This window comes from Rudaea sp. (assembly GCF_047601565.1).
Classification (GTDB): Bacteria; Pseudomonadota; Gammaproteobacteria; order Xanthomonadales; family Rhodanobacteraceae; genus Rudaea.
Genome location: NZ_JASGIY010000001.1, coordinates 689,049 through 746,719, shown reverse-complemented (window position 1 = coordinate 746,719; position 57,671 = coordinate 689,049). Strand labels below are relative to the sequence as shown.

At 66.2% G+C, this 57,671-nt stretch carries 46 protein-coding genes, 1 pseudogene and 1 riboswitch (2 of these 48 cut by a window edge); of the genes and pseudogenes, 17 read left to right on the top strand and 30 right to left on the bottom strand.

Annotated features, from left to right (window positions below):
* The 13 genes from lpxD to rpsB all read right to left on the bottom strand — a co-directional run.
* Window positions 1-503: the 5' end (the start) of a UDP-3-O-(3-hydroxymyristoyl)glucosamine N-acyltransferase gene (lpxD, locus tag QM741_RS03200; RefSeq protein WP_415206292.1), read on the bottom strand. Its footprint begins 532 nt before the window's first position; 503 of the gene's 1,035 nt are visible here — the first part of the coding sequence; its start codon is at window positions 501-503; its stop codon lies off the left edge, out of view.
* Complete coding sequence (locus QM741_RS03195) at window positions 500-1,075, bottom strand: OmpH family outer membrane protein (protein ID WP_415206291.1); 576 nt, start codon at window positions 1,073-1,075, stop codon at window positions 500-502. The genes lpxD and QM741_RS03195 overlap by 4 nt, the downstream gene beginning before the upstream one ends.
* A 125-nt stretch (window positions 1,076-1,200) precedes the next feature.
* Window positions 1,201-3,648 (bottom strand): outer membrane protein assembly factor BamA, encoded by a 2,448-nt coding sequence (gene bamA, locus QM741_RS03190; protein ID WP_415206290.1) that lies wholly within the window; start codon window positions 3,646-3,648, stop codon window positions 1,201-1,203.
* A gap of 133 nt (window positions 3,649-3,781) precedes the next feature.
* Window positions 3,782-5,143 carry an RIP metalloprotease RseP gene (gene rseP, locus QM741_RS03185; protein WP_415206289.1) on the bottom strand — a complete coding sequence of 454 codons (1,362 nt, stop codon included), beginning with the start codon at window positions 5,141-5,143 and terminating at the stop codon, window positions 3,782-3,784.
* Between the two features lie 68 nt (window positions 5,144-5,211).
* Window positions 5,212-6,426: a 1-deoxy-D-xylulose-5-phosphate reductoisomerase gene (locus QM741_RS03180; protein ID WP_415206288.1), complete on the bottom strand. Its 1,215-nt coding sequence runs from the start codon at window positions 6,424-6,426 to the stop codon at window positions 5,212-5,214.
* Window positions 6,423-7,238: a phosphatidate cytidylyltransferase gene (locus QM741_RS03175; protein WP_415206287.1), complete on the bottom strand. Its 816-nt coding sequence runs from the start codon at window positions 7,236-7,238 to the stop codon at window positions 6,423-6,425. The genes QM741_RS03180 and QM741_RS03175 overlap by 4 nt, the downstream gene beginning before the upstream one ends.
* Window positions 7,235-7,984, bottom strand: a complete 750-nt coding sequence (gene uppS / locus QM741_RS03170) for a polyprenyl diphosphate synthase (RefSeq protein WP_415206286.1) — start codon at window positions 7,982-7,984, stop codon at window positions 7,235-7,237. Before uppS ends, QM741_RS03175 begins: the two co-directional genes overlap by 4 nt.
* Window positions 7,985-8,564: 580 nt before the next feature.
* Entirely contained in the window at window positions 8,565-9,122 is a 558-nt protein-coding gene (gene frr, locus QM741_RS03165; RefSeq protein WP_415206285.1) for a ribosome recycling factor, read from the bottom strand.
* Between the two features lie 71 nt (window positions 9,123-9,193).
* The gene (gene pyrH, locus QM741_RS03160; protein ID WP_415206284.1) at window positions 9,194-9,919 is read right to left on the bottom strand and encodes a UMP kinase; all 726 of its coding nucleotides are present in this window, start codon (window positions 9,917-9,919) and stop codon (window positions 9,194-9,196) included.
* A gap of 99 nt (window positions 9,920-10,018) precedes the next feature.
* A complete protein-coding gene (locus QM741_RS03155; RefSeq protein WP_415206283.1) occupies window positions 10,019-11,185 on the bottom strand; it encodes an acyltransferase family protein in 1,167 nt (388 codons plus the stop codon).
* A 64-nt stretch (window positions 11,186-11,249) separates the two neighbouring features.
* Window positions 11,250-12,872 (bottom strand): RNA polymerase sigma factor, encoded by a 1,623-nt coding sequence (locus tag QM741_RS03150; RefSeq protein ID WP_415206282.1) that lies wholly within the window; start codon window positions 12,870-12,872, stop codon window positions 11,250-11,252.
* Window positions 12,873-13,021: 149 nt separating this feature from the next.
* On the bottom strand, window positions 13,022-13,897 hold the full coding sequence (tsf, locus tag QM741_RS03145; RefSeq protein WP_415206281.1) for a translation elongation factor Ts: 876 nt from the start codon (window positions 13,895-13,897) through the stop codon (window positions 13,022-13,024).
* A 225-nt stretch (window positions 13,898-14,122) separates the two neighbouring features.
* Window positions 14,123-15,073, bottom strand: coding sequence for a 30S ribosomal protein S2 (gene rpsB, locus QM741_RS03140; RefSeq protein ID WP_415206280.1), 951 nt, complete (start codon window positions 15,071-15,073; stop codon window positions 14,123-14,125).
* Window positions 15,074-15,650: 577 nt separating this feature from the next.
* On the opposite strand from rpsB, the gene map reads away from it, so the two are divergent.
* From map to dapE, 7 genes are all read left to right on the top strand, one after another.
* Complete coding sequence (map, locus tag QM741_RS03135; RefSeq protein ID WP_415206279.1) at window positions 15,651-16,418, top strand: type I methionyl aminopeptidase; 768 nt, start codon at window positions 15,651-15,653, stop codon at window positions 16,416-16,418.
* Window positions 16,419-16,587: 169 nt separating this feature from the next.
* Window positions 16,588-19,155, top strand: a complete 2,568-nt coding sequence (gene glnD / locus QM741_RS03130; protein ID WP_415206278.1) for a [protein-PII] uridylyltransferase — start codon at window positions 16,588-16,590, stop codon at window positions 19,153-19,155.
* On the top strand, window positions 19,142-19,969 hold the full coding sequence (dapD, locus tag QM741_RS03125; protein ID WP_415206277.1) for a 2,3,4,5-tetrahydropyridine-2,6-dicarboxylate N-succinyltransferase: 828 nt from the start codon (window positions 19,142-19,144) through the stop codon (window positions 19,967-19,969). The genes glnD and dapD overlap by 14 nt, the downstream gene beginning before the upstream one ends.
* Before the next feature lie 2 nt (window positions 19,970-19,971).
* Window positions 19,972-20,361: a VOC family protein gene (locus tag QM741_RS03120; protein WP_415206276.1), complete on the top strand. Its 390-nt coding sequence runs from the start codon at window positions 19,972-19,974 to the stop codon at window positions 20,359-20,361.
* A 168-nt stretch (window positions 20,362-20,529) separates the two neighbouring features.
* Window positions 20,530-21,768, top strand: coding sequence for a sulfotransferase family protein (locus QM741_RS03115; RefSeq protein ID WP_415206275.1), 1,239 nt, complete (start codon window positions 20,530-20,532; stop codon window positions 21,766-21,768).
* Window positions 21,769-21,810: 42 nt separating this feature from the next.
* The gene (locus QM741_RS03110) at window positions 21,811-22,167 is read left to right on the top strand and encodes a Spx/MgsR family RNA polymerase-binding regulatory protein (protein ID WP_415206274.1); all 357 of its coding nucleotides are present in this window, start codon (window positions 21,811-21,813) and stop codon (window positions 22,165-22,167) included.
* Between the two features lie 140 nt (window positions 22,168-22,307).
* Entirely contained in the window at window positions 22,308-23,441 is a 1,134-nt protein-coding gene (gene dapE, locus QM741_RS03105; protein ID WP_415206273.1) for a succinyl-diaminopimelate desuccinylase, read from the top strand.
* Window positions 23,442-23,474: 33 nt separating this feature from the next.
* Here dapE and QM741_RS03100 read toward each other — a convergent pair whose 3' ends face one another.
* Together QM741_RS03100 and parC are read right to left on the bottom strand one after the other, a co-directional pair.
* Window positions 23,475-25,865 (bottom strand): penicillin acylase family protein, encoded by a 2,391-nt coding sequence (locus QM741_RS03100; protein ID WP_415206272.1) that lies wholly within the window; start codon window positions 25,863-25,865, stop codon window positions 23,475-23,477.
* 111 nt (window positions 25,866-25,976) lie between these two features.
* Window positions 25,977-28,218, bottom strand: a pseudogene (gene parC / locus QM741_RS03095) (DNA topoisomerase IV subunit A).
* A gap of 160 nt (window positions 28,219-28,378) precedes the next feature.
* Between parC and QM741_RS03090 the strand changes: the two are divergent.
* The 3 genes from QM741_RS03090 (at window position 28,379) to QM741_RS03080 (ending at window position 32,160) form a co-directional block, all read left to right on the top strand.
* Entirely contained in the window at window positions 28,379-30,352 is a 1,974-nt protein-coding gene (locus tag QM741_RS03090) for a serine hydrolase domain-containing protein (RefSeq protein WP_415206271.1), read from the top strand.
* 168 nt (window positions 30,353-30,520) lie between these two features.
* The gene (locus QM741_RS03085) at window positions 30,521-31,912 is read left to right on the top strand and encodes a YeiH family protein (protein ID WP_415206270.1); all 1,392 of its coding nucleotides are present in this window, start codon (window positions 30,521-30,523) and stop codon (window positions 31,910-31,912) included.
* Window positions 31,909-32,160: a hypothetical protein gene (locus tag QM741_RS03080; protein WP_415206269.1), complete on the top strand. Its 252-nt coding sequence runs from the start codon at window positions 31,909-31,911 to the stop codon at window positions 32,158-32,160. Before QM741_RS03085 ends, QM741_RS03080 begins: the two co-directional genes overlap by 4 nt.
* Here the strand turns inward: QM741_RS03080 and cfa are convergent.
* The 5 genes from cfa to QM741_RS03055 form a co-directional block, all read right to left on the bottom strand.
* Window positions 32,142-33,260, bottom strand: coding sequence for a cyclopropane fatty acyl phospholipid synthase (cfa, locus tag QM741_RS03075; protein ID WP_415206268.1), 1,119 nt, complete (start codon window positions 33,258-33,260; stop codon window positions 32,142-32,144). The genes QM741_RS03080 and cfa overlap by 19 nt on opposite strands.
* On the bottom strand, window positions 33,257-33,589 hold the full coding sequence (locus QM741_RS03070) for a DUF190 domain-containing protein (RefSeq protein WP_415206267.1): 333 nt from the start codon (window positions 33,587-33,589) through the stop codon (window positions 33,257-33,259). Before QM741_RS03070 ends, cfa begins: the two co-directional genes overlap by 4 nt.
* A gap of 64 nt (window positions 33,590-33,653) precedes the next feature.
* Window positions 33,654-34,046, bottom strand: coding sequence for a fluoride efflux transporter CrcB (gene crcB / locus QM741_RS03065; protein WP_415206266.1), 393 nt, complete (start codon window positions 34,044-34,046; stop codon window positions 33,654-33,656).
* 77 nt (window positions 34,047-34,123) lie between these two features.
* Window positions 34,124-34,205, bottom strand: a riboswitch (Fluoride riboswitch).
* 59 nt (window positions 34,206-34,264) lie between these two features.
* On the bottom strand, window positions 34,265-36,745 hold the full coding sequence (locus tag QM741_RS03060) for a protein kinase domain-containing protein (protein WP_415206265.1): 2,481 nt from the start codon (window positions 36,743-36,745) through the stop codon (window positions 34,265-34,267).
* A gap of 79 nt (window positions 36,746-36,824) precedes the next feature.
* On the bottom strand, window positions 36,825-37,388 hold the full coding sequence (locus tag QM741_RS03055; RefSeq protein WP_415206264.1) for an ECF-type sigma factor: 564 nt from the start codon (window positions 37,386-37,388) through the stop codon (window positions 36,825-36,827).
* A 337-nt stretch (window positions 37,389-37,725) separates the two neighbouring features.
* Here QM741_RS03055 and QM741_RS03050 point away from each other — a divergent pair, with 337 nt between their 5' ends.
* Entirely contained in the window at window positions 37,726-38,796 is a 1,071-nt protein-coding gene (locus tag QM741_RS03050; RefSeq protein ID WP_415206263.1) for a hypothetical protein, read from the top strand.
* Between the two features lie 123 nt (window positions 38,797-38,919).
* On the opposite strand, the gene ppk1 is transcribed toward QM741_RS03050, so the two are convergent.
* The 4 genes from ppk1 to QM741_RS03030 form a co-directional block, all read right to left on the bottom strand.
* Window positions 38,920-41,085 carry a polyphosphate kinase 1 gene (gene ppk1, locus QM741_RS03045; RefSeq protein WP_415206262.1) on the bottom strand — a complete coding sequence of 722 codons (2,166 nt, stop codon included), beginning with the start codon at window positions 41,083-41,085 and terminating at the stop codon, window positions 38,920-38,922.
* Window positions 41,082-42,413, bottom strand: coding sequence for a phosphate regulon sensor histidine kinase PhoR (gene phoR, locus QM741_RS03040; RefSeq protein ID WP_415206261.1), 1,332 nt, complete (start codon window positions 42,411-42,413; stop codon window positions 41,082-41,084). The genes ppk1 and phoR overlap by 4 nt, the downstream gene beginning before the upstream one ends.
* A gap of 185 nt (window positions 42,414-42,598) precedes the next feature.
* Window positions 42,599-43,294 (bottom strand): phosphate regulon transcriptional regulator PhoB, encoded by a 696-nt coding sequence (gene phoB / locus QM741_RS03035; protein WP_415206260.1) that lies wholly within the window; start codon window positions 43,292-43,294, stop codon window positions 42,599-42,601.
* A 59-nt stretch (window positions 43,295-43,353) separates the two neighbouring features.
* Complete coding sequence (locus QM741_RS03030; protein ID WP_415206259.1) at window positions 43,354-45,324, bottom strand: M48 family metalloprotease; 1,971 nt, start codon at window positions 45,322-45,324, stop codon at window positions 43,354-43,356.
* A 249-nt stretch (window positions 45,325-45,573) separates the two neighbouring features.
* Between QM741_RS03030 and grxC the strand changes: the two genes are divergently transcribed.
* The 3 genes from grxC to QM741_RS03015 all read left to right on the top strand — a co-directional run bounded on the left by grxC (window position 45,574) and on the right by QM741_RS03015 (window position 47,313).
* Window positions 45,574-45,834, top strand: coding sequence for a glutaredoxin 3 (gene grxC, locus QM741_RS03025; protein WP_415206258.1), 261 nt, complete (start codon window positions 45,574-45,576; stop codon window positions 45,832-45,834).
* 114 nt (window positions 45,835-45,948) lie between these two features.
* Window positions 45,949-46,251 (top strand): carboxymuconolactone decarboxylase family protein, encoded by a 303-nt coding sequence (locus QM741_RS03020; protein WP_415209069.1) that lies wholly within the window; start codon window positions 45,949-45,951, stop codon window positions 46,249-46,251.
* 54 nt (window positions 46,252-46,305) lie between these two features.
* A complete protein-coding gene (locus tag QM741_RS03015) occupies window positions 46,306-47,313 on the top strand; it encodes an isocitrate dehydrogenase (protein WP_415206257.1) in 1,008 nt (335 codons plus the stop codon).
* Window positions 47,314-47,363: 50 nt separating this feature from the next.
* Here QM741_RS03015 and QM741_RS03010 read toward each other — a convergent pair whose 3' ends face one another.
* The 4 genes from QM741_RS03010 to thiD form a co-directional block, all read right to left on the bottom strand.
* Complete coding sequence (locus QM741_RS03010; RefSeq protein ID WP_415206256.1) at window positions 47,364-49,568, bottom strand: hypothetical protein; 2,205 nt, start codon at window positions 49,566-49,568, stop codon at window positions 47,364-47,366.
* The gene (locus QM741_RS03005) at window positions 49,492-49,773 is read right to left on the bottom strand and encodes a hypothetical protein (RefSeq protein WP_415206255.1); all 282 of its coding nucleotides are present in this window, start codon (window positions 49,771-49,773) and stop codon (window positions 49,492-49,494) included. The genes QM741_RS03010 and QM741_RS03005 overlap by 77 nt, the downstream gene beginning before the upstream one ends.
* On the bottom strand, window positions 49,770-50,048 hold the full coding sequence (locus QM741_RS03000) for a hypothetical protein (RefSeq protein ID WP_415206254.1): 279 nt from the start codon (window positions 50,046-50,048) through the stop codon (window positions 49,770-49,772). Before QM741_RS03000 ends, QM741_RS03005 begins: the two co-directional genes overlap by 4 nt.
* Window positions 50,049-50,117: 69 nt before the next feature.
* Entirely contained in the window at window positions 50,118-50,834 is a 717-nt protein-coding gene (gene thiD, locus QM741_RS02995; protein WP_415206253.1) for a bifunctional hydroxymethylpyrimidine kinase/phosphomethylpyrimidine kinase, read from the bottom strand.
* A 323-nt stretch (window positions 50,835-51,157) separates the two neighbouring features.
* Between thiD and QM741_RS02990 the strand changes: the two genes are divergently transcribed.
* The 3 genes from QM741_RS02990 (at window position 51,158) to QM741_RS02980 (ending at window position 55,664) form a co-directional block, all read left to right on the top strand.
* Window positions 51,158-52,393: a hypothetical protein gene (locus tag QM741_RS02990; protein WP_415206252.1), complete on the top strand. Its 1,236-nt coding sequence runs from the start codon at window positions 51,158-51,160 to the stop codon at window positions 52,391-52,393.
* Between the two features lie 200 nt (window positions 52,394-52,593).
* On the top strand, window positions 52,594-53,574 hold the full coding sequence (locus QM741_RS02985; RefSeq protein WP_415206251.1) for a hypothetical protein: 981 nt from the start codon (window positions 52,594-52,596) through the stop codon (window positions 53,572-53,574).
* An 89-nt stretch (window positions 53,575-53,663) separates the two neighbouring features.
* A complete protein-coding gene (locus QM741_RS02980) occupies window positions 53,664-55,664 on the top strand; it encodes a beta-propeller fold lactonase family protein (RefSeq protein WP_415206250.1) in 2,001 nt (666 codons plus the stop codon).
* Window positions 55,665-55,718: 54 nt separating this feature from the next.
* Here QM741_RS02980 and QM741_RS02975 read toward each other — a convergent pair whose 3' ends face one another.
* Both QM741_RS02975 and QM741_RS02970 read right to left on the bottom strand, forming a co-directional pair.
* Window positions 55,719-57,122 carry a PhoH family protein gene (locus QM741_RS02975; protein WP_415206249.1) on the bottom strand — a complete coding sequence of 468 codons (1,404 nt, stop codon included), beginning with the start codon at window positions 57,120-57,122 and terminating at the stop codon, window positions 55,719-55,721.
* 88 nt (window positions 57,123-57,210) lie between these two features.
* Window positions 57,211-57,671, bottom strand: the 3' portion of a protein-coding gene (locus QM741_RS02970; RefSeq protein ID WP_415206248.1) for a peroxiredoxin. 4 nt of this gene lie beyond the right edge of the window; only the last 461 of its 465 coding nucleotides appear in the window; its start codon lies off the right edge, out of view; the stop codon is at window positions 57,211-57,213.

Here is a 57,671-nt window from a genome sequence, read left to right as displayed (position 1 = left end):
ACTCGCGCGACGAGGGTGACGCGCGCGACGAGGCGGGACTGCGCGCCGACATGGCAATCGTGTCCGACATGGCAGTGCGGGCCGAGCACGGCGCCGTCGTCGATGGCCGCGCCGGCTTCGACGACACAGAACGGGCCGACGCTCGCGCTCGCGGCGATGCGCGCATCGGGCGCGACGATGGCGCTGGGATGGATGCCCGGCGCGCTCGCCGGAAGGCGTTCGAACAGCGCGGCGATTTTCGCGTAGGCGACGTAAGGGTCTTTCGCGACCAGCGCGGCGCGCGGGAAATGCTCGGCGTCGTCGGCGCGCAGGATCGCCGCGGCGGCGCGCGTGGTCGCCAGTTCGCCGCGGTAGCGCGGATTGGCGAGAAAGACGAGCTGCGATTCGTCCGCTGCCGCCAGCGTCGCCACGCCGTCGATGCGCACGTCGCCGTGGCCGCGCAGATCCAACGTGAAGCGCTTGGCGAGGTTCGCCAATGTGTAGCTCGCCTGCGTTCCGCTCACGGCCTGGCGCCGCCTGCGTTGAGTGCTTTCAGGCGCTGCAGCACCGCGTCGGTGATATCCATGCGCGCGCTCGCATAGAGCACCGCCTGGCTGCCTACGACCATGTCGTAGCCCTGCGTGCGCGCGTACTCGATCGCGGTGTCGTTGATCAGGCGCAGGTTGCGGTTGACTTCTTCGGCGCCACGGTTGTTGTATTCCGCGCGGACCTCGTCGCGGCGACGCTTGTTGTCGCGCTCGGTCGCCTCGATCTCGCGCTTCAGGGTCTCGGCATTTTCGCGGGTCATGATCGCGCTGTCGCGCTCGTAGCGCTGCCTGAGCGCGGTGAGCTTGGCGTCGTCCGCGTCGATCTGCGCGTTCTGCGCGGCGAATTCGCGCGCCAGCCGAGCCTTGGATTCGAGGAACTGGGGGGCCGCATCGATCAAGCGCTTGACGTCGACGTAACCGATGTGCGGCCCGGGGATTTGTACTTGGGCGGGAGCCTGCGCGCGGACTGCGGCATAGGCGGACAGGATCAGCGCCGCGATCAATGCGCACTTGCCGCAAAGTCCGATCGAACCGCCAGGTTGAATCACGCGTCGGGCTCTCCGCTAGCAAGCCGGTCCCGCGGACGAAGCGCGACGGGGCCGGCGGTGTCGATGCCCAATCTTAACCCGATCGCATGCCCCGCGTCGCGCCGCGTGCGAGGGGCGGGGGTGGATCAGAACGTGCCGCCGAAGTTGAACTGCAGCGCCTCGGAGATGTCGCCCGGCTTCTTGATGATCGGCTGGCCGAGGTTGATCACGATCGGGCCGACCGGCGCCTGCCAGTGCAGCGACAAGCCGGTGGACGCGCGCATGCCGTCGGGGCCGGTCCACGCGAAGTCGTTGAAGTTCTTGTAGACGTTGCCCACGTCGACATACCAGGACAGGCGCGTGGAGGTATCGTCCTTGATGAACGGCAGCGGGATGACGAGTTCGGCCGAACCCGTCGTCTTGAACGCGCCGCCGAGGGGGCAGTAGTTGGTGGTGCTGCCGGAGGTGTAGCAATACGAACTCGCCGAGCGTGTCGCGCTCGAACCGAGCGTGTTGTCGCGGAAGTTGCGCACGTCGGAGACGCCGCCGGCGTAATAGTTGGCGAAGAACGGCAGGCCGAGATCGGAGTATTTGCCGAAGGCTTCGCCGTAGCCGATGTTGACCGTACCCTCGAAGACGAAACCGTGCGTGATCGGAAAATACTGCTGGTAGCGGTAGTTGACGCGCCAGTATTCCACGGTCGAGCCGGGCAGCGCGACTTCGACGCCGAGCGACTGCACCGAACCATGGGTCGGGTTGAAGAACTTGTTGCGCGTGTCGTGCGTCCAGCCTGCCGAAAAGCTCAATTGGTGGAAGGTGTAGTGGCCGACCGCATTGAGGTAGTCGATGATCTCGGCCGGCGAGTAGTAGCTTCGATAGGTCGTGTAGTTGCCGTTGGCATCGGTCTGGAAGATGTAGTTGCCGTTGGAATCCAGAATGTAGTTGCCGTTCGCGTCCTTGGCGTACAGGTAGACGTCGCTGTACGTGCGGATCTTGGTCTTGCTCGCGCCGAGGGAGGCGCTGACCGAGTCGCTTTCGCCGATCGGTATGGTGGTGTTGACCGAGAACGAGGCGGTGTCGTTGGTGTAGTTGGCGATGTTCGCGTCGCCGTAGTCGCTCTTGGTGTAACGCGTCGAGTAGCCCAGGCCGATGCCGCTGTCGGTCAGATAGGGCTGGAAGTAATTGACGCCGTAAGAAGTCTGGTAATAACTCTTCGAAGCGCTGACGCCGGCCGAATCGCCGGAACCGAGGAAGTTGTTCTCCGACACCGACACCGAAAGAATCAGCTTTTCGAGCTGCGAATAGCCGACGCCGAAGGTGAAGCTGCCGGAGTTGGTCTCCTCGACCTTGACCTTGACGTCGATCTGGTCGTCGGTGCCCGGCACGCGCGGCGTGGTGATCTCGACCTTCTTGAAGTAGCCCAGGCGCTGCAGGCGCACCTTGGAGCGGTCGATCGCCGCCTGCGAGTACCAGGCGCCTTCGAGCTGGCGCATTTCGCGGCGCATGACCTCGTCCTCGGTGCGGCCGTTGCCGGCGAACTCGATGCGGCGCACGTACACGCGCTTGCCCGGGTTGACGAAGAAGTTGATGCCGACGGTGAGTTTTTCCTTGTCCGGCGTCGGGATCGGCGTGACCTGGGCGAAGGCGTAGCCGATGTTGGCCAGCACCGCCGTCATCTGTTCCGAGGCCTTCTGCACCTTCTGCCTCGAGAACACGTCTCCGGGCTTGAAGTCGATGAACTTGCGCATTTCCTCCTCGCTGACGACGAGGGTGCCGGTGAGTTGCACGTCGGAAATCTTGTAGACCTGGCCCTCGGTCATCGACGCGGTCAGGTACATCGCGCGCTTGTCCGGGCTGATCGACACTTCGGTCGAGTCGAGGCTGTAGTCGAGGTAGCCGCGGTCGAGGTAGAACGATTGCAGTTTTTCGAGGTCGCCGGTGAGCTTCTCGCGCGAATACTGGTCGTCCTTGGAATACCACGAAGTCCAGTTGCTCGTGTCGGACTCGAAGTCGCTGCGGATCTCGCCGGCCGGATAGGTCTTGTTGCCGACCATTTCGATGCTCTTGATCTTGGCGACCTTGCCTTCGGCGATGACGATCGACAGCTCGACGCGGTTGCGGTCGAGGTTGATCACGGTCGGCTTGATCGTGACGTTGTACTTGCCGCGGTTGTAGTACTGGCGCGTCAGTTCCTGGGTCACGCGGTCGAGCGAGAGGCGATCGAACGGCTCGCCCTCGGCGAGACCGATGTCCTTCAAGCCCTTGAGCAGGTCCTCTTCCTTGAGGTCCTTGTTGCCCTTGAGCTGGATCTTCGAGATCGCCGGGCGCTCTTTCACCGTGATGACGAGGATGTTGCCCTGGCGGCCGAGCTGGACGTCGGTGAAGAAACCGGTCTTGTACAGCGCGCGCACGGCCTGCTGGGCGCGCTCGGTGGTCACGGTGTCGCCCTTTTCGACCGGCAGGTAGGTGAACACGGTGCCGGCGGCAATGCGTTGCAGGCCGTCGATGCGGATGTCGGAGGCGGTGAAAGGATCGATGGCGTGTGCCTTGGCGGCGAGGCAGGCAAGCAGAACAAGGGCGGCGATACGCTTCATCGTCACTTCCGGGGGCGAAAATCAGTCAAACGACAAGTTTAGTGGAAAAGCGGGTCGATCGGGGCGAAAACGGCGGGCTCGTGCGCCGGATCGCCGCCGGCCTGACCGGCCGGCCACGCCCGCCGAAGCGCCTTCAGGAGCCGAACACCTGCGCCAGCTTGCGCGCGATGTCGTTGTAGAACGCCAGGCCCATCAGGCTCGCCAGCAGGGCGAGGCCGACATACTGGCCGGCGATCAGTGTACGTTCGCTGACCGGACGTCCCTTGATCCATTCCGCCAGCGTGAACACGATGTGGCCGCCGTCGAGGATCGGGATCGGCAGCAGGTTGAGAATGCCCAGGCTCAGGCTGATCACGGCGAGGAATGAAAGGAACCAGGCCAACCCCTCGTTGGCCGAGGCATTGGCGACCTCGGCGATCGAGATGACGCTGGAGAGGTTCTTCACCGAGGCCTCGCCGACGATCATGCTCTTGATCATGCCGAGCATCGATGCAGTCTGCTTCCAGGTCTCTTCGAACGCGGCCGGCACCGCGGCGAGGGGACCGAAGCGTTCGAGCGCGTCGCGCGCGCGTTCCTGCCAGGCGATGCCGAGCATCCAGCGCGTCTGTCCGTCGCGCGTGAGCCGTTCCGCGGCGATCGCGACCGGAATCTGCCTGCCGTCGCGTTCCACGAGCAGCGACACCTGCGGATTCTTCGCCGCCTCCTCGCCGAGCAGGCGCGACACCTGCGACGAATCGGCGATGGCATGGCCGTTCAGGCCGAGAATGCGGTCGCCGACCTTGAGGCCGCCCTTCGCCGCCGGCGTGTCCGCATCGACCAGGCCGATCACGGCGGGCAGCGGCGCGGCGTTGATGCCGATCTTCTCGTAGACGGCGGCGTTGTCCGGCGCGCCCGGCGGCAGCTTGCTCAGCGCCAGGGTGGCGGCACGGATTTGGCCGTTCGCGCCGGCGACCTCGACCGACGTATCGCGGTGCCGCGCCGCGGCCTGGGTCACCGCAAGCATGGCCGCGCTCATCGAATCGACTTTTTCGCCGCCGACCGAAACGATGCGGTCGCCCGCAACGAGGCCGGCTTCGGCGGCCAGGCCCTTCGGCGCGCCGATGACCGGTTGATAGTCCGGCCGGCCGATCACGAACATCGCCCAGAACGCGGCGATCGCGAACACGATGTTGAACACGGGGCCCGCCGCGGCGATCGCGATGCGCTGCCACGGCGGCTTCGAATAGAACTCGCCGGGTTGTCCGGCGACGGCGCGCGGATCGTCGGCCTCGCGCTGGTCGAGAAACTTGACGTAGCCGCCCAGCGGAATCGCGCCGATCGCCCACTGAGTACCGTCGCGCTGGAACGAGGCGATCGGCTTGCCGAAGCCGATCGAAAATCGCAGCACGCGCACGCCGCAGCGCCGCGCCACCCAGTAGTGGCCGAATTCGTGGAAAGTCACCAGCACGCCAAGGGTGACGGCCAGCCAGAAGACGGAACCGAGAAATTCGCTCATGAGAAATCGGAATTGGGAATGGGAGAGCGCCTGTTTCCTTCTCCCGCCGGGAGAAGGGAAGCGAAGCATCAACAAAAGCCTTGTCGCATCTTACGTTGCGCCATTCGGCGCGCCGTTAAATCGACGTGAATCAGATGCTCGATGCCGCCGACCGGTTCAGCGGATATTGCGTCGAGCGTGGCCTCGATCAACTCCGCAATGGCCAGAAACGGCAGGCTGCCCTTGAGGAACGCGGCCACGGCCACCTCGTTCGCGGCGTTGAGCACGGTCGGCGCCGTCCCGCCCGCGGCGAGCGCGCGGTAGGCAAGATCGAGGCAACGGAACGTGTCGCGATCGGGCGCCTCGAATTGCAGCGCGCCGGATTGCACGAGATCGAGCGCGGCCACGCCGGCCTCGATGCGCCGCGGCCACGCGAGCGCGTGCGCGAGCGCGGTGCGCATGTCGGGATTGCCGAGCTGGGCGAGCACCGAGCCGTCGGCGTATTCGACCAGCGAATGCACGAGGCTCTGCGGATGCACCACGACTTCGATCTGCGCGGGCGTCGCGCCGAACAGCCAGTGCGCCTCGATCACTTCGAGGCCCTTGTTCATCAGCGTCGCCGAATCGACCGAGATTTTGCGGCCCATGTTCCATTTCGGATGCGCGCAGGCCTGCGCGGGCGTGACCGCGGCGAGGTCGGCGCGTCCTTGTCCGCGGAACGGGCCGCCCGAGGCGGTCAGCAGGATGCGACGCACGCCCGCCTCGACGAGATCGGGCCGGCCGCCGGGCAGACGTTCGACATCCACCGCCCTCGGCGGATGGGGCAGACACTGGAAGATCGCATTGTGTTCGGAATCGACCGGGATCAGCTCGCCGCCGCCTGCGCGCACCGCGTCGAGCAGCAGCGCGCCGGCCATGACGACCGATTCCTTGTTTGCGAGCAGCAGGCGCTTGCCCGCGCGCGCCGCGGCAAGCGTGGATTCGAGGCCCGCGGCGCCGACGATGGCGCCGACCACCGTGTCGCACAACTCGCCGGAAGCGGCCTGGTTCAGCGCCTGCATGCCGGCGGCGGCGCGGGTCGGCAGTCCGGCCGCGGCGAGCTGGTCGCGCAGCGCGGTTTCGAGCGCTGCGTCGGCGATCACGGCGAGATCGGGCCTGAAGCGCGCGCACAGCGCGACGAGTTCGTCGACCTTGCGGTGCGCGGCGAGCACGCTTGCGCGAAACCGGTCCGGATGGCGTGCGATCACGGCCAGCGCGCTCGCACCGATCGAGCCGGTGGCGCCGAGTACCGCGATCTTCTTCATAACCCCAGCAACGCCTTGCCGAGCGCAAAGAACGGCAGCGCGGCGAACACGCCGTCGAGGCGATCGCAGACGCCGCCGTGGCCGGGGAACAGATTGCCCGAATCCTTCACGCCGGCATGGCGCTTGATCAGGCTCTCGAACAGGTCGCCGACGACCGAAAAGGCAACGCTGACCAGCGCGACGAGTACGAGCAGTGCCAGCGTCGCGCCGCGCACGCCGAGCAGCCAGCCGCCGATCGCGGCGACGACGCCGGAACCGGCGAGCGCGCCGTACAATCCGGCCCAGGTCTTGCCCGGGCTGATCTGCGGCGCGAGCTTGGTCTTGCCCCAGCGGCTGCCGGCGAGATAGGCGAAGGTGTCCGCGATCCAGACGAGCGACATCGCGTAGAGCGCCCAGGTATGGGGGAGCGCTTGCGTTTGGTGGATGCGCATGAGGCCCGCGAACGCGGGCAGAATGGCGAGTGTGCCGGCGACGAGCTTCAGGGCCGTGTGATCGGGCGTCGTCGAGGCGGCGAACGAGAAGTGGCGCAGCCAGAAAACCGCGCCGATCCAGGCCAGGCACCCGAGGATGATGAAGACCCACCACAAGGTGATGTTCGAAGTGAAATACAGGGCGAGCATCGCCGCTACTCCGGCCGCTACCGCGATCGTGCGCCACGGCCGCGAGCGCATGCCCGACAGGCGCGTCCATTCCCACATGGCGATGCCGCAGAACGCGCCGATCACCGTGACGAAGGCCGGCGTCGGCACGAACAGCATCAGCGCGATCGCGAATGGCGTGACAAGCAGCGCAGTAATGATCCGTTGTTTCAAGCGGCCCCCGGGTTCCCGCCGGATATCTGGTCGCCCGTTTTACCATATCGGCGCTCACGCCCGGCGAAGTCGGCGATCGCGGCGTCGAGGCGAGCGGCGTCGAAGTCGGGCCAGAGCACGTCGGAGAAAAGCAGTTCGGCGTAGGCTATCTGCCAGAGCAGGAAATTGCTCACGCGCTTCTCGCCGCCGGTGCGGATGAACAGGTCCAGCGGCGGCAGGTCGGCGAGCGCGAAGTATCCGGCGAGCCGCGTCTGATCGATCCGCGCCGGGTCGATTTCCCCGCGCGCGACGGCTTCGGCCGCACGGCGCGCGGCCTGCGCGATGTCCCAGCGACCGCCGTAGTTGACCGCGATGTTGAGTGCCAGCTTGCCGTTGGCCGCCGTCTTGTCCATCGCCGCCTGCATGCGCTCGCGCAAGGCGGGCGCGAACGCGGCTAGGTCGCCGATGAAGCCGATGCGTACGCCGTAGCCGTGCAGTTCGTCGACTTCGCGATCGAGCGCCTTGAGGAACAGTTCCATCAGCGCGCCGACTTCGTCCTTGGGGCGCTGCCAGTTTTCCGACGAGAACGCGAACAGGGTCAGCGCCTCGATGCCGCGGCGCAGGCAGGCTTCGATGACCGCGCGCACCGCCTTCTGTCCGGCGCGGTGGCCGAACGTGCGTGGGCGGTGCCGTTGTTTCGCCCAGCGGCCGTTGCCGTCCATGACGATGGCGATATGGCGGGGGAGTTTATTTGTGGAGTTTTCCACTTTTTGCTTTTGCTCGTCATTCCCGCATTCTTCTGGCGGGAATCCAGTGACTTTGTTTGCGCTCGTCATTCCAGCGGCTCTTAACAACCGAAGGGCTGGTCAAGCTGGAATCCAACTCTGGCTTTTGGTTCTGTTCGACCGCGTCCGTTCGGTATTCCGCGCGCGTCCGGCGCGCGGGCCACTTTTCTTTGCTTGCCCAAAGAAAAGTAACCAAAAGAAATGCCCCCCGGATGCCGCGCCGCCTTCGGCGGTTCGCGAGGTCATGCCGGGGTTCGTTGAACGCACGTCCGGGTGCGTGCAACGAACTCGCGCGCATCGTGCGCGCGATCCTTACGGACATTTCCGTCCTGCCCTCGCCGCGGCAAACGGGGACCCGAAGATCAAGAGCAAAAGAAAAAATCAAAAGCCTGCGGCTTTACGCTTATCACGAATCACGAATCACGAATCACGAATCACGAATCACGAATCACGAATCACGAATCACGAATCACGAATCACGAATCACGAATCACGAATCACGAATCACGAATCACGAATCACGAATCACGAATCACGAATCACGAATCACGAATCACGGCCCTCACATCGCCATCAACTCATCTTCCTTGGCCTTGACCACGCCGTCGACGTCCTTGACGAACTTGTCGGTGAGCTTCTGCATGTCCTCTTCGGCCTTGCGTTCCTCGTCCTCGGTGATCTTCTTGTCCTTGAGCAGTTCCTTGATCTGGTGCAGTGCATCGCGGCGCACGTTGCGGACCGCGATCTTCGCGTTCTCGCCCTCGTGCGAGACGTGCTTGGACAGTTCCTTGCGGCGCTCTTGCGTGAGCGGCGGGATGTTGATGCGGATCACCGTACCCGCCGTGGTCGGCGTGAAGCCGAGATTGGCGGCGATGATCGCCTTCTCGACCGCGGGCACCATGGGTTTTTCCCACGGCGTGATCGTCAGCGCGCGCGCGTCGGCCACGGCAATGTTCGCAACCTGGCTGATCGGCACGTCGGAACCGTAGTAGTTGACCTTCAGGTGCTCGACGAGCGCCGTGCTCGCGCGGCCCGTGCGCAGGCGCGTCAGCTCGTGCTTGAGCGCGTCCACGCTCTTGGCCATGCGCGTCTGTGCGTCGGTTTTGATGTCGTTGAGCATGACGGGCTCCGCTGGTCTTCAGAAAGGCCGCAGAGTATATCAGCGTCGGCGCGCCGCCCGCCGCCGACAGGCTATTTGCCGGTGTCGACCAGCGTACCGACCGCCTCGCCGCGCACGATGCGCATGAGATCGCCGTCGCGACCCATGTCGTAGATGCGCAGCGGCAGCTTGTTGTCGCGGCACAGGGCGATGGCGGCGGTATCCATCACCGCGAGCTTGCGCTCGATCACCTGATCGTAGGTCAGGCGCTCGTAGCGCGTCGCGCTGGCATCCTTCTTCGGGTCGGCGGTATAGACGCCGTCGACCTTGGTCGCCTTGAGCACGAGGTCGGCGCCGATCTCGATCGCGCGCAGCGCGGCGGCCGAGTCGGTGGTGAAGAACGGGTTGCCGGTGCCGGCGGCGAAGATCGCGATGCGACCCTTTTCGAGATGACGAATGGCACGGCGGCGGATGAAGTCTTCGCAGACTTCGTTGATCTTGATCGCGCTCATCACGCGCGCTTCGGCGCCGACCTTTTCGAGCGCGTCCTGCATCGCGAGCGCATTGATGACGGTGGCCAGCATGCCCATGTGATCGCCGGTGACGCGGTCCATGCCGGCCGCGGCCAGACCCTCGCCGCGGAAAATGTTGCCGCCGCCGATGACCATGCCCACCTGCACGCCCGTGCGCTGCACCTCGTGCGCTTCGCGCGCCAGTCGGTAGATGACCTTCGGGTCGATGCCGTAGTCGGCTTCGCCCATCAATGCCTCGCCGGAGAGTTTCAGAAGGATGCGTTTGTATTTCGTCTCGGCGGGCATGGACTGTCTCGGTGAATTCGGGATGCCGGTATTGTAGCCGAGCGTTGTCGGCTTCCGCTGTTTGCGCTCATGCGCGCAGCGTAGCCGCGCGCGGGTCCGTCAGATCACGCGCGCCATTGACGGAATGCGACGCAGCGCTGCGGCGATCGCCCAACTCGCGGCAAGCGCGCCGGCGAAAACGGCGGAACCCTTGGCGATGCCCGGCCAGTCCGAGCCGAGCAGCGCGTATTGCAGCCAGCTTACGCAGGCGTAGTGGATGAGATAGATGCCGTAGGCGTTGCGCGCAAGGCTGTCGAGCACGTCGCAGCGCGTCTGGCCGAAGCGCAGGAACAGCGCGAGAAACGCGGTCGACGACGTTGCGCAGGAAAGCGCGAATGCCGCGAGCGTGGCGGTTTCGAGCCCGGCGATCGGCGCGCCTTTCGCATTCGTCGCCAGCAAGGCGATGAACAACGCGACGAGAACGAAGTAGGCGGCCGGCGCAAGGTTCGACCACGGCAGCCAGCGCCGCGCGAGGCCGCCGTCGGCCGCGAGCACGCCGCGGGCGATGCCGAACGCGCCGAGCGCGACGCCGACGGCGAAGAAGCTCGCGTAGAGCAGGGTGCGCGCGGTCTGCACGAAGAACGGCCCGAAGCTGGCCCATTTCGACGGATCGACGAGGGATGCCAGCGGTACGAACGCGAGGATCGCGATGGCGGCGAGCCAACCGAAAAATGCGGCGGGGGAACGCGAGGCGACTTTTCTTCCGGTCGCTTCCGCCCAATCCGGCGCGATGCGAAAAGCGACGGCCACGAGTGCATCGAACGCGAGCAATACCCACAAGAACCACGCCGGCCCCGCCGGCCACACGCCGAGCGCGAGCCACGCCTGTGCGAATCCGGCGATGCCGCCCGCGCCGCCGCGTTGCAGCCATGCGGGGTAGTAGGCCAGGGGAGCAAGAATCGCGGCCGAGACGAGAAACGGAATGCCCAGGCGCACGAGCCGATCGCCGAGGAAGCCGCCGGCCCCCTTGCGTCGGAGGGCAGGCCAGACGAACAGCCCGGACAGCAGGAACATCAACGACATGAAAAACGCATCGTTGAAGCCGACGAACAGGTCGATGCCGGCGGCGTGGTGCGTGTCGACGATCGGAAACGCGGCCCACGCCATGTCGCCCGCATCGAAACCGCCGGGCGGCGGCGCATACGGGTGATAGGCGAGCACGGCATGGTGCGCGACGACGAGTACCGTGATGAACGCACGTAGATAGTCGAGTGCCGTGTTGCGCATGGTCGAACTCTTCGATGGACAAGGGGAGGGATGCGGAAAGGCAGACCAAGCGTTGCGCGAAGAATCAGACTGGCGGCCGTCGCTTGCGCAATGCGCGCGCGTAGAGAATCCCGGGCAGGCTGACCAGCAGCGCGATCGTGGCGAGTGCAGCGTCGAAGAACGCATCGAAGCGATGGTCGCGGAAGAAGTCCCGCGCAACGGGATCGTTCGCATGCTCGGCGATCGCGAATCCGCCGCCGGCGACGTCGTGCGCGACCGCCACGCCGCCGGCTGCGGCGTGCCAGGCCGCGGCGAAACCGCCGACCGCATCGTCGCCGATCGCGATGCCGCCGAACGCGAGCCAGCCGAAGGCGACGGTTGCGAGCGAAACGAGGCCGACGCCGACCGAACCGACCGTCACGATGCCGAGCGAAAGCGCGCCGACGCTGACGGCGCCGCAACTGGTCGCGCCCATCGCGAACAGGATGCCGCTGGCATGCGCGGGGCCGACGGCGATCCAGCCGCGCGCGTGGCCGGCGTCCCGTGGCGGCAAGCCGAATTGAACATGCAGCAACGGCAGGCCGAACAGCGAGGCGCGGCTGCGGTACTCGCTGAAATCGCGGCCGGCCGTGCAGTCACCGCCGGAAAACCATTCGGGATGGGCGATGCGTTCTTCTTCGCGCAGCGCGGCCGTGGCGCGCATGGAGGCGAGAATCGTCCACACGATCCATGTCGCGAACGCCAGCGGCAGCGCGATCGCCGCCGCGAAGAAAAGCCGCGGATGCTCGGCCCAGAACGGTCCGGAATACGTGAACGCGAACAGGATCGGCAGAAAGAACGCGAGGCCGAAAACGATGCCGCGCATCTGCCGGTGCAGCAGCGCGCGTTCGCGCGGCGTGCGTGTGGTTTCGCGGCCGATGCGATAGCCGAGATAACTGCCGGCGAAGCCGAGCCCGAGGCCGATCGATGCGTTGAACAGCGCGGCGACTCCGGCCCATTTCGCGAGCGCGCTGCCTTTCGCCGCGCTCGCGCCGATCACGGCGGCCGTCGCCGAGGCGGTCGTGGCCGGCAACGCGGCGACGACCGCGAGCGTGAACGCCGCGCCCGGCGCGCTGCGCGCCAGCGCGCCTTCGACGAAGTCCGCGATCCGTTCCTGCAACAGCTTGCGTCCGCGCGACAGGCGCTGCCTGACCGCGTCCTCGCTCAAGCCGAGCGCCGCGGCGACCGCTTCGATCGACTGCTGCTCGCGATAGAACAGCACGAGCGGTTCGCGGTATGCCGTTGGAATATGCGCGATCGAGCGCCACAGGATCGCCTGTTCCTCGTCGCTGATCGCCCGTTCGTGCGGCAGCGGTTCGGCTGCCGGCGCATCGAATGCGGCGTCGATCGTTTCGGCGGCGTGCGCGGGTTCGCGTCCGTCGCGGCGCAGCGCGTTGTTGGCGAGGTTGCGCGCGATGCCGCACAGCCACGCACGCAGGCTGGATGGATCACGCAGATCGCGCAGTTGTTTCCATGCGCTCAGAAAGGTTTCCTGCGCGAGGTCCTCGCTGCGGCTCAGGCTTCCCGTCGCGCTGTAGCCGATCGAACAGACCAGCGACTGGTAGCGCGCGACGATGCGCGCGAACGCATCGCGGCTGCCGGTGAGGCTTTGCGCGACGAGGGCGGCATCGTCGCTGGCCGAATCGAAAAGATGTGCGGTCGTGTTCATGGTGACGCACATGTGGCGCGGTCGGGGAAAAAGGTGACAGAAACGCGCGCAACAAAAAAGCCCGCGGACATCCGCGGGCTTTTCCTGAGAAATGTGGCCACGGATGGCCGCTTTGTGATCCCTGCGGTCGCTAGATCGCAGAAATGACGTCAGACCTTCATCGCCTTCGCCACTTCGGCGGCGTAGTCCTCGACCACCTTTTCGATGCCCTCGCCGACGGCGAGGCGTTGGAAGCCGATCACGTCCGCACCGGCGGCCTTGGCCGCGGCTTCGACGGTCTTGTCGGTGTCGAGCACGTAGGGCTGGCCGTACAGCGTGTTCTCGTTGACGATCTTGGCGATCTTGCCGCCGATGATCTTCTCGAGGATTTCGGCCGGCTTGGCGCGATCCTTGTCGGTCATCTTGGCCAGTTCGATTTCCTTTTCCTTGGCGACGAACTCGGCCGGCACGTCGGCGGCCTTGTTGTACGGCGGATTCATCGCGGCGACGTGCATCGCCACACCTCGCGCGAAATCCGCATCGCCACCCTTTACTTCAGCCAAAACGCCGATGCGGCCGCCGTGCAGGTAGGCGCCGACGTGGTCGGCGCTGTCGATGCGTACGAGACGGCGCACCTGCACGTTCTCGCCGACTTTGGCGATCAGCGCGGCGCGGCCTTCCTCGACCGTCTCGCCCGAGGCGAGCTTGACGCTCTTGAGCGCTTCGACGTCGGCGACGCCCGAGGCGAGCGCGGCCCGTGCGACGGCGTCGGTATAGGCGACGAAGTTCGCGTCCTTGGCGACGAAGTCGGTCTCCGAGTTGATCTCGACGAGCAAGGCCTTCCCATCGTCCTGTGCCATCGCGATGCGGCCCTCGGCGGCGACGCGGCTGGCCTTCTTGTCGGCCTTGGCGAGGCCCTGCTTGCGCAGCCATTCGGCGGCCGCGTCGATGTTGCCCTGGTTTTCGGTGAGCGCCTTCTTGCACTCCATCATGCCGGCGCCGGTGCGCTCGCGCAGTTCCTTGACCAGGCTTGCGGTGATTTCCATGGGGTACCTCTTTGCTTTGAATGTGGGGTGCGATCTTGAAGATCGCGCGTTACGCGGATTTGAATGCTTCACCTCTCCCGCCGGGAGAGGTCGGCGCGCGCAGCGCGACGGGTGAGGGAAAAGCGCATCGTTCTACGACGCACTTTCGGCCGCTGCGAGGCACTTCCCTCATCCGGTGCTGCCGCGTCACCTTCTCCCGCCGGGAGAAGGGGAGCGGATGCACGCTTAGACCGCCGCGTCCTTGTCGGTCGCTTCGTTCTCGGCGACTTCGGCTTCGGCGCGGGCGGGGCCGGCGGCATCGCCGCTGTCCTTCGCGGCCGCCTTCGGCGCCGGACCGCGGCGCTGGCCGGCCGGGGCCTTCTTCGGCGCCGGCTTGCGCGGGCCCGGCTTGCGGCGGTCGTCGCGTTCGCGCGCATCGGCCTTCTTGGTCACCGGATTGCCGTCGGCATCGAGTTCGACGAACTCGTCCTTGGCGGCGGCCACGTAGGCCGGCGCTGCGGCCTTGCCTTCGAGCACCGCATCGGCGGCGGCGCGCGCGTAGAGCTGCACGGCGCGGATCGCGTCGTCGTTGCCCGGAATCGCGTAGTCGACCAGCGACGGGTCGTAGTTGGTATCGACCACGGCCACGACCGGGATGCCGAGCTTCTTCGCTTCCTTGACCGCGATGTCCTCGTGGCCGATGTCGATCACGAATAGCGCGTCGGGCAGGGCGTTCATGTTCTTGATGCCGCCGAGCGACTTCTCGAGTTTATCCTTCTCGCGCACGAGGCCGAGCACTTCGTGCTTGACCAGCTTCTCGAAACGGCCGTCGGTGGCCATCGCCTCGATTTCCTTCAGGCGCGAGACCGAACCCTTCACGGTGCGGAAGTTGGTCAGCATGCCGCCGAGCCAGCGCTGGCTGATGTAGGGCATGCCGCAGCGCACGGCTTCTTCCTTGATCGTGTCGCGCGCCGAGCGCTTAGTGCCGACGAACAGCACGGTGCCGCGCTTCTGCGCGATCGCCGAGAGGAAGTTCATCGCGTCGGTGAACAGCGGCAGGGTCTTTTCGAGGTTGACGATGTGGATCTTGCCGCGCGCGCCGAAGATGTACGGCGCCATGCGGGGATTCCAGTAGCGGGTCTGGTGACCGAAATGCACGCCGGCTTCGAGCATCTGGCGCATGGTGACTTGAGGCATTGTATACTCTCGCTTGCAATGGACATCGCCGCGCGTTGTCGTTTGGCGCGATGAGTCCGGGGTTGAACCTCCACGCATCCAGCGTTGGCGACCTCGTATCCCGAAGGGATCGAAGCACCCCGACAACGGTATCGATGCGTGTGCGGATTTGGGCGGAATGCCCGGGCGGTTTGGGAATTCTATCCCTCGTCCGCATTTCGTGACAGGCGCCGTTGTTACGGCGGCTGTATGAAACCTCGGAAGTATAGCTGCATCGGCGCTTGGCAACAAGCGCCAAAGTTTTTTGCTCGTCATTCCGGCGAAAGCCGGAATCCAGTGCCTTTCGCTTCTGCATGGGTGAGTGCGAGCAAAGTCGCTGGATTCCGGCTTTCGCCGGAATGACGGCGGTGTAAGCTGTTCCCGATTCCCGATTCCCGATTCCCGATTCCCGATTCCCGATTCCCGATTCCCGATTCCCGATTCCCGATTCCCGATTCCCGATTCCCGATTCCCGATTCCCGATTCCCGATTCCCGATTCCCGATTCCCGATTCCCGATTCCCGATTCCCGATTCCCGATTCCCGATTCCCGATTCCCCATGCCCGTCACCATCAAAACCCCCGAGCAGATCGAGAAGATGCGCATCGCCGGCCGGCTCGCCGCCGAAGTGCTCGAGATGATCGCGCCGCACGTCAAGCCGGGCGTCACCACCGAGGAACTCGACCGCCTTTGCCACGACCATATCGTCGGCGTGCAGAAGGCGATCCCCGCCAACGTCGGCTACAAGGGTTTTCCGAAAACGGTCTGCACTTCGGTCAACCACGTGATCTGCCATGGCATTCCGAGTCCGGGCAAGGTTCTGAAGGACGGCGACATCGTCAATATCGACGTCACCGTGATCAAGGACGGCTGGCACGGCGACACCAGCCGCATGTACTACGTCGGCAAGCCCGACGTACGCGCTCAGCGCCTGTGCACGGTCAGCTACGAAGCGATGATGCTCGGCATCGAACAAGTCCGACCCGGCGCCACGCTCGGCGACATCGGCCATGCGATCCAGAAGCACGTCGAGGCGGCCGGCTTCTCGGTCGTGCGCGAATACTGCGGCCACGGCATCGGCCAGATCTACCACGAGGATCCGCAGGTGCTGCACTACGGCCATCGCGGCCAGGGTTTGCGCCTGGAGAAGGGCATGACCTTCACGGTCGAGCCGATGGTCAACGCCGGCCGGCCGCAGACGCGGCTGCTGCCCGACGGCTGGACTGTGGTCACGCGCGACCACTCGCTGTCCGCGCAGTGGGAACATACCATCACCGTCACCGACGACGGTTTCGAGATCCTGACGCCGTGGCCGAAGGCCGCGTAAGGCCACGACATGACCCGTGCGGCCGCGAGCGACGACCTGCACCCGAGCTTGCCGCACCTGCCCAAAAGCGTGCCGCGCGCTGGCGTGTCGGAGCAGGCGCGGCTCGCGCTGCGCCAGTTGCTCGGCGACACCGACCGGCGCTTCGCGGAGGCGTTCGCGGCGATCGATCGTGAGCGCTTCGATCAGGCGACGGCCGATTCTGATCCGCGCTCGCTCGCGTGCGGTCGAGCGCATCGTCGCGCACGTGTGGATCGCCTGCGTCGGCGAAAGCGAATCGCTGGCGCTGTTCGCCGCCGGCGGATTCGGGCGCGAGGAGATGTTCCCGTATTCGGACGTCGACCTGCTCGTGCTGACCGTGCCGCAACCGGAGGCCGCGGCGCTGCGCGCGGTCGAATCGTTCTTCGCCTGTCTGTGGGACATCGGCCTGAAACCCGGCCACGCCGTGCGCACGCTGGCCGAATGCCGCGAACTCGCCGCCGCCGACGCGGTGATCTACACCAGCCTGCTCGACGCGCGCCGGCTGCTCGGTTCGGAGAAACTCGCCGCGGGATTCACGCGCCTGATGGACGATCCCGCGATCTGGCCCCCCGCGCAGTATTTCGCCGCCAAGCGCAGCGAGGAGGAGCAGCGCCGCGCGCGCTTCAACGACACCGCCTACAACCTCGAGCCGAATCTCAAGGACGGCCCGGGCGGCCTGCGCGCACTGCAATTGATCCTCTGGCTCGGCAAGCGCCTGTTCGGCGCGCCGACGTTCGCGGCACTGGTCGAACGCGGCATGCTTTCGGCGGACGAGGCCGCCGCGGCCGAAGCCGCACGCGCACGCCTGCAGCACATCCGCTATGCGCTGCACCTCGCCGCGGGGCGGCCCGAGGAACGCCTGCTGTTCGACTACCAGCGCTCGTTGGCCGAGCGTCTGGGCTATACCGACGAGCACGCGCGCAACCTCGGCGTCGAGCAGTTCATGCAGAGTTTCTTCCGCGCCGCGATCGTCGTCGCGCGGCTCAACGAGCAGTTCGTGCAGCGCTGCGAGGAAGCGCTCGACGCCGATTCCGCCGCGGCCGTCCCGCAACGGCTCAGCATCGATTTCGTCAGCCTCGGCGGCCGCCTCGATTGCGATCCGCCCGACCTGTTCCTGCGTCGTCCGGCGGCGCTGATCGACCTGTTCCGCGTCTGGATCGAGCATCCGGAAGTGAAGGGCCTGCGCGCCGACCTGGTCAGCCGCATCAACGAGGCGTTGGCGAAGATCGGCCGCGACCTCGCCTTCGACGATGACGTCAACACGGCGTTCGCGCGCCTCTTGCGCCGCGGCGCGCTCGCGGTCGATGCGCTCGTACGCATGAACCGCTACGGCGTGCTCGCGCAATACCTGCCCGCGTTCGGCCGCGTCGTCGGACGCATGCAGTACGACCTGTTCCACGTCTACACGGTCGACGAACACACGATGCGCGTGCTGCGCAATGTGGCGAAGTTCGCCGACGCCGATGCGAGCCGCGAATTCGCGCTCGCGCACGAACTGTTCGGACGGCTGGCCAAGCCCGAACTGCTGATCCTCGCCGCACTGTTCCACGACATCGCCAAGGGCCGCGGCGGCGACCATTCCGAACTCGGCGAGAAGGACGCGCGCGAGTTCTGCGCGAACCTGGGCCTGTCCGCCGCCGACATCGACCTCGTCGCCTGGCTGGTGCGCTGGCATCTGCACATGAGCGTCACCGCGCAGCGCCAGGACATCAACGATCCCGACGTCGTGCATCGCTTCGCCGCCACGGTCGAGGATTCCGAGCGGCTCGATTATCTCTATCTGCTCACCTGCGCCGACATCGCCGGCACCAGCGCGAAGCTGTGGAACTCGTGGAAGGACAAACTGCTCGCCGACCTCTACACGAGCACGCGCTACGTGCTGCGCAGTGGGCTGGAACGTCCGCCGCACGTGCCCGAACGCGTGCGCGAGGCGCAGACGCAGGCGTACGAACTGCTGGCCGAGCTTGGCCTGTCGGCCCAGTCCGTCGGGCGCATCTGGTCCGATTTTCCCGAGGAGACGTTCCTGCGCTTCAAGCCGGGCCTGATCGCGTGGCAGACCGCCGGCATCGCCAACGCGGCCGACGCCAAGGCGCCGCTCGTGCTGGTCGATCCGCAGGGACCGCGCGGCGGCAGCGAAGTGTTCGTCCACGCGCCGGACGGCGACGGCCTGTTCGCCGCGGTCACCGCGGTGTTCGAGCGCCTGCGCCTGACGGTGCTCGACGCGCGCATCGTCACCGCGAAGAGCGGCATGGGCATGGACAACTTCCTCGTGCTCGACGCGAATTCGCACGTGCTCGATCCGAACACCGTCCAGCGCCTGCGCGGCGCGCTCGAGGAGACGCTCGCGCAGAACCCGTACCCCGTGTCGGTCGGCACGCTGCGCCCCGCGAGCCGGCTCAGGCACTTTCCGATTCCGACGCGCATCGAATTCCGCGACGACGCCCAGCTTGCGCGCACGCAACTCGCCCTGGTCTGCTCGGACCGGCCCGGCCTGCTCGCCGCGGTGGCGCAGGTGTTCCGTGCGCGCAAGCTGCGCGTGCACGACGCGCGCATCGCCACGTTCGGCGAGCGCGTCGAGGATTTCTTCCAGCTCACCGACGAATACAATCGCATGCTCAGTCCACCCGAGTGCGAGTCGCTGCGCGAGGCGTTGATGGAACGCTTCTCCGCGCAAGCCACGCCGGCCAACAACACCGTGGAGACCTATGTTATCTCTTGAAGACACCATCGATTCGGCCTGGGAACGTCGCGCCGACCTGCAGCCCGCGGAAATCGATTCCGCGCTCAAGCCCGCGATCAAGCGTTCGCTCGACCTGCTGGAAACCGGCGAGCTGCGCGTCGCCGAGCCGGACGGCCAGGGCGGCTGGAAGGTCAACCAGTGGCTGAAGAAGGCCGTATTGCTGTCGTTCCGTATCCACGGCAACAAGGTGATGAACGCCGAGCCCACGCCGTACTACGACAAGGTACCGTTGCGCTTCGAGGGCTACGACGAGGAGAAATTTCGCGCGCTCGGCGCGCGCGCCGTGCCGGGCAGCGTCGTGCGCCGCGGCGCGCACATCGGCCGCGACGTCGTGCTGATGCCGAGCTTCGTCAACATCGGCGCCTACGTCGGCGCGGGCACGATGGTCGACACCTGGGCCACGGTCGGCTCGTGCGCGCAGATCGGCAAGAACGTGCATTTGTCCGGCGGCGTCGGCATCGGCGGCGTGCTCGAACCGTTGCAGGCCGCGCCGACGATCATCGAGGACGACTGCTTCATCGGCGCACGCTCGGAAGTCGTCGAGGGTTGCGTAATCGAGCGCGGCTCGGTGATCGGCATGGGGGTCTTCATCGGCCAGTCCACGCGCATCTACAACCGCGCGACCGGCGAAATCTCTTACGGCCGCGTGCCCGCCGGCAGCGTCGTCGTCGCAGGTTCCTTGCCGGCGAAGGACGGCAGCCACAGCCTCTATGCCGCGGTCATCGTCAAGCAGGTGGACGAGAAGACGCGCGGCAAGACTTCGATCAACGAACTGTTGCGCAGCGGCGAGTAGCGATGGCTGCGCTCGGGTTGGACCACTACAACCTGCGCGCGCCGAGCCCGTTGCTGGAGGATCTGCGCGATTTCTACGTCGCAGCAGTCGGCCTGCGCGTCGGCTCGCGCCCACTGTTCCGCAGCTTCGGCTATTGGCTTTACGCGGGCGACAAGGACGTATTGCATCTCTCGCGGACGCGCGATGGCGAAACGCGCGGCGTCGGCCTCGTGCCGACGTTCGACCACGTCGCCTTCGCCTGCGAGGATTTCGAGGCGATGCGCCTGCGGCTTGCGGCAACAGGCATCGTGCATGAGATCGATGAAGTTCCGCTCACTGGCCTGCGCCAGATATTCTTCCGCGATCCGGCCGGCAACGGCGTCGAGCTGAATTTCGGGACGGAACTGCCGTAACTAGACCAGGCGCAACATCCACGTTTCCTGCATACTTTGCCGCAGGTATGCCGCAATAATCGTGACGCCGGAGGGAAGATGGCGGTTGTCCGATTGGCGTGTCGGGAGTCGAAAGGGTCGCAATGTTTCGGGGTCGCTCGCGGGGCAATGAATCGTATCGATTCTCCAATGCCGGCTGATGCACCTGCGCCGGTGTTCATCGTCGGTTCGCCGCGATCGGGCACGAGCATCCTGACCTGGTGCCTGGGCCAGCATTCCAATCTCCTGCCGCTGGAAGAATCGACATGGATGGGCGACTTCGCCGCCGATGCCGGCGCGCGCCACTGGCTCGGTTCGTCGTGGGGAGACAACACGCAGTTCAAGGTGCTCGGCGTGACGCGCGATGCGTTTCTTGCCGAAATCGGCATCGCGATCGACCGCATCCTGCGCCGTCACGCCGCCGCGTTCGAGTTCGACGAGATGCCCGAAGGCGCCGGCATCGACGAGGTTTTCCGCCTGCGCCGCTCGATGCGCGACCCGAAGCGGCGCTGGGTCGACGGCACTCCGGAGTATTCGTTGCAGATCTGCGCATTGCGCAAATTGTTTCCCGCGGCGAAGTTCGTCCACATCGTGCGCCGCTGCGACGACGTCGTCGCCTCGATGCTGAATTTCCACCGCATCAGTCATTACGAACTGGCGCCAGACCCGGCGAAAGCGTATGTGTATTGGTTCGACAGGGTGAGCGCCTGTCTGCTGGCCGAGGAGGCGCTCGGCAAGGACGTGGTGCATCGTCTGCGCCATGCCGACCTGATCGAACGGCCGCAGGCCGCGCTGGCCGGGATCCTCGAATTCCTCGGCGAGCCGTTCGAGCCTGCCTGTTTGCAACCGTTGGCGAAGCGCATTAACAGTTCGCAGGTGCCGGTCGATTTCCACATCGACAAGTCCGCCGTCGATGCGGAACTGCTGCAACGTGTGGCCGATCTCGACGCGGCGATGCAGCGACCGTTGCCGCCGCTGCCCTCATCGGACGCGGCGTTGCGGCGTTTCGAGGCGTCGTTCGAGGCGCGCGTGCGCGACATGGCCGAGCTTGGCGGTGAACACGCGCGTGCGCAGAAAATCGTCGACGACCTGCACGACGAATGCGCCGAACGCACGCGCTGGGCGCGGCACCTGGATAGCGTGCTGTCCGGTTTCGGCGCGTATCTCGTGCTCCAGTTTCTCGTGCTGGTATGCGCGGCCATTCTCGTCGCGGCGCATCCGCCGCGCGCAGGGTTGGTGCTCGTGTTGCCGTTGCTGACGAGTTTCGCCGGCGCATGCGCCTATCTGTGGATGCGACGCGCCAATTGGAACCATTGGCTGCGCGGGATCGTCGGCAAGACGAAATTGCCGCAACCGGATGCTTCGGACCGTGGCGCGAAGTGCGGGTAGAATCCACCCATCGAAGCGCCGCTTCGCGATCCGGAAAAACGCATGACGACGAATGTCTACGGCCTCGACAAGTGCAGTACGTGCCAGAAGGCGCGCAAGTGGCTGGACAGGCACAATGTCGCCTACACGTTCATCGACTACCGCGAGCACCGCATCGACGCGCCCGCGCTGAGGGACTGGGCCAAACAAGTCGGCGGCTGGGACAAGCTCGTCAACCGCACCGGCATGACCTGGCGCAATCTACCGCCGAACCGCAAGTCGCCCGAGTCCGATCCGGAATGGCTGCTGCTGATCAAGGAATACCCGGCGCTGGTGCGCCGTCCGGTCGTGGTGCGCGGTGGCGAGGTGAGCCTGGGGTTCACCGACAAGTTGTTCGCCAATCTGTTTGGCGCCAAGTAACTTTTGCTCGTCGTTCCGGCGAAAGCCGGAATTCAGCGATTTTGCTGATATGAGACCCGAAAAAGCGAAAGACACTGGATTCCGGCTTTCGCCGGAATGACGGTGGTGTGAGTTTTCCCGATTCCCGATTCCCGATTCTCATGTCCGAAATTCTTGACCTCACCAGCGACCTGATCCGCCGCCCCTCGGTCACGCCGGACGACAAGGGTTGCCAGTCGCTTCTCGCCAAACGCCTCGCGCGCGCCGGCTTAGCGATCGAACGCTTGCGCTACGGTGAAGTCGACAATCTGTGGGCGACGCACGGCAGGGGCGGCCCCGTGCTCGTGTTCCTCGGTCACACCGACGTCGTGCCGCCGGGGCCGCTGGAAAAATGGACGAGCCCGCCGTTCGAGCCGACGGTCCGCAATGGACGTCTATACGGCCGTGGCGCGGCCGACATGAAAAGCGGCGTCGCGGCGATGACGCTCGCGCTCGAGGTGTTCGTGCGCGAACACCCGCAACACGAGGGCACGATCGCGCTGCTCGTCACCAGCGACGAGGAGGGGCCGACCAATCTCGACGGCGTGCGCCGCGTCGCCGAGGAGTTCCGCTGCCGCGGCCAGCCCATCGATTGGTGCGTCGTCGGTGAGCCATCGTCGGCCGAGAAATTCGGCGACGTGATGCGCGTCGGCCGGCGCGGCTCGCTGTCGGCGCGGCTTGTCGTGCGCGGCGTGCAGGGTCACGTCGCCTATCCGGACAAGGTGAGGAATCCGATCCATCTCGCAGCGCCTGCGCTGGCCGAACTTGCGGCGACGAAATGGGACGACGGCAACGACGAATTTCCGCCGACCTCGATGCAGATATCCAATGTCCACGCCGGCACGGGCGCGCTCAACGTCGTGCCGGGCGAACTCGGTGTCGATTTCAATTTCCGCTTCTGCACCGAAAGCACGGCCGACTCGCTGCGCGAGCGCGTCGAGGCCATCCTGCGCCGTCACGGCCTTGATTTCGACATCGCCTGGGATTTGTCGGGCGAGCCGTTCCTCACGCGCGATGGCGCGCTGCGTGCGGCGGCCAGCGCGGCGGCGCACGAGATTTGCGGCATCGAGCCCGAGGCGAACACCGGCGGCGGCACCTCGGACGGGCGCTTCATCGCGCCGCTCGGCGCGGAAGTGGTCGAACTCGGGCCGGTCAACGCCTCGATCCACAAGATCGACGAGCACGTCGCGCTCGACGAACTCGAAAAGCTGCCAGGACTTTATCTTGCCGTGGCCAAGCGGCTGCTCGCTTCATAGGAGTCGCTTGGCGATGGAGAAACATCGCCGGCCTCATTTCGGCGAAAGTATCAATTTATACTTTGCCTCGCCGGGCAGGAGCGGCGTCGGCTTGCCCTGCGCCCAATCCTCGTGGCCCGCGCCGTAGAACGGCGACAGCGGATTGCCGCTTTGCCCGCCCGGCATGTGGAAGTAGCCGTTTTCCTCGTGGCCCGGCTGCACGCCGAAGCGCTCGCTCGCGCCGAACGCCGCGCCCTGCACGCGCGGCATGTTGCTGTCGCCCGGCAGCGATTCGGAGGGCATGTCGATCAGCCTGCCGAGCAGCGGCACCGCCGCGCTGAGCGGGTGTGCGATGTTCGTCTTCGTCACCTCGCCCCAGTTGCGCGCGGCAAGGCCGCCCGGCTGCGCACCGAGTCTGGCGGCGACACGCTGTGCGCATTGGCGCAGCAGGTCGTCCCAGTCGGCGTAACCTGGTGGCAACAGGTACGGCGGCTTCTGCGCAAGGATCGCCTCGACTTGGTGCTCGGCCTGGAACTGTGGCAGGAATTTGAAGTCGGGAAATTTCGCGCGCACCGCCGCGGCGAATCCGCCGAGGATCGCGTCCGTCACTTCGAGACGGAATGCGCGCGCGAGGCGAAAGCCGACCGATTCCGGATCGGCGCGGCCGTTCCAGTCATCGGTATACTTTTTCATGTCGGCGAGATCGGCGGAGTTCGCCTTGGCGAGCGCATCGCGCAGGCGTTCGTGCCAAGGCTGCAGGAACACGGCGCGATCGTCGAGCTGGATCGCGAGGAAATCGGCCGGCGCGAAACGTTGTTTCGCGCGCAGGTCGTCGCGGATCTGGCGCTGGCGCGCGCCGAGGTCGAAGCCGCCGTCGCCGACGCGGGCGTAATCGGGCGAATCGAAATCCAGCGTGCGCGAATTGGCCGTCCAGATGCGCGCGCCGGGCGGATTCTTCACGCGCGGATATTCGGCCGCATTCAGCCAGCCGTTCCAGCCGTTGCCGGTTTCGCTCCAGTCGCACGGCAATTGTGGATCGCAGTTGCCGGTGCGGCGCGGGATGCGCCCCGCGATCGTCCAGCCGACGTCGCCGGCGCTGTCGCCGACGGTGAAATTCTGCGCCGGCATGCCGGCGCGGTTGGCGAGGTCGAACGCCTCGTCGACCGTCGTGGCGGCGTCGAGGTCGAACAGCCCGATGTTGGTGCCGCCGGGTTGCAGCGCGGTCCAGGCGAGGGCGAGCGGCGTGCCGTCGGCATCCTCGGCGAGGATCGGGCCCCACTGCGTCTCGCGCACGGCCAGCGTTTCGTCCGCGGCGTGGTGTACTTTTATCACTTCCGTACTTTGCGCGACCGGCTGCCAGCCGTCTGCGGTGCGGTAGCGGTTCTTGTCGGCCGGATCGAGGTTCACGCGCACCCAGTCGAGCCAGTCGCCGTAGCTGTTGGTGAAGCCCCAGGCGATATGCCGGTTGCTGCCGGCGACGAGCGAGGGTAGGCCGGGCAGGGTGACGCCGATCAGGTCAATTTGTGCGCCGTCACGGTGCGCATCCGGATATTGCAGCCGCGCGCGGAACCAGATGTTCGGCACGCGCAGGGCCAGGTGCATGTCGTTGGCGACCATCGCCGCGCCGGTTTGGGTCAGCGCTCCGCCGACGGCGAAGTTGTTGCTGCCGAGCATGTCGACGGGCGGCGAGATCGCATCGGCGAGCTTCAGCAGCTTCGCATCGACCTTGCGCAGATCGATGTCGCTTTCGGGCGGCAGCGTGGGCAGCGCCGGCTCCGGGCCGGACAGCGGCGCGTCCCACGGACCGCCGCTCGCGCGCAGGAAAGCGAACACGCTCGCGGGCAGCGCGGCCTTCATCTTCGCTAAGGCCAGCTCGCGCGCATTGGTCGAGTCGTTGAGGTCGAAGAACATCGCATCGAGCACGAGCACGCTGTCGGCCTCGCTCCACGGCCGCGGCGGCGAGCCCAGCAACCAGTATTCCCACGGCCGCGAGTGCAGCGCGGCGAGGCCGGCGTTGACGCCGTCGCGGTAGGCGACGAGGTCGGCGTGCTGCTCGGCCGGCATCGCGGCGAGCAACTGCCCGGCACGCGCGCGCAAGCGGAACGCGCGGCGCTGGCGGTCGAGCGGCAGCGTCGCGTTGCCGATCAGTTCGGACAGTTCGCCCGCGGCCGCGCGGCGCATGAGGTCCATCGCGAAGAAGCGTTCCTGCGCATGGACGTAGCCGAGCGCATACGCCACCTCGCTGCGACTCGCGCCTTTGATCGTGACGGTACCGAGCGCATCGCGTTCGACCGAGACGGGATTGCGCAACTGTGCCGTTGTCGCGGCTCCGTTCAATTGCGGCAGGCTGGCGCGAACGATCAGGTAAATCCCTGCCGTCGCCGCGATCAGCACGACGACAAGGACAAGAAGCAATCGTTTCAGGAAACGGATCAGGATAGGCATCGGGCAATTCTAACGCAGCGAAGCGCTGCGCCGGACGAGGGCTCGCCGGATGCGATCCTTGCCCCGACTTTGCGCGCCGCTGTCACCCCGGCGGAGACGACAGGGTATCCCTCAGCCCGTCGTCTCGATGCGCTCCACGCGCTGGAACCCGCGCGGCAGGCTGCCGCCGCGCTGGGCGCGGTTGCCGCCGTATTCGACGAGGTCGGCCCATTTGAGGATCAGCTTGCGCTGGCCGGCATAGACCGTCGCTTCGCCCGAACCTTCGGCGACGACGGCGATGCCGGCGACGCGTTCGCCCTCGGCGAGTTTGGCCTTCGGAATCTCGATCAGCTTGTTGCCCTTGCCGCCGTTGTCGAGCTCGGGCAGTTCGGCGACCGAGAACATGAGCACGTGGCCCGCGTTGGTGGCGACGACGATGCGGTCGCGCGCGGGATCGGCGACGTAGGCCGGCGCGAGCACGTGCGCCGCGTCGTCGAGGTTGATGATCTGCTTGCCGGCCTTCTTGTTCGCGAGCAGCGCTTCGAACTTGGTCACGAAGCCGTAGCCGAAGTCGCTTGCGAGCACGAGCTTGGTCGCCGCATCGCTCATCGCGACCGCGTCGAAGCGCGCGCCTGCGGCCGGCGTGAAGCGGCCGGTCAGCGGTTCGCCGTTGCCTCGCGCGGAAGGCAGCGTGTGCGCCGGCGTCGAATAACTTCTTCCGCTGGAATCGATGAAGGCCACGTTCTGCGTGGTCTTGCCGCGCGTCGCCTGCTGGAAGCCGTCGCCTTCGCGATAGCCCAGCGCCGCGGCGTCGATGTCGTGGCCCTTGGCCGCGCGCACCCAGCCCTTCTGCGACAGGATCACCGTGACCGGTTCGCTCGCGACCAGCGCGGATTCGTCGAGCGCCTGCGCGGCTTCGCGCTCGACGATCGGCGAACGGCGCTTGTCGCCGTACTTCTCGGCGTCGGCGCGCAGTTCGTCCTTGATCAGCGTCTTGAGTTTCGCCGGCGACTTCAGCGTGACCGCGATGCGCGCGCGCTCTTCTTCGAGCGCGTCGCGCTCGGCGTTGAGCTTCATCTCCTCGAGGCGCGCGAGCTGGCGCAGTCGGGTTTCGAGGATATAGTCGGCCTGCTCTTCGCTGAGCTTGAAGCGCGCGATGAGCTTCGGCTTCGGCTCCTCCTCGGTGCGCACGATGCGGATCACTTCGTCGAGGTTGAGGAAGGCGATGCGCAGGCCTTCGAGCAGGTGCAGGCGGCGTTCGACCTTCTCCAGACGGTGCTGCAGGCGGCGCGTGACCGTGTTCTGGCGGAACACCAGCCATTCGCCGAGGATCCTCTTCAGAATCCTTGACCTGCGGCTTGCCGTCGAGGCCGATCATGTTGAGGTTGACGCGGTAGCTCTTCTCGAGATCGGTCGTCGCGAACAAGTGCTGCATCATCTCGTCGAGATCGATGCGGTTCGAGCGCGGGATCAGCACGAGGCGCACCGCGTTCTCGTGGTCCGACTCGTCGCGCAGGTCCTCGATCATCGGCAGTTTCTTCGCGCGCATCTGCTCGGCGATCTGGGCGATGATCTTCGCGCCCGATACCTGATAGGGCAGCGCGTTGACGACGACGTTGCCGTCCTCGGTCACGTAGCGCGCGCGTGCGCGCACCGAGCCGACGCCGCTCGTGTACATCGCTTTGAGCTCGGCCTTCGGCGTGATGATTTCAGCGGTGGTCGGGAAGTCCGGGCCCTTGATCTTCTGGCACAGGTTGGTGATCGACGCCTCCGGCTCGTCGAGCAGCAGGATCGCGGCTTCGGCGACTTCGCGCAGGTTGTGCGGCGGAATGTCGGTGGCCATGCCGACCGCGATACCGGTCGAGCCGTTGAGCAGCACGTGCGGCACGCGCGCGGGCAGCCACGAAGGTTCCTTGAGCGTGCCGTCGAAATTGGGAGTGAAATCGACCGTGCCCTGGCCGATTTCGTCGAGCAGCAGGTCGGCGATCGGGGTCAGCTTGGCTTCGGTGTAGCGCATCGCCGCGAACGACTTCGGATCGTCCGGCGAGCCGAAGTTGCCCTGGCCGTCGATCAGCGGATAGCGGTACGAGAACGGCTGCGCCATCAGCACCATCGCCTCGTAGCATGCGCTGTCGCCGTGCGGATGGAATTTGCCGATCACGTCGCCCACGGTACGCGCCGACTTCTTCGGCTTCGCCGCCGCGTCGAGGCCGAGTTCGCTCATCGAATAGACGATGCGCCGTTGCACGGGTTTCAAACCGTCGCCGATGAACGGCAGCGCGCGGTCGAGCACCACGTACATCGAATAGTCGAGATAGGAGCGCTCGGCGAATTCCTTGAGCGGCAGTCGTTCGTAATTGGCTTGCAGGTTCATGAAATACCGTAGTGCGCGAATCGATCCGCGATTTTAGCAGGCCGGGTCGCCCGTCGTACCGATGGCGAACGTCCTCACGGATGCTTGCGCAGCCTACGTGTATTGCGGAAACTGGACGATGAGCGCCGCTTCTTTTTCCATAGCCAAGATGCCTTTCACCATGCCGAATCGTCCTGCATTCAGCCGGTTGTTGCTGGCTATCTGCGGCGCGCTCGCACTGTCGACCGCCGCCCACGCCGCACCACTCGCGGCCGACACGCCGTCGACCACGACTGCCGGCACTCCGTTCACCGCGCCGGGCACCTGGACGCTGGTGTCCGGCGACGGCGTTTCGACCGTCACGCCGCCGGAAGCCGACCTGATCGTCAAGGTGGTCGATATCGGTCCGGCGAAGGATGCCGCCGACGCGGTCGCGAAAGCCTGGGTCAAGGCCGGCATCGCGCCGGGCTACCCGTTGTTGCTGGTCACCGCCAACCCGCCCAAGGACGGCTGGGAGGAACGCGCCTCGGTCGAGTACGACGTTCCCGTCGCCGACAAGCTCGCCGTAGGGGCGAATGCGTATCGCAAGGGCGATGGCTGGACCGTATTGCTGCTGCGCGGAGCCGATGCGACGCTGGAAAAGCGCGCCGCGCAGTTGCGGCTGATCGACGATACCTTGTTGCCCAAAGGGTTTACCAAGGAGAGCTTCGCCGGCAAGACCGCCCACCCGCTCGATGCCGCGCGGATCGAGGCGCTGCGCCAGTTCGTCCGCGACGCGATGGCCGCGACCGGCACGCCGGGCGTGGGCCTCGCCTTCATCGACCACGGCAAGATCGTCTGGGAAGGCGGCGAAGGCGTGCGCGAACTGGGCAAGGCCGCCCCGGTCGACGCGCACACCCTGTTCGCCATCGCCTCCAACACCAAGGGCATGTCGACCCTGCTGCTGGCCACGCTGGTCGATCAGGGCCGGATCACCTGGGACGAGCCGGTGACGAAGGTCTATCCCCCGTTTCGCCTCGGCAGCGATGCGACCACCGCGAAAGTCGAGTTGCGCAACCTCGTCTGCGCCTGCACCGGCCTGCCGCGCAAGGACATGGAACTGATCTTCAACGCCGACGCGAAGACCCCGGCGAGCGAGACCTTCAAGATGCTCGCCGGCACCGAGCCGACCAGCGGCTTCGGCGAGGTGTTCCAGTACAACAACCTGATGGCCAGCGCCGCCGGCTACATCGCCGGCCATCTCTACTACCCGGACATGGAGCTCGGCGCGGCGTACGACCGGGCGATGCAGGAAAAGATTTTCGGTCCGCTCGGGATGAAGGACACGACCTTCTCGATCCCGAAGATGCTCAAGGCGGATCACGCCAGCCCGCACGACTGGACGATCGACGCCAAGCCCGCGGTGGCCGACGTCGACTCCAACTGGACGTTCTATTTCGCCCGCCCGGCGGGCGGCGCGTGGTCGAGCGCGCACGACGTCGCGCAGTACGTGATGAACGAGTTGAGCGAAGGCGTGCTGCCCGGCGGTAAGCGGATGATCGGCGCCGCGGCGCTGCTCGAACGGCGCAAGCCCGGCGTGCCGATCGGCAAGAACGAAGCCTACGGCATGGGGCTGGAAGTGGATTCCAGCTACGGCGTCACGCTGATCCACCACGGCGGAAGCCTGTGGGGCTACAAGAGCGACTGGATCGCGATTCCCGAGGCGGGAATCGGCGCGGTGCTGTTGACCAATTCGGACCAGGGGCAATTGATGCTCAAACCGTTCCGCCGCCGCCTGCTCGAAGTGCTGTACGACGGGCGGCCGGAGGCGCTGGCCGATGTCCGCGCGCGGGCGGACAACCAGCGCGCCGAATATGCCAGCCTGCGCAAGCTGCTCACCGTCCCGCCCGGTCCGGCGGCGGACAAGCTGGCGGCGGCCTATTCCAGTCCCGACCTTGGCCCGCTGAACGTGCGTCGCGAAGGCGCGCGGATGATCTTCGACACCGGCTTGTGGCGCACCGAAATGGCCGCGCGCAAGAATCCCGACGGGACGACGACGTTCTTCTCGGTCTCCCCGACCACCTCCGGGTTCGAATTCGTGCCGGGCGAGAAGGACGGCAAGAAGACCCTCGCGTTCCGCGACAGCCAGCACGAGTACTTGTTCACCGAAAAGTGACGGGAACCTCCGGCCACGCCGGAGGCGATCGTCGCTGCGCCTGGGGGGCGGCCATGCCTCGCCGGGAAACGAAAACAAAAAGCATGTCGATATAACGATCGCGAATGGCGTGCGGGTCGCATCGGCGTAGCATGAATGGCCGTCTAGACTTCCAAATGGCCAAACTCCATGCCGTCGGATACGCTTGCCATCTCCGCCGCGCGCGCGCCCTCGCGCTGGCGCGAACTCATCGCCCGCGAAGACTGGTGGGCGATCTGGATCGGGCTCGCGCTCGTGCTGGCCGCGGTGATCGCATCGAGCAGCGGCGCGAGCATCAAATGGCTGGCGGTGACGCCGCAGAAATGGTCGAGCTTCGACCAGATCGCCGGGCATTTCGGCGACAACATCGTGCGCTACGCCGCGCTGCTGGCGCTGTGGCTCGTCGCCTTCGGCATCGCGGTGCGCGCGCTCGGCATCCGGCTTGCCCAGTTCGTGCCGGCGTTCGTGATCCTGTTCGTCGCCACGGCGATCGTGTTCGCGATCGGCGCTTGGGAAAAGGCGTCGTACTACGGCCTCGAGCCGCCGCTCGTCGCGCTCGTCGTCGGCCTTATTGTGTCGAACCTGTTCGTGCTGCCGGATTGGTTCAAGAGCGCGCTGCGCGTGGAGTTCTACGTCAAGACCGGCATCGTCCTGCTCGGCGCGGGCGTGCCGGTCGCGCTGATCCTTTGGGCCGGCCCGGTCGCGATCGTGCAGGCGGCGATCATCTCGCTGGCGACGTTCGGCACGATCTTCTTCGTCGCGAAAAAACTCGGCCTCGACCGCCGCCTCGCCGCGGTGCTCGGCACCGGCGGCGCGGTCTGTGGCGTGTCGGCGTCGATCGCGATCGGCGGCGCGGTCGGCGCGAAGAAGGAGCACGTCTCGGTGACGATCACGATCGTGTTCCTGTTCGCGATCGTGATGATCTTCGTCCTGCCGCTGCTGGCGCGGGCGCTCGGCTTGTCGACCGGTGTCGCCGGCGCCTGGATCGGCACGTCGGAATTCGCCGACGCCGCCGGCTTCGCGGCCGCGCAGACCTATGCCGGTTTCGCCGGCCAGAACGGCATTGCGGGCGTGGGCGATGCGGCCGTGCAGGCGTTCACGCTGATGAAGGTGATCGGCCGCGACCTGTGGATCGGCGTGTGGGCGCTGGTGCTCTCGATCGTCGCGGCGACGCGCTGGGAAGCGACCGGCGTCGCCACGCGCACGGGCGCGGGCGAAATCTGGAAGCGCTTTCCGAAATTCGTGCTCGGCTTCTTCGCCGCGTCGATCCTCGTCACGCTCGCCGCGCACGGGCTCGATTACGCGACGTACAAGAAGACGATCGCCGCCGACGTCGTCGCGCCGCTGCAGGGCCTGCGCACGTGGGCGTTCACGTTCTGCTTCCTCGCCATCGCGTTGACCACGCGGCTGCGCGATCTCTCCGCAGCCGGCGCGAAGCCGTTCTATGCGTTCGGCGCCGGCGTGGCGGTGAACCTCGTCCTCGGCTATCTCCTCTCGACCCAGGTGTTCGCGCACTTCTGGACGCAACTGGGGCAGCCATGACGCTGCCGTGGATGCTGGCTCCCGCACCCGGGCGCGAGGCGCGCACGCGGCGCATCTGCGCGAACTGCGCGCATTTCGACGCCGGCGCGAAGCGGATTGAAGCGCAGTTCGCGGGATTCGCCTCGCTCGCTTCGGGTTACGCCTCGGTGCGCGGGGACGACGGATTTTGCGACCGTCACGAGCGCCTGCTCGGCGCGTCGGGTCGTTGCGCCGAGTTCGCGTTGCGCGCTCAGCGCACCGCCGCGTAGCCGCCCGGCACGCCGCGCGGCGAATAGACGATCTGCCAGAGCTGGTCGCGGCGCGCGCGGAACGCCGCCATGCTCGCGGCGAGGTAGAAATGCCACATGCGGCGGAAGCGTTCGCCGTATTTTTCCGCTAGCCGCGGCCAGGCCGCGTCGAAGTTGGCGCGCCACGCCTGCAGCGTCGTGTCGTAATACGGCCCGAAGCCGTGCCAGTCCTCGAGCACGAGCAATCCTTCCGCCGCTTTGGCGATCTGGGCGGCGGACGGAATCATCGAGTTGGGAAAAATATACTTCGCGATCCACGGGTCGGTATGGTTGGTCGATTCGTTGCCCCCGATCGTGTGCAGCAGGGTCAGGCCGTCGTCGGCAAGGCACCGGCGCACGGTCTCGAAGTAGGCGCGGTAGTTCTTCACGCCGACGTGCTCGAACATGCCGATCGACCAGATGCGGCTGAATTCCTCGTCGACCTCGCGATAGTCCTGCACGCGGATCTCGACGGGCAGACCCGCGCACAGTTCGCGCGCGAATTGCGCCTGTTCGCTCGACACCGTGATGCCCACGCCGGTCACGCCGTATTTTTGCGCCGCATACTTGAGCGCCTCGCCCCAGCCGCAGCCGATGTCGAGCACGCGCATGCCGGGCGCGAGGCCGAGCTTGCGGCAGACGAGGTCGAGCTTGGCTTCCTGCGCGGCGTCGAGGTCGCCCGCGTTCTTCCAATAGCCGCAGGAGTAAACCAGGCGCTTGCCGAGCATGGTCTCGAACAGGTCGTTGCCGAGGTCGTAGTGCTGCTCGCCGACCTTGTACGCGCGTCGGCCGCGCTGCATGTTGACGAGCTTTGAGCGCAGGAACAGCGTCGCGTCGTCGATGCCGCCTACGTGCTCGTCGACACGCGCGTCGAGCAGGCGGAACAGGAAGCCGTCGAGGCTGGCCGCGTCCCACCAACCGTCCATGTAGGCTTCGCCGAAGCCGAGCGAGCCGTGCGCGATCACGCGCTCGTAGAGACGCTCGTCGCGGACTTGCAGGTCGGTCGACTCGTCGCCGTCGATGCGGACGCCGGCGAGCGCGAGCAGGGATTCGATGCGGCTGCGTGCGGTATGACGGGTCATGGGCAAGGCAATGATCGGCGGGGCGTTCGGTTTCTATGCGGCTTCAGGATTCCTGGTTCAAGACGATGGCGCTTCGGTCGTGCCGTAGTCGGCGGCGAGGCGCGCGTAGAACAGGTCGATCTTCTCCTCGCGCAGCAGCGCGAACAGCTGGTCCGCTTCCGCATCGCTGACGAGGAATTCGACCAGGATCGGCCTTCGCCGGCCAGCTCGAAGAACTGCTGCTCGTGCAGGCGACCGTGGCGGCCGTAGCCGGCGATCGCGCGGAACGCCGAACCGCCGTGGATGCCGAGCTTTCGCGCGCGTTCGAGCAGCCATTCGTAGAGCAGCATGCCTTTCTGGCGGCGGTTTTCGTAAGTGTAGAAACGCAGATGGTTGCCGCGCATGGAATCCTCCTCAAGCCCGCAGCAGCAGGCGCATCAGCACGATGCCGCCGAACGTGGCCAGCAGCGAGCCGAACAGGTGCGAGCCGACGATCGCGAGTGACCAGCCGAACTGCTGGCGCAGCAGCAGGGTGACGGTTTCGGCGGAGAACGTCGAGAACGTCGTCAGCCCGCCGCAGAAACCGGTGGTGACGAACAGGCGCAATTCGGGCGGCAGTGATTGGAACTGGTCGAAGATGCCGATTGCGCAGCCGATGATCAGGCCGCCGATGAGATTCACCGCCAGCGTGCCGAGCGGCAACGTCGGCAGGATGGGATTGAGCGCCATGCCGAGGATCCAGCGCAGCGCGCTGCCGATGGCGCCGCCGACGAGCACGGCCAGCAATGAGGAAAACGGAACGTTCATGCGCCTCCTGGTTCCAAGCGGAGAACCCCGGCGCGGACGGTGGGCGCTGCACGCAACGCCTGACGTCCGACACCGCGGATACGTCAGGCATCATCAGCCTTGCGGCGGTTCGTGTCGCCCTTGCGCGACGACCGGAGGCATGCCATCTCCGTCGAACGCCGCCATGGTAACGGGGAAATCGCGGACTGTCAGCCTTGCGTTCGGGATATCGCCACGCCTTATCCCGGCGGCAACGTGGCCTTGAATGCCTTCGCATCGGCGAACTGCGACGCGGCCGCATCGCCCGCGGCTGCGAAGATCGCGATTGCGCGGTCCGCGTCCGCGCGCGCATCCGTGTCGCGGCCTTGCAGGTGGTGCAGTCGGGCCTCGAGCATGAGGCCGACGCCGTACAACGGGTGCTTGTCGCCGAACTGCGCGCGCGACAGTTCCACTGTCTGTGCGACGAGCGGCGCGGCCGCGTCGTCGTCGCCGAGCGCGAGCCGCGCCTCCGCCTCGCCCTGCAGTGCCGCGATCGTGAGCTGGCTGTGTTCGCCGGAAAACTTGCGTGCCATCGGCAGCGCAACCGCGAATGCCTTGACGGCGTCGTCCGCGCGCTGCTGCGCGAGCAGCGTCTTGCCGAGGTTCAGCACGCCCGAGGCGAGTGCGGCGGATTCGCCGAATCGGGCGCGCCCCTCCTCGGTCGCATGGCGCAACAGCGATTCGGCGCGCGCGTAGTCCTTCTGCCGGAAGGCGATCGCGCCGCGGTTCTGTTCGGCGATCAACAGGGAGCCCTCGTCGCCGCCGAGCTGCGGCGAACGGTAGCTCGCGATCACTTCGTCCATGAGCCGGCCCGCCTCGTCGAGTTCGCCGGTCTGCATCAGCACGAGGGCGAGGGAGTTCGTCAACTGGACCGTGGTCTCGTCGACTGCGCCGAGGCGCTGCCAGGCCTGCGGTATCGCCTCGCGATAGGTGCGGATCGCGCCGGCGAAGTCGCCGAGCGCCTTCTCGATCTGGCCCTGCACGATGCGGCTGCGCAGAAGGCGGTCGCCGTAAGTCGCCTCGTCTTCGCGCCAGAACGCCTGCGCGGAGTCGAGCGCGTTCTTGGCCGCATTCGCATCGCCCAGGCGCAGTTCCGCCTGCGCGAGATACATGCGCGTGTCGGCCGATTCGATCGGATTCCGCACGGCGTCGGGCGAGGCCAGGAAGCGCCGCAGCAGCGGCGCGGCGGTCTTGTCGTCGTTGAGTTCGCTGAACAGCTCGCCGACGAAGCGCGCGATGCTCGCCTGCTCGGACGGATTGCCCGCAAGGCGCTTTTCGATCTGTTCCGCGCCTTGCGCGAGCGCCTCGTGCAACGGCACGGAGTGGTCTCCGGCCTTTTCCATTTCGCCGAACACGAGCGCAAGATAGTGCAGCGCCGACTGCACGTGCGCGGCCTCGTTGCGGTACAGGTCGCGCTGCTGTTCGGCGCGGCGCGCCTCGTCGCGCGCAATGGCGGCTGCGCGCACGCTGACCGCGGTCGCCGCGATCAGGGCGACGGCGGCGACCGCCGCGGCGGCGATCGCGATGCGATTGCGCCGCACGAATTTGCGTGCGCGATACCAGGCGCTGTCGCCGCGCGCCCTGACCGGGCGGCCGTCGAGATGGCGGCGCAGGTCCTCGGCGAATGCGTCGACGCTGGCGTAGCGACGTTCCGGTTCCTTGGCGAGCGCGGTCAGCGCGATGCGGTCGAGGTCGCCGCGCAGCGTGCGCGCGCCGCGCGCGTCGGCCTGGCGTTCGCGCGCCACGCTCGGCGCGGGCGGATCGACGCCGAGGATGGCCTGCTGCACCGGCATGCCGCGGTCGAGGCGGTACGGTCGCGCGCCGCCGAGCAGTTCGTAGAGCACCACGCCGAGGCCGTAGACGTCGGTTGCGGTGCTGACCGCCTCGCCGCGGATCTGCTCCGGCGCCGCGTAGTCGGGCGTGAACGCATGCGTCTGCGTGCCGGCGAGGTGTTCGCCGCTCGTGGTCTCGAGCAGCTTGGCGATGCCGAAGTCGAGCAACTTGGCCACTCCGTCCTCGCCGACGAGGATGTTCGACGGTTTGATGTCGCGATGCAGGACGAGGTTACGATGGGCATAACCGACCGCCTCGCAGACGCCGAGGAACAATTGCAGCGTCGCGCGCACGTCGAGGCGTTTCGTGGCGGCGAACTGCGTGATTGGCTGGCCGTCGACGAATTCCATCGCGAAGTAGGGGATGTTCCACTCGCCGACGCCGCCGTCGAGCAGGCGCGCGATGTTCGGATGTTCCAGGCGCGCGAGGATCTGGCGCTCGCGGCGGAAGCGCTGCATCAGCCCCGGCGTCGGATGCGGCAGCAGCTTGAGCGCGACGCGCTGCTCGAACTCACCGTCGGCGCGTTCGGCGAGGTGGACTTCTCCCATGCCGCCGCGGCCGATCAGGCGCAGCAGGCGATAGGCGCCGAAGCGGCGCGAGCCAGGCGCGTAGTCGTCGGTCCAGCGCTCCCGGGCATCGTCGGGCAGCGGCGAGACCGGCGTTTCGAGGAACGCGCCCGCATCGGCGTGCGCATCGGCCGCGAGCATGCGCGCGAGATCCGCGCGCATGCTCGCATCGCCGCTGCAGCGTTCGGTGAGAAACCGGTCGCGCACATCCGGCGGCAGTTCGAGCGCCGCGTCGAACAGTTCGGCGAGGCGGTTCCAGCGTTCGGCGTCATCCGTATTCATCGTGGCGATTTCCGTTTGCATGCGTCGCTCACTCGTCCACGCAAAATCGCGGCCGCGCAGGACATGCGCGCGCCGCGACTCACTGCGCGTGCCCGTGCACGGCGTCGAACAGGAACGCCCGTGCACGCCGCCAGTCGCGGATCACCGTGCGCTTCGACACCTCGCGCAGTTCCGCGACCTGCTCGACCGACAGGCCGGCGAAGAAACGCAGGTCGACGAGTTCGGCCAGGCGCGCGTCCATTGCCTGCAGGCGGCCGAGCGCGGCATCGAGATGGATCAGCGTGTCCGCATCGAGCGCGCCGGCTTCGGCCTCGGCCGACTCGGTGATGCGCGCGTCCGCGCCGCCGCGCTTGTCCGCGACGCGGCGGCGCGCGTGGTCGATGACGATCTGGCGCATCGCGCGCGCGGCGGTGGCGAAGAAGTGGCCGCGGTCGTTGCAGTGCAGCGCGCCGGGTCGGACCAGCTTGAGGTAGGCCTCGTGGACGAGCCCGGTCGTGTCGATCGTGGGATTCGCGCTGGCCGCGAGCTGCCGGTGCGCGACGTGCTTGAGTTCCGCGTAGAGCGCGCCGAACAGCGATTGCAGCGCCTGCGGCTCGCCGTCGCCGGCTGCGAGCACCAGGTCGGTAATGTCTGCCGAATTCACTCCCCCATCCCCGCCTGCCGACGTTGTCGCGAGTGTAGCCTAAGTCACGCGCCGGAACCTTTGTCACTTTGCCCTGCCTTTTTACGTATTGATCAGGGCAAGCCGCTTTTTGCATCGCTGCGGAAAAGCCATTCGGTGTGGCCACGCGAGAAGCAGGTTGCGCCGCCTTGGCGGCTGTCGACCGCGACGGTGACATTCCGTCGCTTCGCTGTTTTCGTCCACAATCCAAAGGAAAGAGACCATGATATTCCGTCGATCCCCACTCGTCCTGGCCCTTGCGGCCGGTTTGTGCCTCAGCGCGGGCGCCCTCGCGCAAAATACTACCGCATCGGCACCGGTGACGTCCGGCTCCGCCCGGCCGGCATCGGCGAGCAAGTACAAGCTCAACGCCGCCCAGCTCGCCGAAGCGCAGGCGCGCGTGCAACTGGCCAACACGATCGCGCAGAACGTCGCCGCCGACGCCAAGGCCAAGAGCCTCGGCGACGACTGGCGCACCAACCTGCTCGGCACGCTCTACAACACGCCGAGCAGCGCGCTGAGCGGCATGAGCACCTCGGTCGCCACGTTGGATCAGGCGTTGTCCCAGGCCACCACGGCACAGCAGCAGGCCGCCGCGGCCAAGGTGTCCGCCGGCGCTGCCGCCGCGGGCCATGCGTCCAGCGCCGAGGACACCACCGAGGCCCTGGGCAGCAGCTACGACAGCCTCGTCTTCACCCCGATGACGCCGTGCCGCTGGATCGACACGCGCGTGACCGGTGGCGCGATCGGCTCGACCGCGCGCGTATACGATACCTACTATTCCGGCAGTTCCTATGGCGGCAGTTCGGGATGCGTCCTGCCGGGCGCCGGAGAGCCCGCCATCGCCGTCAACGTCACCATCGCCAGCCCCACCGCGGCCGGCTTTCTCACCGTGCGCTCGTACGGCAGCACCGGCGTTACCAGTTGGGTGAACTGGTATCAGTACGGCGCCAACGTGCAGGCGGCGAACGCGGGCGTCATCTCCACGGCGGTGAACAGCTCCACCAGCCACTACGATTTCGAAGTGCTCACCGGCGGCGGCGGCACGGCCCAGGTGATCCTCGACTATTTCGGCTACTTCTCCGCCGCGCCGGCCACGGCGTTGGATTGCGTCGTGGTCGGCACGGCGAGCGGCAGCACTTCGATCGACTCAAACGTATCCCTTCCCGCCAGCACGGCTACCTACTTCACGACGACGACCTGCCCGGCCGGCTATACCGTCCAAACGCCATATTGCTGGAATCAGGACACTACCGGCGTGTACTCGGGCGGCAGCGGCGTCACGGCTGGCGGTACCGGCTTGGCCGGGACGGCTTTCTGCGGGTTCAACAACACGACCGCGGCCGCGCATACAGTTACGGTAGGGACGAGCTGCTGCCGGGTACCGTAACCGCGATTGCGGTTGCACGAGCGACAAGGCAAGGCACCGGCATGGCCGGTGCCTTTTTCACCTGTGGCATGAATGACAGGGGCGAAAAGCCGCCGCCCGGACGCGGCCACGCCTGCGCCGCAGTCAGCAGATCTTCGCGAGCAGTGCCTGCTGCGCCGAATGTGGCTTCTGCTCGCCGGGCGTCAGGCGTTCGTAGTGGCCGTCCGCTTGCAGCGCCCATGCCTGCGTGTTGTCCGCGAGATAGTTCGCGAGGCCTTCGTCGAATACGCGCGCGGTGAGGTCGGCGTCGAGGATCGGAAAGCAGGTTTCGATGCGGCGCAGGAGGTTGCGCTCCATCCAGTCCGCGCTCGAACAATAGATTTCCGCCTCGCCGCCGTTGGCGAACCAGTAGACGCGGCTGTGTTCGAGGAAGCGGCCGACGATGGAGCGCACGCGGATGTTGTCCGAGATTCCCGGCAGGCCGGGCTTGAGCGTGCAGGCGCCGCGCACGATCAGGTCGATCTGCACGCCGGCGATCGAAGCCTTGTAGAGCAGCTCGATCACACTTGGTTCGTTGAGCGCGTTCATCTTGGCGACGATGCGCGCGGGCTTGCCGGCCTGCGCGTGCGCGATCTCGCGTTCGATGCGCTCCATCACGCCCTTGTGCAGCGTGAACGGCGATTGCAGCAGGTGCTTGAGCTTGATGACCGGGCCCAGGCCGGAGAGTTGCTGGAACAGCTTGTGCGCGTCCTCGCCGATGTCGCGGTTCGCGGTCATCAGGCCGAAGTCGGTGTAGAAGCGCGAGGTGACGGTGTGGTAGTTGCCGGTCGACAGATGCACGTAGCGGCGCAGGCCGGCCTTCTCGCGGCGCACGATCAGCAGCAGCTTCGCATGGGTCTTGTAGCCGACCACGCCGTAGACGACTTGCACGCCGGCTTCCTGCAGGCGATTGGCGAGCGAAATGTTCGCTTCCTCGTCGAAGCGCGCGCGCAGTTCGACGACGACGGTGACGTCCTTGCCGGCGCGCGCGGCGTCGATCAGCGAATTGACCAGCGGCGAATCGTTGCCGGCGCGGTACAGCGTCTGCTTGATCGCGAGCACGGCCGGGTCGCTGGCTGCTTCCTTGAGCAGTTCGGTGACCGCGCCGAACGATTCACAGGGATGGTGCAGCAGGATGTCGCGCTCGGCGATCGCCTCGATGAGGCTGCGCTCCAGCGTGATCGGCGCGATCAGGCGCGGCGTGAACTTGGGGAATTTCAGGTCGGGGCGCTCGACTTGGTCGTAGATCGACGTGATGCGGTGCACGTTGACCGGGCCGGGCAGGCGGAACACGTCCGCCTCGGCCAGCTCGAAGTTGTGCATCAGGTAATCGGCGACCGGTTTCGGGCAGGTGTCGGCGACCTCGAGTCGCACCGCTTTGGCGAAACCGCGCCCGCGCAGTTCGTCGCGCAGCGCGAGCGCGAGGTTTTCGACGTCGTCCTCGTCGACGAACAATTCGCTGTTGCGGGTGACGCGGAACTGGTACGCGCCGGTCACCTTCATGCCGGGAAACAACTCGTCGACGAACTGGTGCAGGATGCTCGACAGGAAGACGAAGTCGTAGGGTTTTTCGGCGACTTCGTCGGGCAGGCGCACGATGCGCGGCAACGAGCGCGGCGCGCGCAGCAGCGCCATGTGACCTTCGCGGCCGAACGCATCGCGGCCTTCGAGCGAGACGGCGAGGTTCAGCGACTTGTTGAGGATGCGCGGGAACGGATGCGCCGGATCGAGGCCGAGCGGCGACAGCACCGGCATCACTTCGTTCTGGAAATAGCCTTGCAGCCAGCGCGTCTGTTTGGACGTCCATTTGTCGCGCGCGATGAAGCGGATGCCTTCGCGGTCCAGCTCGGGCAGCAGGGTGTCGTTCCAGAACGAATATTGCGCCGCGACCAGTTCGAGCACGCGCGTGCGGATGCGCGCGAGCAGTTCGGCGGGCGAGGTGCCGTCGGGGCCGGCCTTGGCGTCGCCGAAGGCGAGATGGTGGCGCAGGACCGCAACCTGCACCTCGAAGAATTCGTCGAGGATGGAGTTGGAGATGCACAGGAAGCGCATGCGCTCGAGCAGCGGCACCGACGGATCCTGCGCCTGCGCGAGCACGCGGAAGTTGAATTCGAGCTGGGCGAGTTCGCGGTTGAGGTAGAGCGAGGGGTCGCGCAGGTCGCGCGTCTGCGCCGGCGCTTCGATCGTCGCCGGGTGTTCCGCCGCGGTCGCGTCGGCTTTGCCATTGCCGCGTCGCGCGTGTGCGGCCACCGTGAATTCTTCGGCGCTCATGGGTGGACTTCCTCGGAAAGCGGTTCGAATGCAAGCAGCCGTTCGCGCGCGAACAAGCAGGCGAACGTGCTGCCGGCACCGAGTTCACTCTCGATTTCCAGTCGTGCCTGATGCAGCTGCAATACGTGCTTGACGATGGACAAACCCAGGCCCGTACCGCCCGATTCGCGCGAGCGGCTGGTCGAGACGCGGTAGAAGCGCTCGGTGATGCGCGGCAGATGCTCGGCCGGAATGCCGTAGCCGGTGTCGGCGACGGCGAAGCGCGCGCCGCCGCCCGTCGTCGCCTGCCAAGAGATCTCGATGCGGCCGCCTTCGGGCGTGTAGCGCACGGCGTTGGACACGAGGTTGGAGAACGCGCTGTGCAGGTAGTCGTTCGAGCCGCGCAGATCGGAGTCGCGGCCGAGCACGACGTCGACATGGTGGCGGCCTTGCGAGAGGCCCTCGGCTTCGCGCTTCAATGACGACATCAGCGCGCGCATCGATACGCGTTCATCGTCGTTGATCTGTTGCTGCGCTTCCAGGCGCGAGAGCGTGAGCAGGTCCTCGACGATCTGGGTCATGCGCCGCGACTGCCCGCGCAGGTCGGCGAGCACGGGCGCGAGTTGCGGCATCACTTCGGGTTCGAGCATTTCTAGGTATCCGTGCAGCACGGTCAACGGTGTACGCAACTCGTGTGACACGTTGGCGACGAAATCGCGACGGACCTGTTCCAGCCGCGCGATCGGAGTCATGTCGCGCACGACGAGCAGGGCGTGCTCGTAGGAATACGGGATCAGGCGAAACGACAGGTGCACGCCTTCGTCGATGACGGACGCGGTGTCGCGCAACGACTCGCGTGTCGGATCGTCGGCGAACCACGCCTTCGCCTGCGGCGGCAGGAAGGCGTCGACGTGCGCGCCGCGGTCGCGCGGCGCGGCCATGCCTAGCAGGCGCCCGGCGGCCTCGTTGAACCAGACCACGCTACGGCCGCGGTCGAGCACGACGACGCCGTCGGGCAGCGCGGCCGCGCCTTCGCGGAACGCGCGCAGGAGGTTGACGAGGCGGCGCTTGCGCGAGCGTTCAGCGTGCAGTTTCATGTACATGTACGTGGAAATGTCCGACCACACGCCGCGATCCTCCGGCGGCGGCGTCCGCTGGCGCGAACGCAGCCAGGATTGAAGCCGGTACAGGCTGACCAGCGAGCGCAGCGAGTATCCGAGCAGCGCGGCGATGACCGCGTATTCCACCGCGCCGAACAGCCAGCCAAGCACGAGCGCGACCGCCAGCAGGACGACGAAGCGTCCCAGCGAGACTTGCCATGCGTGGCTTTGCAGGAATTGCAATTGCATTGGCCGGGCGAACGGAAATGCGGATGTGCACAATTATACTCCGCTTCCCTTCTCCCGCCGGGAGAAGGTGCCCGAAGGGCGGATGAGGGAAAGGCGCAATATCTCGCAACGACATTGCAAATCGTGACGCTCTTCCCTCATCCGGCGCTCCGCTTCCCTTCTCCCGGCGGGAGAAGGGAAGAAATTCACGCCGCCGGCGTGGTCGAGAACCGGTAGCCCGCGCCGCGCACGGTCTGCACGAGGTCGTCGCAACGATGCGGCTCCAGCGTCTTGCGCAGGCGGCGGATATGCACGTCGACCGTACGTTCCTCGACGTAGACGCTGCCGCCCCAGACGTAGTCGAGCAACTGGCTGCGCGAGTAGACGCGCTCGGGATGGGTCATGAAGAAATGCAGCAGGCGGTATTCGGTCGGGCCGATCGCCACGCTGTCCTCGCCGGCATGGACGCGGTGCGCGGCGCTGTCGATCCGCAAGGGGCCGATTTCGATCACGCCTTCGCTGTCGACGCCGTGGGTGCGGCGCATGACCGCGTTGATGCGCGCGATCAATTCGCGCGGCGAAAAGGGCTTCACGACGTAGTCGTCGACGCCGGCTTCGAGGCCGCCGACGCGGTCGGTCTCCTCGCCGCGCGCGGTCAGCATGATGATCGGCACGTCGCGCGTGAGTTCTTCGCGGCGCAGGCGGCGGGCGAGGTCGAGGCCGCTCGTGCCGGGCAGCATCCAGTCGAGCAAAATCAGATCGGGCACGCGCTCGACGATCATCGTCTGCGCGGCGCGCGCGTCGGCGGCGTGGCTGGGCTCCATGCCGGCCTTGCGCAGGGCGAAGGCGACCATGTCGCGGATCGCGGGTTCGTCTTCGACGATCAGGATGTTTTTTTGCACGAATCGACTCGCAACCGCGCCGAAGCGGGGCTTTGTGACAGATTGCGGTATTTCAAACGTCAATTGTTACGGTTGAATGACGCGGCACCGCAATCCGTCTTCGAATCGGCGCTTCGCGTGGTCTCGTCGAGCCGGCCAAAGCGCGAATCCGCGAACGGCGAGGTGGCGCCGTAGCCGTTCGCGCTGTCGCCGATGCGGGCGAACGAATCGTCCTGCGCCAGCGTGGCGTCGTTGTGCACGCTGAAGCTGAGGCCGGATTTCGGCTTCAGGCAATTTGCCGTCGCGGCGAGCTTGCCCTGGTCCTCCGGGCGGATCTTGTGGCGGCGGTAGTCGAGCACGAGCGGCGTCATCGCCGCGATCAGCGCCTCGACGCGCGTGCGCTGGTAGTAGTCGAGGTCGCTGCGCTTGGCGATATCCTTGAGCTGGTTGAGCGCATCCTCGGCGCGGCCGTTGAGGTAGGCCGCGGTCGCGTGCGCCTCGCCGGCGCGCACCGGGTCGCCGGCGAGTTCGCAGGCGCGTGCGAACGTGGTCTGCAGGGCCGGATCTTCGTCGTCCTTGGCCAGTTGCGGCCGCAGCAGTTCCTGCGCCTGCTTGCCGGCGGCCTTGTCGCCGTACTGCAGCAGCGCATCGGCGTGCGCGAGCGCGAGCGCGCGGTTGTTCGGAAACGACTTCTCCATGTGCGCGTAACGCTGCAGGGCCGCGTCGCGCGCGCCGGACTGCAACTCGGCACTGCCGAGCGCGATCTGGAAGACGAGATTCTCGGGATCGGCCGCGGCGAGTTTCTGCAGCGGTGCGATCGCCTGCTTGGCCTTGCCGCTCTGGATCAGCGCGAGCGCGTAGCCGTAATGGTTGGCGGGCGTGTCGAACTCCTTGTGGTCGCGCAGATTGTCGGCGTAATAGGCGATGGTCTCGTTCACGCGCGGGCTCGCCAGCACCCGCACCCGTTCGCGCATCAACTCGTAGTAAGCCTGCGCGCTGGCGCGTTGCTCCGCGGTCGGCTGGGTCGCATGCAAGGCGCCGATGTTCGGGCGTGCGGTCGGGCCGATCGAGGCGAGCAGGGAGCCGGTCGCGATCGTGGCGGCCCTGGCCGTGCCGTCCGCGGCGCCGGCGGCCTTCGTTTCCGCCGTCGCCGCACCGCCGGTCGCGGGCCCGACGTTGGCGACGCCGGCCAGTTCCTTCGGCGCCGCCTCCACGTCGCCGACCGTGACGGTGGGCCGGTATTCCTTCTTGATCTGCTCGGCGCGCGCCTTCGCTTCGCTGATGCGCGTGGTCGTGACCGGGTGGTCCATCAGCAGGGCGGGCACGTCGTTCTCGTCGAAGCCGGGGCGCAGCGCGCGCTGCATGCGCTCGAAGAATCCGGCCATCGCGTCGGGATCGAAGCCGGCCTTGGCCAGCGTGGCGATGCCGACGCGGTCGGCTTCGGCCTCGTCGGCGCGCGTGAAGTTGATCTGCATCTGCGCGGCGAGGCCCTGCATGGTCGCGATCGCGCCGATGTCGGAATTGCTCGTGCTGTACGGGCTCGCCTTCGACGCGGCGGCCATCGCCACGAGCATGCCGACGAGCATGAGCGGCGTCATCTTCTGCTCGGCCTCGACCGCGCGGATCAGGTGGTTCTGGGTGACGTGCGAGATTTCGTGGGCGAGCACCGCGGCCAGCTCGCTTTCCGTATCCGTCGTCGTGAACAGCGTCGAATTGACCGCGACGAAACCTCCGGGCAGCGCGAACGCGTTGATCTCGTTCTCGCGCATGATGAAGAACGTGAACGACTGCTCCGGCTGCGGGCTGTAGGAAACGAGTTTGTAGCCGAGCGTGTTGAGATAGTCCGCGAGCAGCGGATCGTCGAGCACCGCGTTCTGGTTGCGCAGCTCGTGCAGCACGTAGAAACCGTACTGGCGCTGCTCCTCGGGCGAGGCGACGTTGCCGGCCGAACTGCCGAGGTTGGGCAGGCGCGTGTCGGCGGCGTAGCCGTGGCTGGTCAGCACGGCGATCGCGGCCACGAAGACGGCGAGAGCGGAATGCTTGGCGAACATGGCGGAAAGCGCGATACGGCAGGAAGGGGTATTGGATTACCTTACTCCTGCAAAGGTTCCGCATCCACTGTTTCGGCCGTATGGCAAGCGGCGTGCTTAGGTGGCGTTCAAGCGCGCCGGAATGGCGGGTTCGAGAGGAGGAGAAGCCCGCGCGGCCGTCCTTCCCGCCGGTCGCCCCGCCACTGGAAATTCGGCCTTGCAGACCGCACACTGGGACCACTGAAGTTTCAGCCTCAATCAGCCCCGAATATGAAACCCAAAGTCGAAATCTTCACCGGTGCGAACTGCGCTTACTGCACCGCGGCCAAGAACCTGCTCAAGTCGAAAGGGCTGGACTACGAGGAGTTCCGCATCGACCAGGATCCCGCGCGGCGCGAGGAAATGCTCGCGCGCTCTGCCAACCGGCGCACGGTGCCGCAGGTCTTCGTCAACGGCGAACACGTCGGCGGCTTCGACGACCTCGCCGCGGCCGAGCGCAGCGGCCGGCTCGCGCAACTCATCGGCGCCTGACCCATGGCCGCCGCGAAGAAAGCCGCAACGAAAAAGACCGTCGCGAAAACAGCCGCGACCGTTTCGTCGAAGAGCGGGAACCGGGTCAGGGAATTCACCGAATTCCGCCAGCGCATGAACGAGCGTATCTTCGAACACGATAATCAGGTCGTGCGCCGTTTCTTCGCGCTCGATACGCAGACTTATAAAAGCGGCGCGCTCGACCTGAAGACCAAGGAACTGCTCGGCCTCGTCGCCTCGCTCGTCCTGCGCTGCGACGACTGCATCAGTTACCACATCGCCCAGTGCCGCGATGCCGGCGTCGATCGCAACGAATTCTTCGAGGCGTTCAGCGTCGGCCTCGTCGTCGGCGGCTCGATCGTGATTCCGCATCTGCGCCGCGCGGTGGATTTCCTCGATCGGCTGGAAGCGGAATGAGGTCGCGCGCATCGCTATAATGCGTCTTCTTTTTCCCGACAGCCGAACCTTTCCATGACTACCACGATTGCAGTGATCCCCGGCGACGGCATCGGCCCGGAGATCATGCGGGCCGCGTTGCGCGTGATCGACGCGCTCGGCCTCGATCTCAAGTACGACGTCGTCGAAGCCGGCCTTGCCGCGCAGGACAAGTACGGCGAGTTGCTGCCGCAGGCGACGCTGGACGCGATCGCCAGGCACAAGGTCGCGCTGAAGAGCCCGTTGACGACACCCGTGGGGGAGGGCTTCACCTCGATCAACGTCACCTTGCGCAAGAAGTTCGACCTGTACGCGAACGTGCGCCCGGCGATCTCGTTTCCCGGCACCAAGTCGCGCTACGAGAACATCGACATCCTCACCGTGCGCGAGAATACCGAGGGCGCCTACATCGGCGAGGGCCAGCAGGTGTCGGCCGACGGGGAGACGGCCACGTTGACGCAGAAGGTCACGCGCAAGGGTTCCGAGCGCATCGTGCGCTACGCGTTCGACCTCGCGCGCCAGGCCGGGCGCAAGAAAGTCACGGTCGTGCATAAGGCGAACATCCTCAAATCGACCTCGGGGTTGTTCCTCAAGGTCGCGCGCGAGGTGTCGGCGCAGTATCCCGAGATCGAGCACAACGAGATGATCATCGACAACACCTGCATGCAGCTGGTGATGAACCCCTGGCAGTTCGACGTGATCGTGACGACGAACCTGTTCGGCGACATCCTCTCCGACCTGTGCGCGGGCCTCGTCGGCGGCCTGGGGCTTGCGCCCGGCGCGAATATCGGCGAGCACGCGGCGATCTTCGAGGCGGTGCACGGCTCGGCGCCGGACATCGCCGGCCGCGGCATCGCCAATCCGTGCGCATTGCTGCTCGGCGCCTGCCAGATGCTCGGTCATCTCGGCCGCGAGGCGGAGGCGAACCGTGTGCGCGGCGCGATCCGCGCGGCGATCGCGGCGAAGGACCGCGTTACGCCCGATCTCGGCGGCAGCGGCACGACGGAAACTTTCGCCGACGCGCTGATCGAACGGTTGAGATGAAGAAAAAGCCCGGCGATCGCCGGGCTTTTCGATTCGACGGTCGCCCGGCGTTACTGCGCAACGCCTAGGTTGTAGATCGGCACGTTGTCGCGCACGAACGTGCCGCCGCTGAGCGGGCTGGCGTTGATCGATACGGTATTCGTCGCGCCGAAATTCAGCGTGATCGTACCGATTTGCACGGCGTCGCGTGCGGTCGGCGTGCAGGTGCGGCAGTAGCCTGCCGCGTTCTGCAGGAGCGGTATGGACTGGCCGTTGACGAACGGCAGGGCATTGGCGACGGCCCAGACCGGCTTGCCGCTCGAGTCGCCGAAGTAGAAATCGATGGCGAGCTGGTTGCCGTCGCTGCCGCGGTCGACGTCGAGCACGGAGAAGCCCCAACCCGAGTCGCTCGGTCCGCCGTAATAGAGGCCGCCGAGGTCGGGCGAGGCGTTCTGCGCGAGCGCGGTCACCGGCTCGATGCACCAGTCGCCGCTTTCGGTGACGTTTCCGCTGGTGTCGGCGAACGACCAGCTCAGCACGCCGAGCGTGATCGCGTTGCTGCGGTCGACGTCCCGGCACGCCGGCGAGTTCGCGGCCTGGTTGAAGTCGACGACGATGCTGCCGCCGGTGTCGGCGGTCGGCGTGGCCTGTTTCTTCGTGGCGTCGTAGTGCATGCGCACGAGCGTGCTGCCGTCGGCGCCGAGGATGGCCGGGACGAAGACGCCGTCGACGACGTTTCCCTGCGCCTGGAAGATTTCGATGGCGCCGGTGGCGTCGTAGGTATAGAAGATCAGGAAGTAGCCGTCGCCGAGTTCGTTGCTGCCGGTGAAGCGGAAATCGAGGCCGTGCCCGCTGCGCGCGCGGTCGTACCAGATGCCGGTGAACGGCTTGGCGAAGGTGGCCGCCGGCGCGGCCGCGGTCGACCAGCCCATCGCGGCAAGCATCGGCGCGGCGAGGCCCAGCGTGCGCGCCTGGTTGACGTTGTAGAACGCGTTCATCAGGTCGCCCTGCTGCACCGTGTGCGACAGCGTCGAGCCAACCGTGGTGCTGCACGTGGTCGTGCTGGTCAGGTCGCATGGTGCGTACAGGCTCGGGAAATTGGCCGGTGCGGTGCCGGTTGCCAGGTTCGCGGACGAGTTCACCGCGAGCGGGTCGGACCAGCGCAGCAGCGTCGGCGCGGAGCGGTTGCCGATGCTGGCCGAGGTGACCTTGTTGCCCGAGGTCATCGCCGCGGCGCGTGCCGCGTTGTTCGGCTGGCTGTTCAACTCGTAGCCGAAGAACGGCGTATAGTTGGTGCCGTCGCTGGCGACGTCGACGACATTGTCGCCGAAGATGTCGTCCCAAGGGCCGAGATCGTAGTCCTGGTAGGTGACCGTGCTCGATCCAGTAGTGATGCCGGCGCGCGCGCCGATCGGCCCTGCGCTCGGGTCGGTATTGGCGAGACCGAGGAAACCCAGGCCGTGCGTGATCTCATGCATCGCGATCGCGATGAAGTCGGATGAATTCGTGCTCGTGTCCGCGGTGTAGCCGTAGTAGAACGGGCTGCCGCCGAGCACGCTGGACGAGCCGATGTCGGCGTTGAACGTGATTTCAACGGCGTCGCCGTCGACGCCGTCGCAACTGCCGCCGAGCGCGCCGCACGGAGTGGTACCCCCCATGCGCGCGATCTGCGTGCTCGTGTACCAGGTGTATCTTTTCGAAAGCCAGGGCATTGGAAAGCCGGTGTCGGCGTACGCGAGGCTGGTCGAGGAGGCGTGCGCGAGCGTGGCGAGCGTGGCGGTACCGCCCAGATGCGCCCAGCACGCGTGCACGCTGATCGGCACGGGCGACTGGAGTTGCTGCGCGAGCTGTTGCACGGCGTATTGCAGCGCGTTCTTGCGCTGGTCGCCGAGCGTTGTGCCGGGATTGCCGCCCACCGACGTCGCTGCGGTGGTGTCGGACCACGGCGTGACGTCGCAGTCCTGCGTGGGATCGCTGGCGTCTGTGCTGGCGTTGCCGAAGTCGAGCGTGATGGCTGCGGTCGACACGGTCGTCGACGGCGTTGCGGTCAACGTCGCGGTGGCGCTGGAACTCGAGTCGTTGATGGCGGCGACATACCAGCGTCCGGCGGCCAGCGGAATCGTGCTGGCATTGGTGACGACGATCGATTCGTTCGACGACGAACTCATCGAATGGTACTGCGCATAGCGCAGGATCATTTCATAGCTGATGCAGGCCGTCGCGCTGTTCGAGCAATCGGCCGTGTCCGGGAATGGCGTGCCGTAGCGCAGGAACACGTCGAACGTCGCCGCTGCTGCCGGCCACGTTGATGGTGAGTTGTTTCGCGCTGGCGCCGACGTCGATGTAGGCGTTCGTGATCAGCGAATTCGCCGAAAAGTTCACTGTGAGCGGCGTGCCGGCCGTCAATGCGGTCGCGGCATTCACCGCCGGCGCGGCGATGAACAGGGCGAGGAGTGCGGCAAGGCCGATGCGCGGACTCACTGCCGAAGCTCCGGCGAGAGGACGATGGCCGGTCTTTTGCCCGCGCGCGGATTCGGCCGCTCGACGCAGCCGACCGCGAGCGTACCGTCGCTATTGCGCGTCGCGATCGCAGCCGTGAGTTTCGGGCTGGCAACGGCCTTGCTGGTGACTGCAGCCTTGGCTGCGACCTGTGCGGCGGACGCGCCCGCGAGAGGCTGCGCCTGCAGGACGCCGGAGGTATCGGCGCCACTCGCATTTGCCGCGAGCAATACGGTGAATAACGAAATGATCTTCATGGCAGCTTCCTCGACAAGGACGAATCGTGTTTGTGTTGTTGCGCGTCGCGCGGTATCGACTGCGGGCGCTTACGTGGCCCCGCGGGTGATCAAGTGCGATGCATCGTGCTCCAGAATGCGCGAGGGTCCGTGTCCACGCCGTTGCGCCGTGGCGAACGCCTCCTGCAAATAGCGCTCGGCGCGTCCCACGGCGACGCGCAGCGACCAGCCGCACGCCAGTCCCGCGGCGACGGCCGAGGCAAGCGCACAGCCCGTGCCACGCACGGCGTAGTGTCGCCGACGATGGGTAAATTCCTTGTTACCGTTGGCGTCGAGGAAGTGATCGCGGACCGTGGCGCCCTCGAGGTGGCCGCCCTTGATCAGCACGGCATCGGCGCCGAGCGCGCGCAAATCGCGTGCCGCGGCGCGCATGTCGGCAAGAGAGCGAATGCGGCGCCCGAGCAGGGTTTCCGCTTCGGGCACGTTGGGCGTCAGTACGCGGGCAAGGGGAAGCAGGTCGCGGCGTAGCGTGGAAAGTGCATCGGCGGCAAGTAGACGATGGCCGCTGCTCGCGGCGAGGACGGGGTCTAGGACGATGTTCGGCAACCGATGATCGCGCAGCCAGCGCGCGACAATGCGTGTGTTCGCCGCGCTGCCGAGCATGCCGATCTTGACCGCGGCGATGCGAAAATCGGCTGCCACGGCGTCGAGCTGGGCGAGTACGGTCGCCGCGGAAAGTACTCTCGTCGCCGTTATCGCGTGCGTATTCTGCGCGGTGATGGCGGTGATGGCCGTCAGACCGTGCACACCGTGGGCGGCGAAGGTTTTCAGAATCCGCCTGGATGCCGGCGGCGGCGCCCGAATCCGAACCGGCGATGCTCAGGACGCAAGGGGCAAGCCGGGTTGGGCGCATGGGGAAGTTCAAGTGTTGTGCGGATGCGACAGCATTCTGCGACAAGTGCAATGACCTGAGCGTCAAAGCCTCGGGAAACCCCACGAAAGGCCGGTTGCGTATCGCAACAGACGTCAAGCGGTACGTCAAGCGAGTCTTGACGAAGTGTGGCTTTTTTGCCAATATCCGGCTCACTTCGGGGAATGATCTGGACCTGCGTCTGGACGTCATGCGGCCAATGTCCATAAAGCAACGCCTGCTCGTCGCGCTGATCGGCGCGAGTTTGATGGTGCCTGCGGTATTGTCCGCCGCCGCATCTGCGGGCACGTTCAAGCATGTCACGCAGTCGGCGCGCATGTCGAACCTGCAGGAGATGGCCGCCGCCGGCGATCTCGTCGAAAGCTGGAGCGACTACGCGCTGAGCAGCCTCAAATCGAACTTCAGTTGGGCGCGCGAGCCCGGCGAGGTGGCGGTCGAACCGCCGACGATCTTCACCCGCACGCGCTCGAGTTGGGCGCGTACTCCGACTTCGGGATTTCCCGGTACTTCGGTCGACGGTGCGAAGCCGTTTCAGGTCGCGATGCAGTCGGCTCGCATTTCCGAATCGCCGATTCTCACCGCTGCGACCGACGCCGGCAGTCTCTTGCCCGGTCAGGCGCCGGGGCTGCGTCGCACGATCGTCGCGCCATCGTTTACCCATTCGCTCGAGAACATGGATTATTGGCGTTTCTCGCTGATCCTCGCCTATCAGAAGTTCAGCCTGTTCGCGCCGCTGCAGGGTTCCGATGGTGCGTTCGGCAGGGACGGCTGGGCTTGGCAGGACAGTAGTCCGTCCGCGTTGCGGCACAAGGAAAATTCCGCCGGTCTGGGCGCGCGCATCGATACAGGCGGACGTCTGGTTCCGGACGTGGAATGGCGCGTCGGCTACCAGTCGCGCGTGATCATGGACAATTTCTACACCTATCGCGGCATCTACGGCCAGGCGGGCAGCTTCGACATTCCGGCGAGCGCGAATTTCGGCATGGATTGGACGCCGGCGCGCAACTTTCGCCTGAGTGCCGACTTCGAACGGGTGATATATTCGCAGGTTGCGCCATTCGCGGGCTATTCGCTGCCGTCGCTGCTGCAGCGCTACATCTACCTGTCCAACCGTGCGCTGGCTTGGGAGAACCTCGACATCTATTCGGTCGCCGCGGCTTGGCGCAATGCGAGCCTCGGGGAATTCGGATTGCGTTACAGCACGCGTGAGCAACCCATGCCGAACTTGGCGGTGCTCCAGCATTTCCTCGAGCCCAACCTGGCCTCGCACGATTGGGAGTTCGACTACGCGCGTGCATTCGGCGATCGATCGAAGCTCCGCTTCCGCGCCGTCTACGCACCTCTGCAGTTGCTTGGCCTGCCGAGCTATACCGCCGACGGCAATTACGGCGCGAACCGGATGCGCTACGAAGCGCTGCTGACCACCTCGTTCTGAATCCGGCGCCGCGACACCAGCGGGTTCCACGTCAATCTCCTTGATTCTGCGGTGGGTCGCCGCCGGTTGCCTCGTCCCATTCCGACGGCCCGCCATCCCTTCGTTTTCGCCTCCGATTGTGCTAGGCTCGCTCGGCCGGCGTGCGGTTTGGCGCGGGCAGACGATTACCAGAATTATTATTAGAAACAATTCAGTGCCCGATGGCTTTGCGCGCCTTCATCGCCGCGAGTTTGCTCGTTGTCGCCGGTTTTTGCCGTGCGCAGGCGTTCAGCGTGGGCGATCCGTCGACTGCCGACGGGTCGGCGACCATCTACCGCATCAATCTGGCTGCGCGCACCGCTAACGCGATCGGCACCGCAGGCAATGGCGCCAATAACCAGCCCATCGTCGCGATCGGCGCATTGACGTTCAGTCCGACCGACGGCAACCTTTACGCGCTTGCGTTGACCGGAGCCACGACTCCTACCTTGGTCACCTTGAGTCAGACCACGGGCAAGGCCACGACGGTGAGCCAGGTGTCCGCGGTGGCGTCGACCGCCGCGCAGTATCTTTCACTGTCGTTCGATTGCAACGGCCAGTTGTGGATGGCTTCCGCCGCCAACGACAATTTCTGGAAGCTCGCGCCCGCTACGGGAGCGACCCAATTGGTCGGCAATCTCGGCGTGAAGATCACCGCGCTGGCGTATCGCAACGGCGTGTTGTACGGCGTTGGCGGCAGCGGCAATGCGAACCTCTACAGCATCGACACCGACACCGGCAAGGCGACACCGATCGGCGCATACGGCACTTCGGTGTCCGTTCCGGTGGATGCCGGGTTCGATTCTTCCGGCACGCTTTGGGCGTTGCTGCGCAATTACGACGGTTCCAATCTTCCCTCGCAGCTCAACCGCCTGGGGCGGATCGACCTTACCAGCGGGGCGATGACCATCACCGGCGCGATCGCCGAGCCGGTGCCGGGCTCGCTGCTGCCGTCGACGTTGCAGGGGCTCGCCATTGCGCCGCCGGCATGCACCGCGGTGGTCGCCACAGCTACCGCAGTCGGTGCCCCCGCTGTTTCGCCGACGGGCATCGGCGTGCTCGTCTTGTCGTTGCTCGCGGCGGCGGCGCCCGCGTTCCGCAGGCAGCGGGGGCGATCCGCGGCAATCGTGCATCGCCAGATGGCTACGAGGAATGCGAACTGAACAGCGCCTGTGCCAGCGCCGCGCGCGCCTCAGCGGCCCGCCATTTTGACGTATCATTCCGCGCTCGAATTCCGAACACAGGTGCAAGCATGAGCAAGGCCTCCGGCGCGGGTAAGCTGAAGATGTCGCTGGAATCCTCTGGCGCGGGCGGATTGCGCGGCAAATCCCGCGGCGTGAAATGCGCGGCGATCGCGCTGGTTCTGGCCCTGGCGGCGCCTCTGGTTTCCGCGGCGCCGTTCGCCTACGTCGCCAACTATTCCGGCTGCACGATCGACTCGACCACGTACAGCGGCTGCGTGACCGTGCTCGACCTCGCTCTGGCGAGCGACCAGGTCGTCGCGACCATTCCCGCGACCACGGCCACGTCGACGACCGCGGCCACCGGCGTCGAACCGCTCGGGGTCGCGATCAACCCCGCCGGAACGCGCGTCTACGTCGCCAACTATGGCGACAGTACCGATCTCACGACGTCGGGTACGGTGTCGGTCATCGATTCCGACCAGACCTCGGCGACGCTCAACACGGTCATCGCCACGATTACCGTGGGCATACGGCCGGAATTGCTCGTGGTCAACCCGAATGGCTCCACGGTCTACGTCGCCAACAGCGTCGGCAAAACGGTCTCGGTGATCGACACCGCGACGAATACGGAAACGACCAAGATTTCGGTCGGCGGCATGCCGGTCGGCGTGGCGTTCACCCCCGACGGCACGAAGGCCTATGTCACCCTCGCCAACAACAGCAAGGTCGCGGTCATCGATGCAACGACGAACACGGTGAGCAAGGCGATCGCGCTATCATCGCAGAATCCGATCGGCATCGCCGTCAACCCGGCAGGCACGTTCGCCTACGTCGCGAACTACGCCCAAGGCGACTATTCGCAAACCGGTACGGTGTCGGTCATCGATACGGCCACCGATGCCGAAGTGGCCGCGATCCCGGTCGATATCGGCCCGACCGGCGTCGCCGTTTCGCCGGACGGCGGCAGCGTTTACGTCACCAACTATGTCAGTGACACGCTGTCCGTCATCGACACCGCCACCAATACGGTCACCGCCGAGATTACGGTGGGCCTCGGGCCGCTGGGCGTTTCGGTGGATTCCAACGGCACCTATGCCTACGTCAACAACGCCAGCGACGACACGGTCGCAGTCGTCGATCTGGCCACCCATGTTCTGCGCGGCACCATTGCGAGCGGCGGCTCGGCGCCGAACTACAGTGCGATCACGAGTTCGGCCGGGCTCGCCGTGAACCTCGATCAAGCCGGCCTCACCGGTGCCTGGTACAATGCGAGCGTGAGCGGACAGGGCATCGTACTCGAATCCAGCCCCGACGCTAATGGGACCGGCCAAGGCAGATTCTTCGCCGGCTGGTTTACCTACGACGTCACCGCCACCGGCGGCCAGCGCTGGTATTCGCTGCAGGGTGACGTCAGCAGCACCGACCAGGCCGCCGCGTTGACCATATACGAGGGTACGGGTGGCAATTTCGCTGTGGGCCCCGCGGTGTCGGCGGTCGCGGTTGGGCAGGCGACTTTGCAGTTTACCGATTGCTCGCACGCCGTCCTGCGCTACACCTTCAGCGACGGCAGCGGTCGCGCGGGTTTCATCGCACTGGACCGGTTGACCGGCGGCGCCACCTGCACGACGAGCGGCGACAGCGGCGCCGTGAGCGGCGGCGACCAGTATTCGGGCAGTTGGTACAACCCCGACACGAGCGGACAGGGATTGGTTCTCAACGTCGACAGCACCAAGTCGCCGGGGCCGATCCTGTTTGGCGGCTGGTTCACGTACGCGCAGGACGGACAGCAGATCGGCGGCGGCGCGAGCCAGAACTGGTTCACGCTGCAGACGACGGCTGCGCCGTCTGCGGTCACGTCGTACAGCGCCAATATCCTCACGGGTTCCGGCGGCGCCTTCCTCGACCCAGCGAGCACGGTGACGACCACGACGGTCGGTTCCGCGAGCGTGTTGTTCACCAGCTGCACGACGGCTACCTTGACCTACAGCTTCGCTGCGGGAACGAATACGGGCTTGAGCGGCACGCTCGATCTCGTGCGGCTCGGATCGCCGCCCGCGGGATGCGAATAACGAAAACGGCCGCTCGACGCGGCCGTTTTTGCGTGAAGAACGTAGAGGCCGCCGCTACAGCATTTCGGACGCGTAATCCGCGAGGCGCGAGCGCTCGCCGCGGCGCAGGGTCACGTGCGCGGAATGCTGCCAGGCCTTGAAACGGTCGACGGCGTAAGTCAACCCTGATGTGGTTTCGGTCAAGTACGGCGTGTCGATCTGCTCGACGTTGCCGAGGCAGACGATCTTCGTGCCGGGGCCGGCGCGCGTGATCAGCGTCTTCATTTGCTTCGAGGTCAGGTTCTGCGCCTCGTCGAGGATGAGATAGCGATTGAGGAAGGTGCGGCCGCGCATGAAGTTCATCGCGCGGATCTTGATGCGCGAGGCGAGCAGGTCGTTGGTCGCCTGCCGGCCCCAGGCGCCGCCTTCCTGCGGCGTGGCGAGCACTTCGAGGTTGTCGGTCAGCGCGCCCATCCACGGCGTCATCTTTTCCTCCTCGGTACCGGGCAGGAAGCCGATGTCCTCGCCGACCGAAACGGTCGCGCGCGTCATGATGATTTCGCGGTAGCGCTGCGTATCCATCGTCTGCGCGAGGCCCGCGGCGAGCGCGAGCAGGGTCTTGCCGGTGCCTGCCGTGCCGAGCAGGGTGACGAAGTCGATCTCCGGATCCATCAGCGCATTGAGCGCGAAATTCTGCTCGCGGTTGCGCGCGTGCACGCCCCAGACCGCGTGCGAGCCGCGGTAGTCGTCGATGATCTGCAGCGTGGCCTTGCCGCCGTCGACGCGCAGCACGCGCAACTCGATCTCGTCCTCGCCGGGCAGATAGACGAATTCCTGCGCGACCCAGTTCTCGTCCTTCTTGAGTTTGATCTCGTAGAACGTATGGCCGCGCTCGGACCACGAGCGCACCTCGGGATGCTTCTCCCAGAAACTCGCCGGCAGTTCGTTGTAGCCCTTGTAGAGCAGACTGAAATCGTCGAGCGCACGGTCGTTCTCGTAGTCTTCGGCGGCGATGCCGTAGATCGAGGCCTTGATGCGCAGGTTGATGTCCTTCGACACCAGCACGACGGGCACGTCGGGCTGCTGCTCGCGCAGATCGACGATCGAGGCGAGGATGAGATTGTCCGGCACACCCTTTCTCTTCGCAGCTGCGCCGTTGATCGGGGCGAAGTTCTGGGTCTGGAAATAAAGACGGCCGACCTGCGCGCCCTTCTTCTCCAACTGGAGTGCCTTGGGCAGGCGCAGTTCGAGGCCGCCTTCGATGGACTTGCGGTCGCCCTGCTCGATCAGTTCGTTGATGAAGCGGCTGACCTGACGCACGTTGCGAGAGACTTCCGAGGTACCTTTCTTCGCTGCATCGAGTTCCTCGAGTACCGTCATCGGCAGGAACACGTCGTGTTCCTCGAAGCGGAACAGCGCGGTCGGATCGTGCATCAGCACATTGGTGTCGAGTACGTAGATGCGCTTGCCTCGGGTCATGCGATGGCTGTCCTCGTTGGCCGATGAAAGGGAACGCTGCAGCCGCAGCGTGCGGCAGCGATGCGACAGCGGAACGGTGTCGATCGGGTCACTTGCGCTCGGCGTCCAGCGCTTCGAGGACGCCCTCGGCGTGATCCTTGACCTTGACGCCGCGCCATTCGCGCTTGAGCCTGCCGTCGGGGCCGATCAGGAAGGTCGAGCGCACGACGCCGAGATGGCGCTTGCCGTAGAGCACCTTCTCGTGGATCACGTCGAATGCCTTGCACCAGGTTTCGTCGGCGTCGGACACGAGCCCGAAATTCAGTGCCTGCTTTTCCTTGAACCTGGCGTGCGAGGCCAGCGAGTCGCGCGAGACGCCGATCACGACGGCGCCGCGCTTGGTGAAATCCTCGAGACGATCGCGGAAATTCTGCGCTTCGAGCGTGCAGCCCGGCGTCGAATCCTTCGGGTAGAAATACACGACGAGGTACTTGCCCTTGAAATCGCGCAGGCGAATCTCGGCATCGGTGCCCACGGCGCCGCGCAGGTCCGCAATCTTGTCGCCGATTT

Bases quoted from the DNA above. Each gene is read 5' to 3' on its own strand.
- bamA (WP_415206290.1), bottom strand. From the start codon at position 3,648: ATGAAGCGTATCGCCGCCCTTGTTCTGCTTGCCTGCCTCGCCGCCAAG.
- rseP (WP_415206289.1), bottom strand. From the start codon at position 5,143: ATGAGCGAATTTCTCGGTTCCGTCTTCTGGCTGGCCGTCACCCTTGGC.
- QM741_RS03180 (WP_415206288.1), bottom strand. From the start codon at position 6,426: ATGAAGAAGATCGCGGTACTCGGCGCCACCGGCTCGATCGGTGCGAGC.
- frr (WP_415206285.1), bottom strand. From the start codon at position 9,122: ATGCTCAACGACATCAAAACCGACGCACAGACGCGCATGGCCAAGAGC.
- pyrH (WP_415206284.1), bottom strand. From the start codon at position 9,919: ATGCCCGCCGAGACGAAATACAAACGCATCCTTCTGAAACTCTCCGGC.
- QM741_RS03155 (WP_415206283.1), bottom strand. From the start codon at position 11,185: ATGCGCAACACGGCACTCGACTATCTACGTGCGTTCATCACGGTACTC.
- QM741_RS03150 (WP_415206282.1), bottom strand. From the start codon at position 12,872: ATGAACACGACCGCACATCTTTTCGATTCGGCCAGCGACGATGCCGCC.
- tsf (WP_415206281.1), bottom strand. From the start codon at position 13,897: ATGGAAATCACCGCAAGCCTGGTCAAGGAACTGCGCGAGCGCACCGGC.
- rpsB (WP_415206280.1), bottom strand. From the start codon at position 15,073: ATGCCTCAAGTCACCATGCGCCAGATGCTCGAAGCCGGCGTGCATTTC.
- map (WP_415206279.1), top strand. From the start codon at position 15,651: ATGCCCGTCACCATCAAAACCCCCGAGCAGATCGAGAAGATGCGCATC.
- dapD (WP_415206277.1), top strand. From the start codon at position 19,142: ATGTTATCTCTTGAAGACACCATCGATTCGGCCTGGGAACGTCGCGCC.
- QM741_RS03120 (WP_415206276.1), top strand. From the start codon at position 19,972: ATGGCTGCGCTCGGGTTGGACCACTACAACCTGCGCGCGCCGAGCCCG.
- QM741_RS03115 (WP_415206275.1), top strand. From the start codon at position 20,530: ATGCCGGCTGATGCACCTGCGCCGGTGTTCATCGTCGGTTCGCCGCGA.
- QM741_RS03110 (WP_415206274.1), top strand. From the start codon at position 21,811: ATGACGACGAATGTCTACGGCCTCGACAAGTGCAGTACGTGCCAGAAG.
- dapE (WP_415206273.1), top strand. From the start codon at position 22,308: ATGTCCGAAATTCTTGACCTCACCAGCGACCTGATCCGCCGCCCCTCG.
- QM741_RS03100 (WP_415206272.1), bottom strand. From the start codon at position 25,865: ATGCCTATCCTGATCCGTTTCCTGAAACGATTGCTTCTTGTCCTTGTC.
- QM741_RS03090 (WP_415206271.1), top strand. From the start codon at position 28,379: ATGCCGAATCGTCCTGCATTCAGCCGGTTGTTGCTGGCTATCTGCGGC.
- QM741_RS03085 (WP_415206270.1), top strand. From the start codon at position 30,521: ATGCCGTCGGATACGCTTGCCATCTCCGCCGCGCGCGCGCCCTCGCGC.
- QM741_RS03080 (WP_415206269.1), top strand. From the start codon at position 31,909: ATGACGCTGCCGTGGATGCTGGCTCCCGCACCCGGGCGCGAGGCGCGC.
- cfa (WP_415206268.1), bottom strand. From the start codon at position 33,260: ATGACCCGTCATACCGCACGCAGCCGCATCGAATCCCTGCTCGCGCTC.
- QM741_RS03070 (WP_415206267.1), bottom strand. From the start codon at position 33,589: ATGCTGCTCTACGAATGGCTGCTCGAACGCGCGCGAAAGCTCGGCATC.
- crcB (WP_415206266.1), bottom strand. From the start codon at position 34,046: ATGAACGTTCCGTTTTCCTCATTGCTGGCCGTGCTCGTCGGCGGCGCC.
- QM741_RS03060 (WP_415206265.1), bottom strand. From the start codon at position 36,745: ATGAATACGGATGACGCCGAACGCTGGAACCGCCTCGCCGAACTGTTC.
- ppk1 (WP_415206262.1), bottom strand. From the start codon at position 41,085: ATGAGCGCCGAAGAATTCACGGTGGCCGCACACGCGCGACGCGGCAAT.
- phoR (WP_415206261.1), bottom strand. From the start codon at position 42,413: ATGCAATTGCAATTCCTGCAAAGCCACGCATGGCAAGTCTCGCTGGGA.
- QM741_RS03030 (WP_415206259.1), bottom strand. From the start codon at position 45,324: ATGTTCGCCAAGCATTCCGCTCTCGCCGTCTTCGTGGCCGCGATCGCC.
- grxC (WP_415206258.1), top strand. From the start codon at position 45,574: ATGAAACCCAAAGTCGAAATCTTCACCGGTGCGAACTGCGCTTACTGC.
- QM741_RS03020 (WP_415209069.1), top strand. From the start codon at position 45,949: ATGAACGAGCGTATCTTCGAACACGATAATCAGGTCGTGCGCCGTTTC.
- QM741_RS03015 (WP_415206257.1), top strand. From the start codon at position 46,306: ATGACTACCACGATTGCAGTGATCCCCGGCGACGGCATCGGCCCGGAG.
- QM741_RS03000 (WP_415206254.1), bottom strand. From the start codon at position 50,048: ATGAAGATCATTTCGTTATTCACCGTATTGCTCGCGGCAAATGCGAGT.
- QM741_RS02990 (WP_415206252.1), top strand. From the start codon at position 51,158: ATGTCCATAAAGCAACGCCTGCTCGTCGCGCTGATCGGCGCGAGTTTG.
- QM741_RS02985 (WP_415206251.1), top strand. From the start codon at position 52,594: ATGGCTTTGCGCGCCTTCATCGCCGCGAGTTTGCTCGTTGTCGCCGGT.
- QM741_RS02980 (WP_415206250.1), top strand. From the start codon at position 53,664: ATGAGCAAGGCCTCCGGCGCGGGTAAGCTGAAGATGTCGCTGGAATCC.
- QM741_RS02975 (WP_415206249.1), bottom strand. From the start codon at position 57,122: ATGACCCGAGGCAAGCGCATCTACGTACTCGACACCAATGTGCTGATG.